Origin of the sequence: Amycolatopsis sp. M39, assembly GCF_001651785.1 — a bacterium.
Classification (GTDB): Bacteria; Actinomycetota; Actinomycetes; order Mycobacteriales; family Pseudonocardiaceae; genus Amycolatopsis; species Amycolatopsis rubida.
The window spans coordinates 81332-123685 of sequence record NZ_LWSF01000034.1; the positions used below are offsets into that span (position 1 = coordinate 81332).

General features: G+C 70.8%; 40 protein-coding genes and 1 pseudogene (1 of these 41 running past the window's edge). 24 read left to right on the forward strand and 17 right to left on the reverse strand.

Features of this window, described 5'->3' with window-relative positions:
- Nucleotides 1-72: the 3' end of a hypothetical protein gene (locus A4R44_RS41240; RefSeq protein WP_067593850.1), read on the forward strand. 2280 nt of this gene lie to the left of the window's left edge; only the last 72 of its 2352 coding nucleotides appear in the window; its start codon lies beyond the left edge, outside the window; it ends in the stop codon at nucleotides 70-72.
- 247 nt (nucleotides 73-319) lie between these two features.
- On the opposite strand, the gene A4R44_RS41245 is transcribed toward A4R44_RS41240, so the two are convergent.
- Nucleotides 320-1828, reverse strand: a complete 1509-nt coding sequence (locus tag A4R44_RS41245; RefSeq protein WP_067593853.1) for a recombinase family protein — start codon at nucleotides 1826-1828, stop codon at nucleotides 320-322.
- Nucleotides 1829-1878: 50 nt separating this feature from the next.
- Between A4R44_RS41245 and A4R44_RS41250 the strand changes: the two are divergent.
- Nucleotides 1879-2055: pseudogene (locus tag A4R44_RS41250) on the forward strand (VOC family protein); the annotation flags it as partial.
- 21 nt (nucleotides 2056-2076) lie between these two features.
- The gene (locus tag A4R44_RS41255; protein ID WP_232792009.1) at nucleotides 2077-2532 is read left to right on the forward strand and encodes a MarR family winged helix-turn-helix transcriptional regulator; all 456 of its coding nucleotides are present in this window, start codon (nucleotides 2077-2079) and stop codon (nucleotides 2530-2532) included.
- On the opposite strand, the gene A4R44_RS41260 is transcribed toward A4R44_RS41255, so the two are convergent.
- The gene (locus tag A4R44_RS41260) at nucleotides 2533-3102 is read right to left on the reverse strand and encodes a hypothetical protein (RefSeq protein ID WP_067593858.1); all 570 of its coding nucleotides are present in this window, start codon (nucleotides 3100-3102) and stop codon (nucleotides 2533-2535) included. It abuts the gene before it with no gap.
- Nucleotides 3103-3231: 129 nt separating this feature from the next.
- Between A4R44_RS41260 and lexA the strand changes: the two genes are divergently transcribed.
- Nucleotides 3232-3885 (forward strand): transcriptional repressor LexA, encoded by a 654-nt coding sequence (lexA, locus tag A4R44_RS41265; protein ID WP_067593861.1) that lies wholly within the window; start codon nucleotides 3232-3234, stop codon nucleotides 3883-3885.
- Between the two features lie 54 nt (nucleotides 3886-3939).
- Here lexA and A4R44_RS41270 read toward each other — a convergent pair whose 3' ends face one another.
- Both A4R44_RS41270 and A4R44_RS41275 read right to left on the reverse strand, forming a co-directional pair.
- Nucleotides 3940-5199 carry a Bcr/CflA family multidrug efflux MFS transporter gene (locus A4R44_RS41270; RefSeq protein ID WP_198545649.1) on the reverse strand — a complete coding sequence of 420 codons (1260 nt, stop codon included), beginning with the start codon at nucleotides 5197-5199 and terminating at the stop codon, nucleotides 3940-3942.
- Nucleotides 5200-5304: 105 nt separating this feature from the next.
- A complete protein-coding gene (locus A4R44_RS41275; RefSeq protein ID WP_232792010.1) occupies nucleotides 5305-8442 on the reverse strand; it encodes a GH92 family glycosyl hydrolase in 3138 nt (1045 codons plus the stop codon).
- A 174-nt stretch (nucleotides 8443-8616) separates the two neighbouring features.
- On the opposite strand from A4R44_RS41275, the gene A4R44_RS41280 reads away from it, so the two are divergent.
- From A4R44_RS41280 to A4R44_RS41295, 4 genes are all read left to right on the forward strand, one after another.
- Nucleotides 8617-8925 (forward strand): cupin domain-containing protein, encoded by a 309-nt coding sequence (locus A4R44_RS41280; RefSeq protein ID WP_067593990.1) that lies wholly within the window; start codon nucleotides 8617-8619, stop codon nucleotides 8923-8925.
- A gap of 79 nt (nucleotides 8926-9004) precedes the next feature.
- Nucleotides 9005-9832, forward strand: a complete 828-nt coding sequence (locus A4R44_RS41285) for a peptidoglycan-binding protein (protein ID WP_067593867.1) — start codon at nucleotides 9005-9007, stop codon at nucleotides 9830-9832.
- A gap of 57 nt (nucleotides 9833-9889) precedes the next feature.
- A complete protein-coding gene (locus tag A4R44_RS41290; protein ID WP_067593870.1) occupies nucleotides 9890-10708 on the forward strand; it encodes an LLM class flavin-dependent oxidoreductase in 819 nt (272 codons plus the stop codon).
- A 171-nt stretch (nucleotides 10709-10879) separates the two neighbouring features.
- The gene (locus A4R44_RS41295; protein ID WP_067593873.1) at nucleotides 10880-11902 is read left to right on the forward strand and encodes an NADPH:quinone reductase; all 1023 of its coding nucleotides are present in this window, start codon (nucleotides 10880-10882) and stop codon (nucleotides 11900-11902) included.
- On the opposite strand, the gene A4R44_RS41300 is transcribed toward A4R44_RS41295, so the two are convergent.
- Complete coding sequence (locus A4R44_RS41300; protein ID WP_067593876.1) at nucleotides 11895-12749, reverse strand: SDR family NAD(P)-dependent oxidoreductase; 855 nt, start codon at nucleotides 12747-12749, stop codon at nucleotides 11895-11897. The genes A4R44_RS41295 and A4R44_RS41300 overlap by 8 nt on opposite strands.
- 67 nt (nucleotides 12750-12816) lie before the next feature.
- Here A4R44_RS41300 and A4R44_RS41305 point away from each other — a divergent pair, with 67 nt between their 5' ends.
- Entirely contained in the window at nucleotides 12817-13395 is a 579-nt protein-coding gene (locus tag A4R44_RS41305) for a TetR/AcrR family transcriptional regulator (RefSeq protein ID WP_067593879.1), read from the forward strand.
- A gap of 25 nt (nucleotides 13396-13420) precedes the next feature.
- Here the strand turns inward: A4R44_RS41305 and A4R44_RS41310 are convergent, their stop codons facing one another.
- Nucleotides 13421-13987 carry a TetR/AcrR family transcriptional regulator gene (locus A4R44_RS41310; RefSeq protein WP_067593882.1) on the reverse strand — a complete coding sequence of 189 codons (567 nt, stop codon included), beginning with the start codon at nucleotides 13985-13987 and terminating at the stop codon, nucleotides 13421-13423.
- 85 nt (nucleotides 13988-14072) lie between these two features.
- On the opposite strand from A4R44_RS41310, the gene A4R44_RS41315 reads away from it, so the two are divergent.
- Nucleotides 14073-14990, forward strand: coding sequence for an NADP-dependent oxidoreductase (locus A4R44_RS41315; RefSeq protein ID WP_067593885.1), 918 nt, complete (start codon nucleotides 14073-14075; stop codon nucleotides 14988-14990).
- A gap of 357 nt (nucleotides 14991-15347) precedes the next feature.
- Nucleotides 15348-15776 (forward strand): DoxX family protein, encoded by a 429-nt coding sequence (locus A4R44_RS41320; protein WP_067593888.1) that lies wholly within the window; start codon nucleotides 15348-15350, stop codon nucleotides 15774-15776.
- Here the strand turns inward: A4R44_RS41320 and A4R44_RS41325 are convergent, their stop codons facing one another.
- Nucleotides 15777-16814 (reverse strand): LacI family DNA-binding transcriptional regulator, encoded by a 1038-nt coding sequence (locus A4R44_RS41325; RefSeq protein WP_067593891.1) that lies wholly within the window; start codon nucleotides 16812-16814, stop codon nucleotides 15777-15779.
- Between the two features lie 118 nt (nucleotides 16815-16932).
- Between A4R44_RS41325 and A4R44_RS41330 the strand changes: the two genes are divergently transcribed.
- The 4 genes from A4R44_RS41330 (at nucleotide 16933) to A4R44_RS41345 (ending at nucleotide 21933) form a co-directional block, all read left to right on the forward strand.
- On the forward strand, nucleotides 16933-18369 hold the full coding sequence (locus A4R44_RS41330) for a cytosine permease (RefSeq protein ID WP_067593894.1): 1437 nt from the start codon (nucleotides 16933-16935) through the stop codon (nucleotides 18367-18369).
- Nucleotides 18370-18565: 196 nt separating this feature from the next.
- A complete protein-coding gene (locus A4R44_RS41335; protein WP_198545650.1) occupies nucleotides 18566-19453 on the forward strand; it encodes a C45 family peptidase in 888 nt (295 codons plus the stop codon).
- Nucleotides 19450-21042 carry an amidohydrolase gene (locus A4R44_RS41340; protein ID WP_067593899.1) on the forward strand — a complete coding sequence of 531 codons (1593 nt, stop codon included), beginning with the start codon at nucleotides 19450-19452 and terminating at the stop codon, nucleotides 21040-21042. The genes A4R44_RS41335 and A4R44_RS41340 overlap by 4 nt, the downstream gene beginning before the upstream one ends.
- Before the next feature lie 33 nt (nucleotides 21043-21075).
- Nucleotides 21076-21933, forward strand: coding sequence for an LLM class flavin-dependent oxidoreductase (locus tag A4R44_RS41345; protein WP_067593993.1), 858 nt, complete (start codon nucleotides 21076-21078; stop codon nucleotides 21931-21933).
- A 349-nt stretch (nucleotides 21934-22282) separates the two neighbouring features.
- Here A4R44_RS41345 and A4R44_RS41350 read toward each other — a convergent pair whose 3' ends face one another.
- The 6 genes from A4R44_RS41350 to A4R44_RS41375 all read right to left on the reverse strand — a co-directional run bounded on the left by A4R44_RS41350 (nucleotide 22283) and on the right by A4R44_RS41375 (nucleotide 27933).
- Nucleotides 22283-22741, reverse strand: a complete 459-nt coding sequence (locus tag A4R44_RS41350; RefSeq protein ID WP_067593902.1) for a MarR family winged helix-turn-helix transcriptional regulator — start codon at nucleotides 22739-22741, stop codon at nucleotides 22283-22285.
- A complete protein-coding gene (locus tag A4R44_RS41355) occupies nucleotides 22738-24096 on the reverse strand; it encodes an MFS transporter (RefSeq protein ID WP_067593905.1) in 1359 nt (452 codons plus the stop codon). The genes A4R44_RS41350 and A4R44_RS41355 overlap by 4 nt, the downstream gene beginning before the upstream one ends.
- Nucleotides 24097-24237: 141 nt before the next feature.
- Nucleotides 24238-24786 (reverse strand): hypothetical protein, encoded by a 549-nt coding sequence (locus tag A4R44_RS41360; protein ID WP_067593907.1) that lies wholly within the window; start codon nucleotides 24784-24786, stop codon nucleotides 24238-24240.
- Between the two features lie 66 nt (nucleotides 24787-24852).
- Nucleotides 24853-26166 carry a M14 family zinc carboxypeptidase gene (locus A4R44_RS41365; protein WP_067593910.1) on the reverse strand — a complete coding sequence of 438 codons (1314 nt, stop codon included), beginning with the start codon at nucleotides 26164-26166 and terminating at the stop codon, nucleotides 24853-24855.
- A 109-nt stretch (nucleotides 26167-26275) separates the two neighbouring features.
- A complete protein-coding gene (locus tag A4R44_RS41370) occupies nucleotides 26276-26932 on the reverse strand; it encodes a lipase chaperone (RefSeq protein WP_067593913.1) in 657 nt (218 codons plus the stop codon).
- 149 nt (nucleotides 26933-27081) lie between these two features.
- On the reverse strand, nucleotides 27082-27933 hold the full coding sequence (locus tag A4R44_RS41375; RefSeq protein WP_067593916.1) for an NAD(+)/NADH kinase: 852 nt from the start codon (nucleotides 27931-27933) through the stop codon (nucleotides 27082-27084).
- Nucleotides 27934-27996: 63 nt separating this feature from the next.
- Between A4R44_RS41375 and A4R44_RS41380 the strand changes: the two genes are divergently transcribed.
- Nucleotides 27997-29232 carry an FAD-binding protein gene (locus A4R44_RS41380; protein ID WP_093577331.1) on the forward strand — a complete coding sequence of 412 codons (1236 nt, stop codon included), beginning with the start codon at nucleotides 27997-27999 and terminating at the stop codon, nucleotides 29230-29232.
- Between the two features lie 83 nt (nucleotides 29233-29315).
- Here A4R44_RS41380 and A4R44_RS41385 read toward each other — a convergent pair whose 3' ends face one another.
- Nucleotides 29316-30668, reverse strand: coding sequence for an aminotransferase class I/II-fold pyridoxal phosphate-dependent enzyme (locus A4R44_RS41385; RefSeq protein ID WP_093577330.1), 1353 nt, complete (start codon nucleotides 30666-30668; stop codon nucleotides 29316-29318).
- Between the two features lie 188 nt (nucleotides 30669-30856).
- Here A4R44_RS41385 and A4R44_RS41390 point away from each other — a divergent pair, with 188 nt between their 5' ends.
- From A4R44_RS41390 to A4R44_RS41400, 3 genes are read left to right on the forward strand one after another with little or no spacing between them, the layout of a single operon-like run.
- Nucleotides 30857-31687, forward strand: coding sequence for an ABC transporter ATP-binding protein (locus A4R44_RS41390; RefSeq protein WP_067593921.1), 831 nt, complete (start codon nucleotides 30857-30859; stop codon nucleotides 31685-31687).
- Nucleotides 31688-31716: 29 nt separating this feature from the next.
- On the forward strand, nucleotides 31717-32724 hold the full coding sequence (locus tag A4R44_RS41395; protein ID WP_198545651.1) for an iron-siderophore ABC transporter substrate-binding protein: 1008 nt from the start codon (nucleotides 31717-31719) through the stop codon (nucleotides 32722-32724).
- Nucleotides 32725-32728: 4 nt separating this feature from the next.
- On the forward strand, nucleotides 32729-34831 hold the full coding sequence (locus A4R44_RS41400; RefSeq protein ID WP_067593924.1) for an iron ABC transporter permease: 2103 nt from the start codon (nucleotides 32729-32731) through the stop codon (nucleotides 34829-34831).
- Here the strand turns inward: A4R44_RS41400 and A4R44_RS48650 are convergent.
- Complete coding sequence (locus A4R44_RS48650) at nucleotides 34828-35022, reverse strand: hypothetical protein (protein ID WP_067593927.1); 195 nt, start codon at nucleotides 35020-35022, stop codon at nucleotides 34828-34830. The two genes, A4R44_RS41400 and A4R44_RS48650, sit on opposite strands and share 4 nt — an antisense overlap.
- Nucleotides 35023-35408: 386 nt before the next feature.
- Here A4R44_RS48650 and A4R44_RS41410 point away from each other — a divergent pair, with 386 nt between their 5' ends.
- On the forward strand, nucleotides 35409-36611 hold the full coding sequence (locus tag A4R44_RS41410; RefSeq protein ID WP_067593929.1) for an NAD(P)/FAD-dependent oxidoreductase: 1203 nt from the start codon (nucleotides 35409-35411) through the stop codon (nucleotides 36609-36611).
- Nucleotides 36612-36756: 145 nt separating this feature from the next.
- On the opposite strand, the gene A4R44_RS41415 is transcribed toward A4R44_RS41410, so the two are convergent.
- Entirely contained in the window at nucleotides 36757-38202 is a 1446-nt protein-coding gene (locus A4R44_RS41415; RefSeq protein WP_067593932.1) for a choice-of-anchor A family protein, read from the reverse strand.
- Between the two features lie 187 nt (nucleotides 38203-38389).
- On the opposite strand from A4R44_RS41415, the gene A4R44_RS41420 reads away from it, so the two are divergent.
- Nucleotides 38390-39061, forward strand: a complete 672-nt coding sequence (locus A4R44_RS41420; protein ID WP_067593935.1) for a FadR/GntR family transcriptional regulator — start codon at nucleotides 38390-38392, stop codon at nucleotides 39059-39061.
- Complete coding sequence (locus tag A4R44_RS41425; protein ID WP_067593938.1) at nucleotides 39058-39864, forward strand: ABC transporter ATP-binding protein; 807 nt, start codon at nucleotides 39058-39060, stop codon at nucleotides 39862-39864. The genes A4R44_RS41420 and A4R44_RS41425 overlap by 4 nt, the downstream gene beginning before the upstream one ends.
- Nucleotides 39865-39960: 96 nt before the next feature.
- Here A4R44_RS41425 and A4R44_RS41430 read toward each other — a convergent pair whose 3' ends face one another.
- Entirely contained in the window at nucleotides 39961-41184 is a 1224-nt protein-coding gene (locus tag A4R44_RS41430; protein WP_067593941.1) for an MFS transporter, read from the reverse strand.
- A 107-nt stretch (nucleotides 41185-41291) separates the two neighbouring features.
- Here A4R44_RS41430 and A4R44_RS41435 point away from each other — a divergent pair, with 107 nt between their 5' ends.
- Nucleotides 41292-42197: a LysR family transcriptional regulator gene (locus A4R44_RS41435; RefSeq protein WP_067593944.1), complete on the forward strand. Its 906-nt coding sequence runs from the start codon at nucleotides 41292-41294 to the stop codon at nucleotides 42195-42197.
- 78 nt (nucleotides 42198-42275) lie between these two features.
- Nucleotides 42276-42354, forward strand: a 79-nt coding sequence (locus A4R44_RS47015) for a peptide-methionine (S)-S-oxide reductase (protein WP_198545653.1), incomplete at its 3' end; no start/stop codon positions are given.

Consider the following 42354-nt stretch of genomic DNA (forward strand, 5'->3'; position numbering starts at 1 on the left):
AAACAGGGCGGAGAGATCGCACGCTCGCACTCCCTCCCCGAAGACGGGAGGACGGAGGCAAAGCGCCGATGACGGACAGATCAGCCCGCACGGTCGCCCCCGGACAGACCCACTCGACCCGTGCCCTTGACGATCCCATCACGCTCGGGCGAGCTGCGCGCATCGTGCGGTTAGCCCTGGCACGTCAGACCGGACGGCCCCATGACCAGACAGGCAAGGCAGCCACCCCCACGCCCGACAAGCGACCCTGAACACATCAGAGCCCCGGCAACCCATGGGTTGCCGGGGCTCTTGTCGTCTGGCCTGCACCGCTGGCGGCTCAATCGGAGTCCTCCGCCGCCGTGGTCTGCCGCAAGTTCCGCCACTTGATTTTCACCCGGTCCGAGTCATAAACGCGAGGCCGACCAGGGAGCGCAGGAACCACCGTCACCTTCTCGATGAACATCCGCAGAAACTCCCGCTGTTCGTCCAATGTCATGTCCGGCCACGCCCGGCGCACGGCATCAATGTCCACGTCCACCGCTTTGGGCGGCAACGTCGCGTGCTCCGTTCGCAAACGCTGCTCATTCGCCGCGATCGCGTCCCGCGCTTCCTGCCACTCGCCCGACGTCAACGTGCCCGGCGTGCCCCACATCGCCGCCAACTCGCGGCGTTGACGCTCTAAGCCGTCCAGTTCTTTGGTGATGGCCTCGCGGCGCGGACCATGCTCGTCCGCCGCGATCGACTGCAAGAACTCGGGCTTGTCCAGTTCTGCCCACAAGCTGTCGAGCACAAATTTTTCGGTTTCATTCAGCAAGATGCCAACACATCCCTTGCCTCCGACGTTGGGATGGCAAGTCAGATACGGAACCCGCCGTTTCTTAATTTGCTTGGGCGATCCGGTCAGGCGCGCCCCACACACCCCGCACACCACCAGGCCGCCCGTCAACAGGTACTTGCGTCCGGTCGCATTACCCTTGTGCCTCTCGGTTACCGGATACGTTCCCTTTCCATCCGCGCGCCTGACCCGGCGAGGCTGAGACAGCTTAAGCTTGCACGCTTGCCAGGTATCCTCATCCAAAATCGGCTCCCAATTTCCTCGACCCACAATCGAATTCCGGTAAACCCGGTGTCCCGCCACCGTGGGAAGAGTGACCCAGTTCCGCACTGCGCCAGGGCGAATCGTCCCGCCGTGAGCACCGCGCAAGCCCTGCTTGCTCAGCTCTGCGGCAATGTTCGCCAACGACCAGCCGGAGAGCACCCACTCAGCGGCCTGGCGAATCGCCGCCGCCTGCTCCGGAACCTGCACATACGTCTTAGAGCCGTCTTTTCTCTTCGCATGTTTGTAGCCGAACGGGCGGACGCCCGGCGGTTCGCCCAGCGCTGCCTTTTCCGCCAGCATGTCATTGACCCGGCTTTTGAGCCGCCGCACCTCGGCTGCGCCAAGCACAGCTTTGATGCCAGCGACTTCATCGCGGATGCGAACGATGCCGTCCCGGTCGGTGTGCAGTTCCGCGACTCCTGCCGCGTCCAGCGAAGCCGCCAACTCAAACCATTGAATCTCGCGGCGCTCGATGCGGTACTGCTCCACCGCCCACAGGTGCGCAACCTCTCCCCGTTCGATCGCTTCGCGCAACCGCTCGTATTGGGGACGGACAACATCGTCGGCGGCCGCAGACAGGTCATTGTCCGCAAACACCACGACCGGCACGCCCGGCCAGCGTGTTGCGGCGTACGCGCGGCCCCAGCGTTCCTGCGCCTGCACACCCTCCCGGCGACCCGCCCGGTCCACAGAAATCCGGCAATACAGTGCAACGTACCTGGTCGAAGGTGCATCCTTGCTGGTCATAGCCCCATCGTCACCCGGTTACTTCTTGATGACAACTTCCCGAGGGGAAGACCGGCAAGAACCGGCTGCACCTGGACATCGCGCCGGACACCGTGCACCAGCGCGACGAGGCGGCCCGTCTCGTCACCCTCGGCGCGAGAGTCGTGGAAAATCCGGAAAACGACCACTGGATCGTGCTGAAAGACCCCGAAGACAACGAATTCTGCGTGCTTCCCCGGCGGTCCTGACCCCGCGCTACGATCTCCGCCGTGCCCGACCCCCGGATGCCCGCGCACCCCGACCTCGGCATGCTCGCCGGGCGGTTGCTGTTCGCGGTGCAGCGGGAGCTGTTCACCGCGCTGGCCGCCGAGGGTTTCGGCGATCTGAGCCCCCGGCACGGCGCGGTGCTCGCCTACCTCGGCCCGGACGGCGCCCGCGCGACCGAGCTGTCCCGGCTGTCCGGACGGCGCAAGCAGGTCATCGGCACGATGGTCGACGAACTCGCGGCGCTCGGCTACGTCGAACGCCGCCCCGACCCGGCCGACCGGCGCGCGAAACTCGTCTGCCCGACCGAACGCGGGCAGGCGATGATCGCGGCCTCGACCCGCGTTCTCGCCGGGATCGAGGACCGGCACGCCCAGCGGCTCGGCCGGGGCGAGTACGCGGAGTTCAAGCGGCTGCTCGCGGAGGTCACCGACGAGCAGCGGCACTTCGCGGGGCAGTGATCACCGGCCCGGCCAGCCCTGCCGCGGCGGGCCGGAGGCGGGCCATCGCCCCGGCATCGGCTGCTGCGGACAAGGCTGTTGCGGCGGGTACGGCTGCGGCATTCCCGCAGCGCCGTACTGCTGCGGATACTGCTGCCCCGGGTACTGCGGCATCCCCGGAACCGGTGTCCCGTAAGGCATCCCGTATCCCATGGGCGGAGGCGTCTTCGCCGACACCGCGGGCAGCCACAGCACCACCGCCAGTACCGTCATCACCGCGAACGCGACGCTCTCCCACCAGGTATGGGAAAGGATCACCCCGACGAGCGCGCACAGGAGCTGCACCGGAGCGCCCCACAGCAGAATCCGGCCGGCCGATTGCCGCCGCGCGAAAATCATCGCGACGCCGACGAGCACCACGATCGCCAGCACCAGGGAGGCCGCAGACAGGCAATCGGAGACGCTGACGTTGCTCCTGCCGCCCACGATGTAGCCTGCCAACCGGACGCCTCTGTATGCCGCGTAGATCTCCAGCAGCGCGAGCAACACCGCCACCGCGATGCCGATCCCCGGCATCTTCGGCTGAGTCATTCCCGTCCCCCTTCGTCACCCTCCGGAGGGAAGACTCTACCAAGCGCATCCACAGTCCACAGTGGAACAACTGCCGGAACAACGCCCCCGCCCCCGGCGACCGGCCCGGACGCCCTCTACGATCGGCCGGTGACCGCCTACGACGACGTCTTCGACCATCTCGACGCTTCGGCCCTGCCCGAGCGGCAGCAGCACATCCTCGCCACCATCCGGGACTGGGTGGGCAGCCACGGGTACTCGCCGAGCACGCGCGAGATCGGCGAAGCGGTCGGGCTGCGGTCGACGTCCTCGGTGTCGAAGCATCTCGCCGCGCTGGAGGACAAGGGTTTCCTGCGCCGCAGCTCCACCATGTCCCGGCCGATCGACGTGCGCGCCTTCCTCGGCGACCTCCCCTCGCGCGAAAGCGGCGACTCCGTGCCGGTGCCGGTGGTCGGCGACATCGCGGCGGGCACGCCGATCTCCGCGCAGGAGCACGTGGACGACGTTCTGCAGCTGCCGCGCGGGCTCACCGGCCGCGGCACCGTTTTCGGGCTGCGCGTGCGCGGCGATTCGATGGTCGACGCGGCGATCTGCGACGGCGACATCGTCGTGGTCAAGCAGCAGCCCGAGGCGCATTCGGGCCAGATCGTCGCCGCGATGATCGACGAAGAGGCGACGGTGAAGGTCTACCGCCGCCGCAACGGGCACGTCTACCTTGAGCCCCGCAACCCGGCCTACGACGTGCTCGACGGCGACCGGGCCACCGTGCTCGGCGTGGTCGTCTCGGTGCTCCGCAGCATGTGAGCCGTCGTGAGTGGCGGTCCCGGTTCTCACCGGGACCGCCACTCACGACTCGCCCTACTCGACCGCCACCGGCACCCGGGTGCCTGCCAGCACCTCCGGCTCGGCCTCCCGGCCCTGCCACGGCCGTGCGACCAGCCACAGCACCAGCCCGGACACCACCAGTCCGCCGAACATCACCGTGGCCATCGCGACCGCGTTGTTGCCCAGCAGGCCGACCACCGGCGAGACCGCCGCGCCGACGCCGAACTGCACCGCGCCCAGCAGCGACGCCGCCGTTCCCGCGTTGTCCCCGTGCGCGTCGAGCGCGACCGCGGGCGCGTTCGGCAGGATCAGCCCGGCGAAGAACAGCACCACCCACACCGGTACCGCGACGCCGAACATGCCGCCGAAGCCGGTCAGCGCGGTCACCAGCAGCACCGCCGCCGAGGCCCCCGCCGCGACGCTCGCGAAAAGCAGCACCTGGTGCGGTTCGAACCGGTTCATCAGCCGGGCGTTGACCTGCGTCGCGGCGATCAGCCACACCGCGCTCGCCCCGAACATCAGGCCGAACTGCTGCTGGTCGAGCCCGTACTGCTGCTGGAACACGAACGACCCGCCGCTGACGAACGCGAACAGCCCGGCCATCGCGAACCCGGCCACCAGCACCAGCCCGACGAACGAGCGGTCGGCGAACAGGGTCCGGTAGGACCGCACGGTCGCCCGGACCTTGAACGGCTGCCGCCGCGCGGGCGGCAGGGTCTCCGGCAGCGCCAGTGCCGCCGCGACGCCGCTCGCCAGCCCGATCGCGGCGAGCGCCACGAACACCCCGCGCCAGTGCGTCCACGCCAGCAGCGCGCTGCCGAGCGTCGGAGCCAGCACCGGGGACACGCCCATCACCAGGATGAGCTTGGACAGCAGTTTCGCCGCGGCGCGGTCGGTGTAGAGGTCGCGCACGACGGCGAGCGCCAGCACCGCGCCTGCCGCGGCGCCCAGCCCCTGCAGCACGCGCGCCGCGCTCAGCAGCTCGACTGTCGGAGCCACCAGGCACAGCAGCGACGCGAGCACGTGGATCGCGCTTCCCACTACGAGCGGGATGCGCCGCCCCATCGCGTCCGAGAGCGGGCCGGCGATCAGCTGGCCCAGTCCGAGCCCCAGCACCGTTCCGGTGAGGGTCAGCTGGATCGTCGACTCCGTCGTCGACAGTTCGCGGGTGATGTCCGGCAGAGCCGGCAGGTACATGTCGATGGACAGCGGCCCCAGTGCCACCAGAACGCCCAGCACGAGCACCAGCTTCAGCTGGCTCCCGGCATTCGGCGCTTCGCGTGTTTCGTTCACGCCACTCCCCTTCGTCGTGAGCACGCCAGTCACTTACGACGAAGAGGGCCGGGAAATTCCGGAACCCGCGAACAGATCACACCCTGGGAATCCCGCTTGACAAGCTCACCCGAGACCGAGGGCGAATACGTGGAGGTCCGGATCGACCGGGAGCGTCACTGTCGCGATCTTCTTTCCGGCCGGGATTTCCAGCGGCGAGGTCGCGTAAACCGAGGCGCCGCTTCCCTGGCCGCCGGCCTGATTCCGGTACGCGGCGCGGGCCACGAGCGTATTGCCGAACACTGGTTCGGTTTTTCCTCCCGGCAACACCCAGTCACCGAACGAAAGATCGGCGGTCGCCGTCGTGCCGTCGGTGAACGCCACGGCCGCGGTTGCGCGATGGTCCCCGTTCGTCGCCGAACCGACGAAAAGCAGGCGGCCCGCCGGAGTTCCACCGAGATCGAGCTTCTGCCCGGACGGCACCGCGTTGTCCGGGCGGCCGGACGGCGCGGCGGGCCAGACGAACGTCGTGCCCGCTGCGTGTCCGGTCGAACCCGGAGCGAGACCGGCGTCCGCCAGCGCTTTCCGCGAATAGCTGTTCCCGGCGCCGTCGAAATTCGCCGAACCGCCGTCGCCGTCGTCGGAAATTCCGGCATTGCCGAACGCGCCGGCCAGGCTTCCCTTCGGCGCGACGACCACAATTGCCGAGGAAGAAACCGAATGTCCGGCTCCGCGCAAGGTCACCGGCACTTCGTAGTAACCCGCGGGAGTGCCCGCCGCCGCGGTCACGGTCAGTTCCGTTTTCCCGCCGCCGGTTCGGCTGTCGAGCCGCACCGAACGCGGTCCGGACACGGTGATCCCGGCCGGTGCCGAGGTCGAGACGGTCAGCGAACGCGGGTGCCCGCCGAGCCGCTGGCCGTTCACCGCGACGGTGCCGGAGCCGCCCGGTTCGACGGTCACCTGGTTGGCCGCCGAGCCGACGAACGGTTCCTCGCCGTCCCGGTAGGAGGGTGGCTGTGTGGTCGCCGCCCAGTTCCGGTCCGGCTGCGCGGACAGCGCGAAGTCGAGCCGCCCGCCGTCCCGCGCCAGGCTCTGCGGCAACGACGTCCGATCCCACCGGTGCCCGTTCAGGGCCAGGCCGTGGACGTACTGCGTGGTCGTCGAAGCTCCCGGCGCGCGGATGTCCAGCGTGCGACCGCCGGGCAGGGTCAGCACTGCGCGCTCGAACAGCGGGCTGTGCACGGTGAGATCAGGCGTGCCGGGAGTCGGCGGATAGAGCCCCAGCGCGGCCCAGACGTACCAGGACGATTGCGCGCCGAGGTCGTCGTTGCCGGGCTCGCCGTCCGGCGTCGCGCTGAACAGCGTGGTCGCGATCCGGCGCACCACCTCCTGGGTCTTCCACGGCTGGCCGACGTGGTTGTACAGCCAGGGGACGCCGAAGTCGGGCTCGTTGCCCGCCCACATGTACGGCTCGTTCGGGCCGACGTTGAGCTTCTGGAAGAAGGTGTCGAGCCGCGCGGACACCGCGGCCGGACCGCCCATCGCGGTCACCAGCCCGGCCGTGTCCTGCGGCACGAGCCAGGTGTACTGCGCGGCGTTGCCCTCGTCGAAACCGTCCTGGCCGAAGGTGCCGGGCGCGGGCGGCTGGTAGGCCGGGCCGTCCGGGAACCGGCCGTCCTGGCCGCGCGGCTGGAGGTAGCCGGTCGCCGGGTTGAACAGGTGCTGCCAGTTCTGGCCGCGTTTCGCGAAGTCGCGGGCGACGCCGCGCTCGCCGATCGCGCCGGCGAACTGCGCGATGGCGAAGTCGTCGATCGCCCATTCCAGCGTGATCGAGGCGCCGACGCGCGCGTGGTCGCCGCGGGAGGCGTCGTTGTTGGGCAGGTAGCCGCGGGCGAGGTAGTCCGCGATCCCCCGGCGTTCCTGGTACGCGCCCGGCGTTTCGTCCACCGACGTCGCGCCCTTGACCAGGTACTTCAGCGCGGTCTTGACGTCGAAGTCGCGAGCGCCGAAGGCGTAGAGGCTCGACAGCAGCGCGACCGAGCTGTCGCCGGTCATCTGCCCGGTGTAGCCGTTGGCCATCGGCCAGCGCGGCCACCAGCCGCCCTGGACCGCGTCGTTGGTCAGCGACTGCGCCATGTCGCTGGCTTCCTTCGGGAACAGCATGCCGTGCAGGGGCGCGAGCGAGCGGTAGGTGTCCCAGTCGGAGAAGTTGGCGTATTGCGAGCGCCCGGGCGGGAGCGTGCGGATCCGGTTGTCGAAGCCGAGGTAGCGGCCGTCGGCGTCGTTGAACGTGTTGGGGTGCATCAGGCCGTGGTAGAGCGCGGTGTAGAACGTTTTGAGCTGCGCGGAGTCCTTGCCCGCCACGCGGATCCGGCCGAGTGCGTCGCGCCAGGCGTCCTTCGTGTGCTCGCGCATCGCGGCGAAGTCCCAGCCGGGCGCCATGTTCTTCTTCGCGCCCTGAACGTCCACATAGGACATCGAGACCTTGGCGTGGACCACGCCGGCGTCGCCGAACGTCAGGTACGCCCCGGCTTTCGGCGCGTCGGCCTGGTCGCTGCCCGGCTGGACGGTCTTGCCGTCCCAGGTGCCGTGCGCGGTGAACGGGCGGTCGAAGGCGATGTCGTAGTAGACGGTGTACTTGTTCGGCTTTCCGCAGAAATGGCCGGTCGTCGCCTGGCCGCTGACCTCGCGGTCGCCGGTGATCCGCAGCCCCGCCGCCGAGTTGCCCGCCAGGCTCGCGCCGCCCTTCACCAGCACCTGCGCGTTCTGCCCCGCCGGGAAGGCGAAGGCCGCCATCCCCGTGCGGGTAGTCGCCGTCAGCTCGGTACGCACGCCGGAATCGGGAAACGTGACGGCGTAATAGCCCGGTTCGGCCTGCTCGCCGTCGTGGGTGAAGCGCTCGACGCGGTCCCACGGATTCGCTCCGACGTCGCCGGTGATCGGCAGGATCGGGACGTCGCCGAACGCGTTGCAGCCGACCGACGCGTGGTCGAGGCTGAAGCCGCGGATCTTGTCGCTGTGGTACTGGTAGCCGGCGTAGGACCCGTCGGTGTCCGGCGAGAACTGCATCATCCCGAACGGTGCGGCGGGGCCGGGAAAGTTGTTGATCTCGCCGACCGAACTGCCGCCGCGTCCCGTGCCGACGAGCGGATCGACGTACGCCGCCGGGTCGCTTACGAGCGGCGTCTGCGGCGCGGCCGCCGCAACGGTTCCCGCTCCGACGACCGCTGCCGTCGCCAACGCTGCCACGACTGAGTACCGCACGGCACCTCCCAGACCTCGTGTTGTCCGACCTTTCCGGCTCGCGGGCGGCGAGGTCAACCGGATGACAGAGATCTGGCCGGTTTCGACCGGACAGACATCCGACCGGAGGCACGCCTCATACCCGCCGCGCTTCCCGTGCTCGCCGCGCGCGTCCGGCGGCTAGCCTCGACGGGCATGACAGAACCCGCCACCCGGAACGTCGAGGGCTACGAGGTCGGCTCCGGCGTCTCCGTCATCCGCGAATACGCCACCGAGCCCGGCACCGGACCGCGGCTGCACCGGCACCCCTACCGCGAAACCTTCGTCATCCAGCGCGGGCGCGCGTTGTTCACCATCGGCGACGAGCAGCGCGAAGGCGTCGCCGGGGAGGTGCTCGTCGCTCCGGCGGACACGCCGCACAAATTCGTTTCCCTCGGTCCCGGACCGTACGAGGCGGTGCACATCCACGAGAACGACCGGTTCGTCACCGAGTGGCTGGAGTGAGGCCAAGCCGCATTTGTACGTCCCGTGTATCCCGCTCGGCGATGCTCGGCCCGGACCGACCAGGACCGGGAGGACACGGATGCTCAGGAAACTCGCAGTGCTCACCGCCGGAGCCGCGGCGGCGGCCACGGTCGCCGTCGCCGTTCCGGGCGTAGCCGCGGCGCTGCCGGCGGCGAACATGGAGGCCGTGCTGCTCGCGGCCCAGATCGACCCGCAGCGCGCCGACAGCACGCAGACGCCGGGTGCGCACGACAGCGTCCTGCTGGTCGAGAAGGCGCTGCAGGCCAAGGGGCTGCTGGAGGCCAAGTACGTCGACGGCTACTTCGGCACGACCACGATCGACGCCTACTCGAAGTACCAGAAGTCCCTTGGCTACACCGGAATCGACGCGTCCGGCCTGCCCGGCAAGACGTCGCTGGAGAAGCTCGGCTCCGGCACGTACACGGTGTCGAACGTCGTGTCCGCGGGCAGCCACGTGACCTATCACGGCGTCACGCTGAACACGCGCACCAAGGCCATGCTCCAGGCGGCGGAGAAGCTGTTCGGCAAGGACGTCGGCCTCACCCAGGGTTCGTACAACCCGGGCGGCGTCGGCGCGTCGGCCGGAACGCACGACGGCGGCGGGGCTTTCGACGTTTCGGTGGCGAACATGTCCTCGGGGACCCGCGTCGAATTCGCCAAGGACCTCCGGAAGGTCGGGTTCGCGGCCTGGGTGCGCACGCCCTCCCAGGGCGACTGGGGCTACCACATCCACGCGATCGCGGTGAACGATCCGGATCTGTCCTCGGGCGCGCAGCACCAGGTCGGCGGGTACTACCTCGGGCAGAACGGCCTCGCCGACCACGGCAAGGACGACGGCCCCGCGGTCAACCCGAAGCTGACCTGGGAGCAGTACCAGCGCGGCTGACCCGCCCGGCTGCCGCAGTTGCTGGCGCGAGTGCGGCAGCCGTGGTTTTCTGGTGCCATGGCGGGAAACACATTTCGGTTCGGGGTCGTCGCGGCGGCGCAGGAGGGCGGCGCGAAATGGCGCGAAACGGCCCGCCGCGCGGAGGAGCTCGGATATTCGACCCTGCTGTCGCCGGACAATCTCCATCTCCCGACCCCGACCGCCTCGCTGGCGGTCGCGGCGGCGGTGACCACCGAACTGCGGGTCGGGACGTTCGTCTTCGCCAGCCCGCTGCGCACGCCGCGCGCGGCCGCGTGGGAGGCGCACAGCCTCAGCGTGCTCACCGACCGCCGGTTCGAGATGGGGATCGGCACCGGGATCCCGCCGATGCGCGAAGCCGCCGCCGAACTGGGCCTGCCCTATGGCACCGGCCCGGAGCGGCTGGCCCAGGTGTCGGACACGATCTCGCACCTGCGCCGTCTCGACGGCGACGCGCACACGCCGGTGATGGTCGCCGCGGGCGGGCCGAAAGCCCGGCGGCTGGCCGGTGAACGGGCGGACATCGTCACCCTCGCCGGCAGCGTCCTCGCGACGCGTGCCGAGGCCGCGGAGCACGCCGCCGAGATCCGCTCGGCGGCGGGCGGCAGGCAGGTCGAGCTGGCGATGAACATTTTCGTCGTCGGGGAAGAGATCCCGCCGTGGATCCGCGGTTTCATCGGGCACGACATCGAAACCCTCGTCGAGCACGACTCGCTCACCCTGCTGCGCGGCGGACCGGCCGCGATGGCCGAGGAGCTGCAGCGGCGGCGCGAGGAACTCGGGGTCTCGTACTACAGCGTGAACGGGGCTTTCCTCGAAGACTTCGCCCCCGTGATCGCACGGCTCGCCGGATGTTGACCCGGCCGCCACGACCCGCCGGCCACAACACCATCGCAAAGAACCCAGAGCGCCGTACTGCCGGCGTGAACGGCACCTTCCTCGAACACTTCACCCCGGTCATCGCACGACTCGCCGGACGCTGACCCGCCCGGCGGGAATAGCCGCGCCCGCCGGTGAATTGCATCGAGGGTGAAAGCTGTGACCTACCGCCAGTTCGGCGGCCCGGAAGTGCTGACCTTGTCCGAACTCGCCGTGCCGGAGCCAGGGCCGGGCGAGGTGCGCGTGCGGATCGTCGTGTCCGCGGTCAACCCGACCGACTGGAAAGCGCGCTCCGGCTCCCGTTTCGGCGCCGAGGCCGAATTGTCCGTGCCCAACCAGGACGGGGCCGGCGTCGTGGACGCGGTCGGCGCCGGGGTGGACGGATTCTCCGCGGGCGACCGGGTGTGGCTGCTGCTGGCCGCCGCGCACACGCCGACGTCCGGGACCGCGCAGGAGTACACCGTGCTTCCGGCGGACCGGCTCGTCCCGCTCCCCGACGAGTCCGGTTTCGACGAGGGCGCCGCTTTCGCGATCCCGGCGCTCACCGCGCACCGCGCGCTCACCGTCGCCGAGGACGGGCCGCGACGGCTCGCCCCGAAGGCGTTGGCCGGCAAGACGATTCTGGTCAGCGGCGGCGCGGGCGCGGTCGGCAACGCCGCGATCCAGCTGGCGCGCTGGGCCGGAGCGACCGTGATCGCCACGGTCAGCACCGAGGACAAAGCCTCACTCGCGCGCGCCGCCGGTGCGCAGCATGTCGTGCGGTACACCGAAGGAGACGTCGCCGCGGCGATCCGGGAAATCGCGCCGGAGGGGGTCGACGTGATCGTGGAGGTCGCCGCCGGCGTGAACGCTCCCCTGCACGCCGCGGTTCTCCGTCCGCGCGGGGTGGTCGCGGCCTACGGCGACGACCGCGGCACCGGAACCGTGACTGTCGACTTCGGACAGAACGTCTTCCTCAACAGCCGCTACCAGTTCCTGGTGCTCTACACCGTCGGATGGGACCACCTGCACGCCGGTGCGGAAGACCTGAACGCCGCCCTGCGCGACGGCGGACTGCGACTCGGCCCCGAGCACGGACTGCCCGTGCACCGGTTCCCGCTGGCGGAAACGGCTCGCGCGCACGAGGCGTCGGAGAAGGGCGTCACCGGAAAGATCCTGATCGACGTCAGCTGAACACCGGCTCGACCCCGGTCAGCTCCGCGCTCGCCGCCCACACCCGGGCGGCGGCTTCGGCGTCCGCGTACGGTCCGCGCACCGGCTCCGGCCGGGGCTTTCCCTTGAGGCCGAACACGCGCGGACCCCAGATCTGACCACTGTGGACATCCGGACCGACCGCCGCCCGCACCGCTGGCCGCGCGCCGCCGTCCTTGCCCTGCAAGGCAATGCGCGCGAGGTTCAGCTTCGTGCCCCGCACGTGCAACGGCGGCCGGTCCGGAGTCAGGCGGTCCAGCGCCCCGCCAGGATGCGCGACGACACTGAGCCTGCTGCTCCCGGCGGCCCGCAGCCGCCGATCCAGCTCCAGCGCGAAGAGCGTCTGCGCGAGCTTCGATCGTTCGTACGCGGTTTTCGGCTGATAATCCCGCTTGCTCTCCAGATCGGCGAAATCGAGCTTCGCCGATTTCGCCGCGAAGCTGCCCATGGTCACGATCCTCGCCCCTGGCCGCAACCGGTCCTGAAGCGCCGCGGTCAGCGCGAAATGCCCGAGATGGTTGACCCCGAACGACATCTCGTGCCCGTCCCGGGTCTCCCGCCGCTGCGGCCCTTCGAGACGCACTCCCGCGTTCAGCACGACCGCGTCGAGTCCCCCGACCTCGATTCCGTTGACCGACGCCAGGTCGGCAAGGTCCAGCCGCGCCCACGACGCGCGCGCCCCCGGCACCCGCTCGCGGAGGACCCGCAGCGCGACCTCCGCCTTCGCCGCGTCCCGGCTGCCGAGCACCACCTCCACCCCCGCCTCGGCCAGCTGCTCCGCGACGAAGTAGCCGATCCCGGCATTGCCCCCGGTCACCAGCACTGTCATGGCATCCTCCTAAAACTGAAGTGATTCCAACTTTAAACCTACTTCAGCTTTGGGGTAGCCTCGGGTCGTGGTCAACACCGGACGACGCGAACGCCGCAAACGCGAAACCCGCCGCAGGCTGGACGAGGTCGCACTGCGGCTGTTCCTGAAGCACGGCTACGACCGGGTGACCGTCGCGCAGATCGCCGAAGAGGCCGACATCTCCGTCGCGACCCTCTTCGCCCACGTCCCGGACGGCAAGGACGCGCTGATCTTCGACGACGGGTCGGAACGCCGGGCCGGAATCGTCGCCGCGGTCCGAGATCGCGCCCCAGACGAACCGGTTCTCGCGGCCTTGCACAAATTCTTCGCTGCCCGCGGCCCGTACTCGACGGACATCCCGCCGGAACACGCCCCGAAACGGGACCTGATCGTGCAGACGCCCGCCTTGCGCGAGTACGCGCGCCGCCTGTGGCATTCCTGCGAACCCGGCCTGACGACCGCGCTGGCCGAGGAAAGCGGCTCACCTCGCGACGACCCGGCCGTGCGGGCTTTGGCGCGGTTCGTGCTGGAGATCCCGGATCTCACCGGCGCCGCACCGGATCCCGCCGCCGCTTTGGCGTCGGTATTCGCGCTGCTCGAATCCGGATGGCCGCCGCGGTCGTGACCCGCGGCATCCGCCGCAAGCATCCTCAGCAGGCAGCACTGACCTCGCGCACTTCGGCGAGCACTTGCCGCACCAGCGAAGCGAAATCCTCGCCGTTCGTCGCGATCCATTCGTCGTGCGCGATCTCCCAGGCGAGCGCACCCAGTTTCGCGGCCACCCGCGCGGTCCGGCCGGGGACGCCGCGGTGTTCGAGCGCCTCGGTCATCGCATCGACGAGACCGATCCGTTTGCGCGCTTCGCGTTCCCGCAATTCCGGATTGGCCTCCAGCACGGCCTGCCGCCGGGCGCTGAACTCGCGCCGGTCATCGGCGAAAACCTCGCGGCCGAGCACGTCCAGGGCGTGCGCCACCGCCTCAAGCGGCCCGGCCGCGGCCGGCGCCGCCGCGATCGCCCCGGCGAGCAGGCCGGTCATCGCGCTTTCGCCGAAGAGCACCTCGCGCTTGTCCGGGAAGTGCCGGAAGAACGTGCTCTTGGTAAGGCCCGCGCGCTCGGCGATCCCGATCACGGTCGTGTTCTCGTAGCCGCGTTCCTCGAACAGGTCGAGGGCCGCGGCGGCGAGCCGCCCTGGTGCGTCCGGTTGCCAGCGAGCCATGGGACAAGTCTACGGGACTTGGTCTCGTCGCTCGGGTACGGTTGATGAGACCAAGTCCCATCACTGACCCGAGGAGAAGCGACCGATGAGCAAAGCTGTCCGTTACCGGCGATTCGGCGGCCCGGAAGCACTCGGCCTGGAGGAGGTGCCCGAGCCGCACGCCGGACCGGACGAGGTCCGCGTCCGGGTCACCGCCGCCGGGCTGAATCCGATGGACTGGCAGATCGCCGCCCGGCCGGAAACGGCGGCGCGGTTCGGCATCACGCTGCCCGCCGGATTCGGCAGCGATTTCGCCGGAGCGGTGGACGAAACAGGAGCCGAAGCCTCCGGATTCACTGTGGGCGACCGGGTGTACGGGGGCGCGATCGGCCGGTCCGTCGCCGATTTCGTACTGGTCAAAACTCCCGCCTCGACGCTGTGGCGCACACCGGAGGGCATCAGCGACGAGGTGGCGAGCACGCTCCCGGTGGCCGGTCTGACGGCCTCCGCCGCGCTCGCCGCGATCGGGCTCCGCTCCGGGGACACTGTCCTGATCGGCGGAGCAGCGGGCGGCGTGGGCATCTTCGCCGTGCAACTGGCGAAGCTGGCCGGCGCCCGAGTGCTCGGCACCTCCTCCGAGCGCACATTCGGCTTCCTGCGCGAACTCGGCGCCGAACCCGTGGCATACGGCCCCGGCCTCGCGGATCGGGTGCGCGCCTTGGCGCCAGAAGGGATCACCGCGGCGACCGACCTGTTCGGCAGGGAGACAGCCGAGACCGCGCTCGGACTCGGCGTGGCTCCCGAGCGGATCTCCACCGTCGCCGACGGCCCCGCCTTGCCGGGCGTGCGTGCGACAGGTGCGTTCGACGCGGATTCCGGTGCCCTCGAACGGATCACCGGCGCGATCCGCATCGGGGAGCTCACTGTGCCGATCGCCGCGGCCTTTCCGGTCGAGCAGATCCGCGAAGCGGTGACGATGCAGGCCGGACGCCACGTGCACGGCAAGATCGTGGTCGCGCTGTGAACCGTTGACACAGCGCCGGAAACCAAGTCCGGACTTGGTTTCCGGAACGCCGTGCGCCGCGGAACTCGCCGCAGCCGCGGCCGGGCCGCCCGGCGCCGTTCTCGACGGCAGACGCCGGAAACCCCGTTCCCCCCAACGGCCCTGCCGCTTCCCCGAACCGGACGCCGCTGCGTTCACCGGCCGTTACCACACGCCGCGGACCGGGCGGAACCTGACTTTCGCAGGTATCGCGGAGACTCCGGTCACCGGTATACCTTGACACCGGTCCAGGAAAGGTCTGGACCACTCTGCGGACCGGTACTGGTGTCCGAACGGACGTCTCCGCCGTCCGCCCGAGTCGTCCTATGTGGAGGCATCATGCACCGGCTGGACGCGGCACAGGATTACGCGCTCGGTTTGTTCCGCATCGTCGTCGGGTTCCTTTTCGCCTGCCACGGCGTGAAATCGCTGTTCGGAGTGCTCGGCGCGCACGGCACGGCGCAGGCGGGCGCCTGGCCGGGCTGGTGGGCCGCGCTGATCCAGCTCGTCGCGGGCGGGCTCGTCCTGCTCGGTGCCGCGACCCGCGTCGCGGCGCTGATCGGATCGGGGTCGATGGCGTACGCCTACTTCTCCGTCCATCTGCCGCAAGGACTTTTCCCCATCGAGAACGGCGGCGAAGCGGCCGCGATGTTCTGCTGGGCGCTGCTGCTGCTCGCGTTCACCGGCCCCGGCCGGCTCGCGCTCAGCGGGGCGCTTTCGGCTCTGCGGCCGCGTGACTCGCGCGTCGGCGCGGTCCCGCACGCCTAGCTAACCCACTGCCTGTCCCCGGGTCGACCCGCGCACTATCAGTTCGTACTCCGCCGGCCCGGGAACAGGCGGCTCGATCCCTTCGACCCGGTCGACGAGCACCGCCACGGCCGTGCGGGCCAGGCGCACCGGCCGCAGATCGACCGCGGTGATCGGCGGAACGCCCGACCGGGTGTGCTCGGAATCGGAATCCGCGCCGCAGGCGATGCGCACGTCGCCGGGCACCGCCAAGCCCCGCGCCCGCGCGGCGGCCAGCACCCCGGCCGCGTGCCGCCCGGTCTGGCAGTACACCGCGTCCGGCGGCGAATCCAGCGCGAACAGCTCCTCTCCCGCCTCGCGGCCGCCCGCCTCCCCCGCGACCTCCGCGCGGCGCACCGCCAGCGGCTGCTGCCCGCGAACGCCAACCCAGTCCAGGTAAGCCCTTTCGGCGTCCAGGTTCCATTCGTTGCGATCGGTGCCCAGCACCGCCGCGACCCGCGTGCCACCCGCCGCGGCCAGGTGGTCGAGCACCTCGGCGACGATCCGCCCGGTGCCGAGGTCGAGGTAGTCCGGCGACGCGGGCCGCGCCGGATCCCGCCCGACGCCGAGGAACGGCACGCATTCGCGGTCCAGCATGGTGATCAGCGGATCGTTCTCGACCGGTTCGGTGATCAGGAATCCGTCGCAGGCGAGCCCGACCGCGGGCGCGTCGGCCCGGGTCGGATCCGGCACCAGCATCAGGCCGTACCCGCGTTCCACCGCGGCCAGCGCGGCCGATCCGGCGAACCGCAGGAAGTAGTCGACGCCCTCCAGGAACGCGGTGTCCGACGGGTCGAGCGGCCGCACCACGAGCCCGAGCACCCCGAGCCTGCTCGACCGCAACCCGCGCGCGACCGTGTCCGGCCGGTAGCCCAGTTCGCGCGCCGCCTCCCGCACCCGCTCCGCGGTCTCGGCCGCGACCGTCCCGTTCCCGCTGAAGGCGTGCGACACCGTCGTCGGCGAAACCCCGGCGCGGCGGGCGACGTCCTTGATGGTCGCCCGCGTTCTTTTCCCGGCCATGGCGCAGCAGCCTAACCTCGCCCAAATCGTTTTGGAACCCGCCGCGGGACGAGCATTGCCCAAATCGATTTGGGTCCTTACCGTGGCCCGAGTCGATTCCCCGGCCCGGAGGTTCGCCATGACCGCTCCCGCCACGCCGCCCGTGTCGCCCGGCGCATCCGCCCCGCCCCCGCCCAGGTCCGGGCGCGGCCCCCGGGTGGAAGCCCACGGCATCGACGTCATCGGCGACGACGAACGGCACGGCCGGGCCCGGGACCTGTTCGGGGTGTGGGCCGCGCCCAACGTCAGCTACCTCAGCCTGGTCGTCGGCGGCGCGCTGGTGCTCAGCGGATTGAGCCTGCCGCAGGCGCTCGCGGTGATCGTCGCCGGCAACCTGTGCTGGGTGCTGGTCGGCCTCGTCTCGGTCAGCGGCCCGGCGGCGGGCGCGCCGAGCGAGGTCATCATGCGGGCGATGTTCGGCGTCCGCGGCAACCGCTTCGTGATCGGCCTGAACGGCTGGCTCGTTTCGGTCTGCTACGTGGCCTTGAGCTGGTCCGCGGCCTCAGTGACGGCCTTCAGCCTGTGCGCGCGGCTCGGCATCGAGCTGAACACCCTGGGCAAGGTCGTCGTGATCGTCGCGGTCGCCGCCGCGACGCTGGTGATCAGCGTCTACGGCCACTCCGTGATCGTCCGCCTCTACCTGCCGCTGGCCATCGTGACGACCGCGGTTTTCCTGGTGCTGGGCGGATTCCTGATCCGGCACACCGCATGGAGCTACCAGCCCCCGGCTCCGCTGCACGGAGTCGCGCTGTGGGCGGCGCTGGCCGGCGGCGTAGCGCTGGTCGCGTCGGCTTCCTTGTCCTACAACAACAGCGCGGACTTCGCGCGGTATCTGCCGCGCGACACCAAACCGTTCGCCGTCGCCGCATGGACTGCCGCCGGAGCCTTCCTGCCGAGCATCGTGTTCACCGCGCTCGGCGCGTTCGCGGCGACCACTTTGGACATGAGCGACCCGCAAGCCGCGCTGGAATCCGTGCTGCCGCCGTGGTTCACCCCGATCTTCCTGATCGCGGTGATCCTCGGCGCGATCGCCAACAACGCGATGACCGTGTACAGCTCCGGCCTCGCGCTGCAGGCGATCGGCGTCCGCCTGCGCCGCTCTCGCAGCGTTCTGCTGGACGGCACGGCCGGCGTGCTGCTCACCCTGTACGCCTTGCTCGTGTCCGATTTTCTCAAAGCAGTCAACGACATGATGCAGCTGATGGTCGTCGTGCTCGGCCCGATGATGGCGATCTACGTGACCGACCTCCTGCTGCGCCGCAACCGCTACGACGGGCACGCACTCGCCGACGAACGCCGCGGCGGCCCGTTCTGGTACGTCGGCGGCGTGCACTGGCCCGGAATCGCCGCCCTCGTCCTCGGCGCGGCAGCTTCGGCCTCCTTCCTCGCGCTTCCCGGGATGTACACCGGGTTCCTCGCGAGCGCGGCAGGCGGAATTGACTTCTCGCTGCCAGCGGGAATGCTGATCTCCGCCGGCGTGTACCTGCTCGCCGGCCGTCCCCGCGCCACCGCCTGACCCCGACCGCGAGGAACGCGATGCACCTGCTCGTCAACGACCCGGAACCGTACACCCGCGGAGTTTCTCGCGGCGTCCAGCTGCGCGAGGGCCTGACCGATGCGCTGGAGCTGTACCTGCGCTGGTTCGACACTCTCGGCCGCACCGAACAGCAGATCCGAGCCGACGCACTCCGGCTGCTGGACAACGTCGCCGCGTGGCGGAACCGCTACGCCGACGAGATCGCGGGCATCGCCGCAGGCGCCGGGATCGACAGTGGCAGGCGGCCGCGCTCAACGGACGCACCGAGATCATCGCGGCCGCACCGAGCACTCAACCGGAATGCTCCACTCTCGTGCGCGTTCCCGAGTCCGGCGCCCCTTACGGCGTTCAAACCTGGGACTGGCACATCGAGCTCGCGGAGTGCTGGCACACGCAGGAAGTCCGCGGCACGCGGTACGCCTTCGCCGGAATCACCGAACACGGCATCCTCGGCAAGATCGGCGTCAACAGCGCCGGTCTCGGCCTGTTCTTCACCATCCTGGGCCACCAGGACGACTCCGCCGCGGGCATCCCGGTCCACGTGCTGGCCGCGGCCGTCCTCGGCGAAGCAGGCAGCATCGCCGAAGCGCTCGACCTGCTGCGAACAGCCCCGATCCGCACGTCCGGCGCCTTCACGCTGCTCGACCCCGGCACGGCAGTCTGCGCCGAGCTGAGCCCGGCCGGAGTAACCGCCCTCGACCCCGAAGCAGGTTTCCTGGTGCACACCAATCACTTTCTCGACCCCGTCGCCGCCGCCCGCGAGAAGCGCGGGCTCTTCGAACCGGATTCCCAGCTGAGGCACGCACTGCTGACCACCCGGCTCCAGGATTGCCCGGCGCCCGCGCACGCCGTCGGCCTCGTCCCCTTCCTCCGCTCCGAACCCGGCGAACCGAAGCTGTGCTGCGTTCCGGACGCGGACGCTTCGTTCGGCGACAGATGGGCCACGCTGGCCACCGTGGTGCTCGAACCAGCTGCCCGAACCGTGCGGATCCACGCAGGCAGCCCGAACACGGCGGCCGATTGGCGCACGTTCGCCGCGGCGGAGACGGTGGTGGCCCGATGACGCCAGTGCACTACCGCGGCGGCCGGATCTTCACCGCGAGCCCGTCCGGCTGGGCGGAATCCATGGTCGTCCGCGGCGAGACCATCGAATACGCAGGCAGCACCGCGGCGGCCGACCGGATCGAAGCACGGGTGGTCGACCTCGACGGGGCCTTCGTGCTCCCCGGTTTCGTCGACGCGCACACCCATCTGGTCATGATGGGCGAAGCGCTGGAGCAAGTGGACCTCTTCTCCGCCACCTCTCCCGAAGACATCCAGCACCGGCTCGCCCGCGCCGCAGCGGACGACCCGGCCGCGCCCCGGATCCTCGGCCGCGGCTGGCTTTTCGACGCGCTCGGCGAGCAAGCGCCGCACCGGAAGCTGATCGACGCGGCGGTCCCGGACCGTCCGGTCTACCTCGCCGCCAACGACGTCCACTCCGCGTGGGTCAACAGCGCCGCGCTGCGCGAACTGGGCATCGACCGCGACACCCCCGACCCGCTCGACGGCCGCATCGGGCGCGACGCGTCCGGCGAACCGGACGGGATGCTCTACGAAACCGCCGCGCTGCAACTGATGCGGCATTTCCTCGACGACCAGACCAGCGACGCCGACCGCGACCGCGCACTGACCTCGGCGTTCACGCACTACCTCGCGGACGGCGTCACGACCGCTGTCGACATGGCGCTCACCGAAGCCGACCTCGCCGCACTGGAACGGGCGCTCGAAGGCGGACGGCTTCCGCTGCGGGTCGCCGGGCACTGGTTGATCGAGCGCACCGGAAACACCGAGGACGACCTCCGCCAGGTCGAGCGGGCGGCGGAACTGAGCGCGCGTCTCTCCGGGCCCTGGCTGCGGGTGGCCGGGATCAAGGTGATGGTCGACGGAGTCATCGACACGTGTACTGCGGCGATGAAGAAGCCCTTCGCGGACGGGAGCCACCCCGGGCCGTTGTGGCCTTGGGAAGCCCTCGCCCCGGTGGTCGCGGCGGCAGACGCGGCAGGCTTGCAGGTCGCGATGCACGCCATCGGCGACGAGGCGTCGGACATCGCGCTGTCGGCGTTGGAGCACGCGATCGAGGCCAACGGCCCGCGCGACCGGCGGCATCGCCTCGAACACCTGGAGACCGTGGCCCCGGAAAACGTCAAGCGACTGGCGGAACTCGGTGCTGTCGCGTCGATGCAGCCGGTGCACGCGGACCCGGCGATCCAGGACAACTGGCGCGCGATGCTAGGCGACGACCGCGTGCGGCGCGGCTACCCGTGGCCGGAACTGACTGCTGCTGGCGCCGTCCTCGCGTTCGGCTCCGACGCCCCGACCGCGCCTCATCCGCCACTGCCGAACATGTACATCGCGACGACCCGCCGTTCCGCGCTGAACCCCGGCCTGGCACCCAACCTGCCGGAATACGCCCTGCCCCTGGCCGAAGCCCTCGCGCACGGCACCCGCGACGCCGCGTACGCGTGCCGATGGGACGGCCTGACCGGACAGCTCGCGCCGGGCCTGGCTGCGGATTTCGTTGTGCTGGACGTAGATCCGTTCACCGAAGCGCCGGATGCGCTGCTGCGGGCCCAGGTGCGGCAGACCTTCGTGGCGGGCAAATCCGATTGACGGCTTCGCCGGGCGTGGGGCAGGGTGGTGATCATGCGGTTTTCGATCTGCATCCCGAACTTCGGCGATTTCGCCGACCCGCGCGCGGTGGCCGAGGTCGCCTCGGCGGCGGAAGAGGCGGGCTGGGACGGCCTGTTCGTCTGGGACCACGTGGTGCTGGACAAACGTCCCGGCCGCCCCTTCGGCGATCCGTGGATCCTGCTCGCCGCAGCTGCCCTGGCCACCAGCCGGATCCGGCTGGGCCCCATGGTCACGCCCGTCGCACGGCGCCGCCCGCAGCAGCTCGCCCGTCAAGTGTCCACTTTGGACCTGCTGTCCGGCGGCCGGGTGGTGTTCGGCGTCGGGCTGGGCGCTCCGCTGGAGGCGGAGTACGCCGACTTCGGCGAATCCGCCGACCCGAAGGTGATCGCCGAGAAGCTGGACGAGGGCCTCGACCTGATCACCCGCTTCTGGACCGGCGAACCGGTGACGTTCTCCGGCAAGCACTTCACCGCCCGCGACAGCACGCTGCTGCCGAGGCCGGTGCAGCGCCCGCGCCCGCCGGTCTGGGTGGCGGGCCGGTGGCCCCACCGGCGCCCGATGCGCCGCGCGGCCCGCTGGGACGGGGTGGTGCCGATCTTCGAATCCGCCGGTCCCACGGGGTTGCCGGACATCGCCGAGGTCCGGGACCTGATCGCCTATATCCGGAGCGAGCGGGAGACCGACGCGCCGTTCGACGTGGTGTTCGGCGGGACGAGCCCGGAGGACCCGGCCAAGGCGCGCGGCCTCGTCGAACCGTTCGCCGAGGCAGGGGTCACGTGGTGGGAGGAAAGCCTGCCGTTCGGGAGCGCGGAGGAGGACAAGCTGGAGCCCGTGCTGCGCCGGGCGGCGGCCGGACCGCCTGCGCTGTAGGCCGGTGAACCGGCTCGGGCAGCGCGCACGGCGAGCGCGGCCGGACGCCGCCCGGGATCCGGCGCCGCGGTGCCGGACCATCGCTCGACGGCGGAATCCGGGCCTGGCTGAACCCCGCCGATCCAGCGCGATCGACCGCCACCGACTCGCCCGACACCCGCCCCAGCGGAAACCCGCCGATCCACAACAATCAACCGCCACCGACTCGCCCAACGCTCGCCCCAGCGGAACCCCGCCGGTTCACAACGATCAACCGCCACCGACACCCCCGACACCCGCCCCAGCGGAAACCCGCCGATCCACAACAATCAACCGCCACCGACGCCCGCCCCAGCGGAAACCCGCCGGTTCAGTGCGACTGGCCCGACTCCGCCAACGCGTCGATCGCCCCCACCAGCTCGTTCAACGCGGGCACGGCGGCCGCGATCAGATGGCGCCACGCCGGATGCACCCCGTCCAGCGCCGCGGCCAGGATCGCGGCGTTGTGCCCCTGCCACCGCTCCACCGCGGCGCGCCCGGTGTCAGTGAGTTCCAGCGCCACCGTGCGCCGGTCGTCCCCGCCGCTGGTGCGGGTGACGAGGTCCCGCGAACGCAGCCCCGTCACCATCGTCGTCACCGAATTCGGCGCGAGCTTCAGCAATTGCGCGATCCGGCTCGGCCGCGCACCGGGGTTCTCGAACAGGCAAGACAGCAATTCCAGCTGCGCGACCGACAGCGTGTTTTCCGGATCGGCAGTGCGCGCGGCCCGCCGCATGGCTCGCCGGAGCCGGGCGACGACGTCGGCGAGGGCGGGTTCGGGCGCGGTCACCGGGCCCGCTCCGGGCGTGCCGCCAGCCCGGTCGCCGCGGCCAGGACGCCCGCCCCGGCCAGCACCGCGAGCGCGGCCGTTTCCCCGCCGGTGTGCAGGCACAGTGTCACCAGCGCCACGCCGAGCGCCGTCCCCAGTCCGCGCGCCATGTTCACCAGTCCTCCTCCGGTGGCCGACATCCGCGCCGGGATCGCGCTCATGACAGCCGAGTTGTTGGCCGGAATGAACACTCCCAGACCCAGCCCGGCCGCGACCAGCGACACGCCCACCTCCCAAGGAGCGGACGCCGGCCCCAGCGCCGCGCACCCGGCCGCCGCGACGAGCGCGCCCAGCACGGTGCGTCCGCGGGAACCGAGCCGCGCCGGCAGCACCCGGTCGGCCAGCACCGCCGCCACCGCGAACCCGGCGGGAAGACACGTCAGCACCGCACCGGTTCCGCCCGCCGTCCCGAGCACCTGCGGCAGCAACGTCAACGGCCCGAACAGCACCAGGTATCCGCAGAGCGCCCCGGCCAGCCCCAGCGAAACCACCGGCGGCCGCAGCACCGACAGCTGCAGGATCGGGCTGCTCGCCGCCTTTTCGCGCAGCACGAACCCGATCGCCGCGCAAACCGTCGCCCCGGCCAGCGCGATGAGCAGCCACCCCGGCAGCTCCAGGCCGGACACCCCGGAAATCACCAGCAGCAACGCCGTCGACGCGGTCGCCAGCAGCCCGACCCCGGCCCCGTCGAACCGGCCCAGCGGAGTGCGCTCGCGAGTACGCGGCAGCAGGTAGCGCCCGGCGATCAGCCCGGCCAGCCCGACCGGCGCGTTGACGAGGAAAACCCACCGCCAGCCGACCGTGTCGACCAGCAGCCCGCCCACCGCGGGCCCGAGCGCGAGCCCCAGCGCCTGCGCCGCCGCCTGCACCCCGAGCGCGGCGCGCGCCCGGTCCTCGCGCACGCTGCGCACCACCAGCGCGACGCTGTTGGCCTGCAGCATCGCCGCCCCGATCGCCTGCACGACCCGGAACGCGACCAGCCAGCCAAGCGTCGGCGCGAGCCCGCACGCGACCGACGCGAGAGTGAAGACGCCGAACCCCTGCACGTAAGTGAGCTTCCGCCCGACCGCGTCGGCCACCCGCCCGACCGCGGCCAGCAAGCCCACCAGCGCGAGCAGATACGCCAGCGACACCCACTGGACGGCGGCCAGCGGAGCCCCGTATTCGTGCTGCAGCGCGGGGAAGGCGAGCGTGACGATGCTGGCGTCGAGCTGCCCCATGAACGCCCCGAAACACACCGCGCCGACCGCGAACCACCCGGCGTTCGGATGGTCCCGCACCACCGCCGGCCGAGGCCGCTCCAGGCCGATCGTCACTGCCGCCTCCCGCTTGATTAGTTCTGCTACAGAACTACAATACGGGATGTACGTACATATGACAGCCCCGGGATGGTGACATTTACCTGAGCGGTGGGGTGAGGTAGATCGAGCGACGAGGTAACTGAAGGTGACGACACCTCACATGATCAGGTGTTCCTGGTAGTCCTCGTCGCTGAAGGCTTCCGCGATGCGCAGCAGCCGGTCCAGGAAGTCCGGGATGTCCTTCGCGATCCCGCCGGGGCCGATGGCGTCGATCGAACCCTCGTAGACCTGGTCCACCACGCCGCCGACGGGAAGCCGGAAGACGGTCCCGCTGCGGTACCCGACCGCGAACGTGCGTCCGCCGCCGTCCGAGGCGAAGACGGCGAGCCGCTCGGCGGTGACCTCGGGCGCCCAGGCGGGAATGCCGGAACGATGCAGGCTGTCCAGCACCCAGTCGAGGGAGTGGATGAAGTAAGCGTTGTGCAGGTGCTCGAAGCTGGCTTCCCTGATGGACGCGTACAGCTCAAGCAGCGACGGCGGCAGCGGCGGATCGGCCTCCCGGGCTTTCCGCAGCGCGACCGGATCGGCCTCGTCCGTCACCGTGTCCGGCTCAAGCTGGCCAAAACGGGCGAAGATGGCCTGAATACGGGGCAGATAGCCGTCGATCGCCCGGCGCATGTCGTCGCGCCACCGCAGGTAGTCCACTCCGGACACGCTACGGCGCACCCAGGCGTCCCCTGCCTGGGTGCACCGCGCTCGCTCAACCGCGCCTCACTGCCGATACGGAGCCGCCGCCGACTGCGCCGCCGTGATCAACGCGCCCTTGTTCTTCGGCCAGAACGTGCTGTCCACGCACGAATACCGCGGCAGGAACCCGCCGCAGCTGCCGCTCTGCCCGCCGACCTCGAACGTGTAGCTGGCGACTCCCAGCGCACCGTAGGTGAAATCGTCCGTCGTGCCGCTGGTCGAGTAGCCCACGGTTTCCGCGTTGGTCCCGACCAAATACCCGTTCGAGTCGCTGAACTTCGCACCGAGCTTGCGCAAGGCGGCGTCGTTCGGCGCGGGGTCCGAGGTGAAGCCCCACGGGACGATGATGTCGTTCCCGTAGCTGTGCAACGTGATCATCGTGCCGCGCGCGGTGTCGGGAGCCGGGTCGTTGTCGCCGCTGCCGCGCTGCTGCGGGTAGATCGCGCGGAAGAGCTTCTCCAGCGCCTGCACCTCGGGTTCCGATCCGGCACTCACGCCTTGGTAGGTCTCCGCGCACGGCGAGTTCGAGTCCGCGCCCCAGCGGAAGGTCGAGTTGCGGTTCAGGTCGATGCCGATGTTCGTCCCCCCGCAATTGCCCCGGCTGGTGTTCGCGTTCTTGCGCTGCAGTTTCGGCGAATTCCCGCCGGAAGCGACGATGTCGACGCCGTCCGGGTTCGAGATCGGCACCACCCACACCTCGGTGGTGTCCAAAATGGACGTCGCGGTGGCGTCGCCGCCGTACCCGTCGGCGAGGTAGTCGATCCAGCGCCAGGCGAGTTCGCCGGTGGAAATCTCCCTGGCGTGGATCTGCGCCATCAGCGCGAATTTCGGCTTCGGGGACTTCGTGGACAGCGTGCAGTCGCCGTCCTGTTTCCTGGTCAGGCAGATCGCCTTGATGTCGTGGCCGCCCTTGCCCTGGGTCTTCCGCCACGACTGGCCGATCGTGTACTCGGTCGCCAGATCCGGATGCGCCGCCGCGACTTTCGCCAGGTGCGCTTCCTGTGCCGCGACAGTGCGGTAGCCGCCGTAGAAGGTGTCGCCCGCGGCGCGTTGCGGCACTCCTTTGTAGACGGTGTCGAAGAATTCCGGTGCGTAGCCGCGGTTCCGCAATTGCCCGGCGACCGACTGGTCCCCGATGACATAGGCCACGCCCTGGCTGGTCCCCGCGACGTCGAACCCGGCGCGAGCCAAGGAAGCCGCCTCGGCGGGCGTAGCGGGCACGCGCCACGAAACCGGATCGTCCGGCACCGCGGCGGCCGCGGCGGTCGTGGTGCCGCCGAGTGCGACCAGCACTCCGACGGCGCTGAGGGTGAGCCGGATCGAGAACCTGCCCGCCATCGGAGCTCCTCACGCAGCGAAGGAAGGCCACCACGTGCGGACGGTGACCACTCGGCAGCGCACAGTGTGCTCTTCGGGACGAATCCGGCCCACCTTCGAAAGTCGGGTGTCAGCAGGTGAGCGAAACCTTCGCGCCGCGCTCGAACGAAACATGGACGTGGTCGTAGTGGTTCGCGGTCTCGCCGCCGCGGTCCTCCATCGCCGACCAGCCGCTGCCGTCGTTGTAGCGCTGCTGCCAGATCACGTACTTCGCGCCGAGCTCGTCCTGATGCGCGAGAACATAAGCGGCCAAAGCGTTTCCGGTCTTCGGATCGACCATGAAGTCCAGCGCGAGACCGGCCGGATGGTCGCTCGCGCCCGACCGTCCGGCCCGGCCGCCGACCGTGTCCACCGAAAACTTCTCCTTGAGGAAATTGCCCGCCCGGGCCACCGCGGGCCGCGTTCCGGCCAAAGTGGACGAACACGCTTTCGCCGCCGGAGTTTCCGAAGCACGAGGGGTCGTTTCGCTGGTCGGCGAAGAAGACGAGGGCGTCGCCGGGGCAGCGCTGGAAGACCTCGCCGGCGGCATCGAGGCAGTGGAGGGAACGCTGCTCGACGGCCGCGGCGCGCTGAACGCGTGCATCTCCGCGGCCGCGGCCGGGAACTGCTCCGGTTCGGCCGAACTGGCGGCCAGCCACACCGGCACCGCCAGGGCGCCCGCGGCCAGCGCGCCCGCCGCGGCCGGCAGCCGCCACGACTTCGATCCGTCCCGATGTCTACCGGACACCTCGCACCACCGTCTCCTCGTTCGGGTCGCAAAGCCGCCACGACATTACGAACTGGACACGGCAATGTCACCGGCAAGTGACGGCGGGCACAGCGCGAACGGGATCACCGCAGGTCAGCGCACGATTACCCGCCGAACGCGCGGCCTGCTCAGGACAGCGGAATCTCCGCCGAATCGGTGAGCCGCAGCTTGCGCCGGGCACGCTGGTAAAACGTCGTCATGCCGAGCCGGACCACCCGGGCCGCGTTCGGCCGGGCGTGCAGGTCGATCGTTTCGCCGGGCCCGACGTATCCCGCCACCTGTCCGTCGACCTCCACCGCGAGCCGCCCGCTCGACGGCAGCACCTCCAGTGTCACGGTGTCGTGCACCGACAGCACGACGCCGCGGCTGTACGCCGAATGCGGCGCGGCGGGCGTGACCAGCAGCGCTTCCACCGCCGGGCTCGTGATCGGCCCTCCGGCGGAGAAGCTGTACGCGGTGGAGCCGGTCGGCGTCGCGACCACTACCGCGTCGGCGGCGTAGCTCACGAACTGCTCGCCGTTCACCAGCACCGCGACCANNCCGTCGCCCGGCACGCGCACCACCGCGACGTCGTTGAACGCGGTCTCGACCCGGCCGCCGAACCGCGCGTCCACCGCCAGCCGCGGCTCGACGGTGAACTCCTCGCGGTCGATCGCGGACAGCGCGAGCGGCAGGTCCGGCACGTCGACCTCGGCGAGGAAGCCGAGCTTCCCCAGGTTGACGCCGAGCACCGGCGCGTGCTGCCCGTCGGCGAGCCGCATCGCGCGCAGCATGGTGCCGTCGCCGCCGAGGCTGACCACCAGATCCGACCGTTTGCCCAGTTCGGCGGGCTGGACGGCGGTCGCCGAACAGTCGACCCTGGCGACCTCGTCCGCGATGCCGAGGATCTCGATCCCGCGCTCGGCGGCCCAGTCCAGCACCGCGTCGACCGCGGCTTTCGCATCGCGGCGCGGGTGCAGGACGAGTCCAGCGGAATGCATGGGGTTCTCCTCGGTCGGCCTGTCCCCAGTCTGCCGCGCCGGAGCCGGTTAGGCTCGGCGCTCGTGATCGAAAACTGGGCTGGCAATCTCACCTACCGCGCACGCGAGGTCGTCGCCCCGCGCACCCTGGCCGAAGCGCGAGAGCTCGTCGCCGGCTCAGCCCGGATCAAGGCGCTCGGCAGCCGGCACAGCTTCACCACGGTCGCCGACAGCCCGGACGGCCTCCAACTCGATCTCTCCGCCGTCGGGATCGCCCCGGAGATCACCGGCGCGACGCTCACCGTCGGCGGCGCGACCCGCTACGGCGACGTGGTCGCGCAAGTGCACGAAGCCGGGTACGCGCTGGCCAACCTGGCGTCACTCCCCCACATCACCGTCGCCGGCAGCGTCGCGACCGGCACCCACGGCTCCGGACAGCGACTTCCCGGCCTCGCCTCGGCAGTGTCCGAAGTCGAACTCCTCACCGCTGACGGCTCCCTGCGCACGTTCTCGCGCTCCGACGCCGAGTTCCCCGCAGTGGTGGTGAACGTCGGCGCGCTCGGCGTTCTCACCCGGCTCAGCCTCGATCTGGAGCCGGCTTTCTCGGTCCGCCAAGACGTTTTCGACGCCCTCCCGTGGTCCGCCGCGTTGGAGCACTTCGACGAAATCCAAGCCGCGGGCTACAGCGTCAGCCTGTTCACGAACTGGGCACGAGACGTGGTCGACCAAGTCCTGCTCAAAAACCGCGTCCCGGCGGAAATCCCCGATGCCCTGTTCGGCGCGCTTCCCGCCGACGGTCCGCGCCACCCCGCCCACGCAGCGGGCATCTCGGCGGAAAACACCACCGCGCAAGGCGGAGTTCCCGGACCGTGGTACGACCGGCTGCCGCATTTCCGCCTGGAATTCGCGCCGAGCGTCGGAACGGAATTGCAGAGCGAGTACTTCGTGCCGCGTGCGCACGCGGTCGCGGCGTTCGAGGCGGTGCGCGGCATCGGCGACCGGATCGCGCCGCTGCTGGTGGTGTCGGAAATCCGCACCGTCGCCGGCGACGGCCACTGGCTGAGCCCAGCCTACGACGGCGACCGGGTGGCGATGCATTTCACCTGGCAGCAGCGGCAGCCGGAAGTGGAGGCGGTGCTGCCGCTGATCGAGGAGAAGCTCAGCCCCTTCGGCGTTCGCGCCCATTGGGGAAAGCTGTTCCACGGTGCGGCGCTGGATCTGGATCATCAAGGGGTGCGGCAGTTCCGGGATGTGGCGGCGGAGCTGGATCCGGCCGGGAAGTTCCGGAATCCGTTCCTGGACCGGCACTTGCTCCGTTAGTGCACAGTGGATAGTCGGTGGCAAGGGTGCGCGAAGCCGGGGGTCGTGAGGTGCCTATGCCGGTTAGAACCGGCATAGGCACCTCACGACCCCCGGCGGGCGGCCCGGGCGATCATCCGGGCCAGGTCCGCCACCAAAGCCGGATCGTCGGGCAGCTGCCCAGTCGCCACGCGGATGTGCGGCGTCCCCGGATTGCCCGCACGCGTCCCCGACCCGGCGGAAACCCCATTGGCCGCCAGCGTCATCACCGTCCGCGACTCCTCCGGAACCGGCACCCACAACGTCAACCCGTCCCGGGCCCGCACCGAAATCCCGTGCTCCCGCAACGCTTCGGTCAAAGCCGTCCGCCGATGCGCGTACCGATGCCGCGCCCGGTTCAGCAACTCCGCGCTGCCGGGATCGGTCAGCAGAAACGCCTGCGCGTCCTGAAGAATCCGGCTCGACCACACCGACCCCGGCCCGCGCTGCTGCCGCACCCGTTCCACCAGCACCGCCGAACCGCCGATCACGCAACTGCGCAGTTCCAGCCCGAACGCGGTGCAGTACGACCGCACCAGCAACACCCGGCCGGGCAGGCGGGCGCCAAGGCTCAGCGAAGGAGCCGAGGCCAACGGCCCGAAATCGTCGTCCTCGATCACCGCGACGTCCTCTTCGGACAGTACGGCGGCGAGTTCCGCGAGCCGCTCCGCCGGAACCGAATGCCCGAGCGGCGACTGAGCACGCGGCTGGTAGACGAACGCCACCGGCCGATGTTCCAACGCCGCGGCCAGCGAGGACGGCAACGGACCGTTCTCGTCGCACCGCACCGGCACCGCATGGATCCGCGACCGGCGCAGCAATTCGCGCAGCCACGGCGTCGTCGGCGCTTCCAGCGCGATCACGTCGCCCGGCCGCGCGACTGCCTGGCAGGCCAGCGCCATCCCGTCCTGCCCGCCGGCCGCGACGGTCCACGATTCGGCGGCGAACGGCCACGCCGGCTTCACCGCGGCGCGCAACTGCGGGGTGATCGAGTTCTTGACCGGACCGCCGAACCGTTCCATGTGGACTCCCGCCGCGACGGCGTCCTCCAGCGGCGGCAGCAGTCCAGGATCCGGGAGGCCGTGTTCCAGGTCGACGGTCTGCCAGCCGGAAAACGCGCGTTCCGGCGGCGGGCTCGACGGAGGTTCCAGCACTATCGTGCCGCGCCGCCGTCCCGTGCCGATCAACCCGGCCGCGCGCAGCTGCGACCACGCTTCGGCGATCGTCGTGGGACTGACCGAAAGCTCCGCGGCCAGCGCCCGCACGGTGGGCAGCCGCGTGCCCGGCGGCACCTCCCCGTCGCGGATCAGGCCGGACACCGTCCCGGCCACGCCCCGCGCCGTGCGCTCGCCGATGCGGGACCCGAGCCAGCCTGCCCCGACCGGCAGCGTCGTCGTCGCGAGTTCGCCCGTGGCCACGCACCGGCTCCCCTCGTCACCCGGAAATCCGAAAACCTCTGACCCGATCAGAAGCTAGAGCGGCAACGGCACGCGGCAAAGGCGTTTCACATCCTGGCGGGCCCGCCCGGTACAAAACGCCCGTGACGTCCGACACCGCCGCAGTGTCCGGCTTCGGAATTTCACTCGATCAGGTTAGGCTACCCTTCATGAGTCAACCCTGGCCGGAAGCACCGGCGCTCGCCGGCACCGGGCTCGCGCTCGGCTACGGCGCGAAACCGGTGGTCCAGGACGCCGGGATCGTCCTGCGCGCGGGCGCGGTCACCGTCCTGGTCGGTCCCAACGGCTCCGGCAAGTCGACGCTGCTGCGCTCGCTCGCCCGGCTGCATCCGCTCACCGCGGGCGAGGTCAGGCTGGCCGGGCAGGACGCGCTCGCCTTGTCCCCCAAGGAGTTCGCCCGCCACGTCACGCTGCTGACCCAGTCGCGCCCCACGCCCGGCGGCGTGCGCGTGCGCGACGTCGTGTCCTACGGCCGCCATCCTTACCGCGGCCGCTTCGGCTCCGGCGATCCCGAGGGACCCGAACTGGTGGAGCGCGCGATGCGGCACACCGGCGTCGACGGAATGGCCGAGCGCCCGGTGGACGAACTGTCCGGCGGCGAGCTCCAGCGGGTCTGGCTGGCCACCTGCTTCGCCCAGGACACCGGCGTCGTCCTGCTCGACGAGCCGACCACCTTCCTCGACCTGCGCTACCAGATCGAAACGCTGGACCTCGTCCGCGACCTCGCCGACGAGCACGGCGTCGCGGTCGGCGTCGTGCTGCACGACCTCGACCAGGCCGCCGCCGTCGCCGACGAGGTGGTGCTGCTGTGCCGCGGTTCCGTCCGCGCCACCGGCCGCCCGGCCGACGTGCTGACCGCCGAGGCGCTCAGCGACGTCTACGGCCTGCGCATCGACGTCCACGTCGACGACGAGGGGCACGTCCGCACGCGCCCGGTCGGACGGCACACCTCCCGGCCGCGGCCGGTCCGCTCAGCTTGACCCGTCCCCTAGTACAAAGGAAAACCCCCGTGTCCAGTGTGTCCCGTCCTGCCCGCAGGCCGTTCCGCAAAACCGCGGCGGCCGTGCTCGCCACGTTCGCCCTCGCCGCGTGCGGCACCACCGAAGCCCCCGCCGCCGGGGACCAGGCCGCCGCCGCGAAGCCGGCCGGCCCGGTCCAGTTGACCGACGAGCGCGGCAAGGTCGACCTCCCGGGTCCGGCCGCCAAGATCGTGTCGCTGGAATGGGGCCTCACCGAGAACCTGCTGGCGCTGGGCGTCAAGCCGATCGGCGCGGCGGACGTCAAGGGCTACAACACCTACGACAAGGCGATGCCGCTCGCCGCGTCCACTCCGGACGTCGGCACCCGCGGCGAGCCGAGCCTCGACGCGATCGCCGCGCTGCACCCGGATCTCGTGGTCACCACCACCGACCTGCCGGAGAACGTGATCGCGCAGCTCTCGAAGCGGACGAAGGTGCTCACCCTGCGCGGCTCCGATTCGACCGACCCGATCGGCTACCTGCGCAAGACCGTGACCATCCTGTCCGAGGCGACCGGAACGCAGGAACAGGGCCGCACGCTGCTGGCCGAATTCGACGCCAAGGTCGCCGAGGGCAAGAAGAAGCTGGCCGACGCGGGCAAGTCCGGGGCCAAGTTCGTCATGGCCGACGGCTACTCGACCTCCGGCACGGTCACCGTCCGGATGTACACGAAGGGCTCGTTCCTCGGCAGCATCGCCGACCAGCTCGGCACCGCCAACCAGTGGACCGGCGAGGGCGACAAGGTCTACGGCCTCGCGCCCACCGATGTCGAAGGCCTGACCAAGATCACCGATCCGGCCACGTCGTTCGTCTACGCCGCCAACGACTCCGAAGCCGACGTCTTCACCCAGGATCTCGCGGGCAACGCGGTGTGGAAGCAGCTGCCGTTCGTCAAGGCCGCGAAGCTGCACCGGATCCCGGACGGCATCTGGATGTTCGGCGGCCCGAAGTCGGCGATCGCCTACGTGGACGCGCTCACCGGCGCGCTGACGCGCTGATCCGATGACCGCACCAGCCCCCGCGTCCGCCCGGCCGCTCGCCGCGGGCAAGCCGCGGCTCACGGCGCCGGCCGTCTTCGTGACCGGGATCGTCGCGCTGCTCGTCCTGTCCGCTGTGCACCTGCTGCAAGGCACGTCGCACGTCGGGCTCGGTGAACTCCTGCGCGCCGTTTTCCCCGGCACGGACGACGACGCGCGCGGCCAGGCGGTGGCAGTGCTCGTGGCCAGCCGGATCCCCCGGCTGGCCGCGGCGCTGCTCGTGGGGCTGGCGCTCGGGTTCGCGGGCTGCGTGCTGCAGTCGGTGGCTCGGAACCCGCTCACCTCGCCGGACACGCTCGCGGTCAACGCCGGCGCGTACGTCTCGGTGGTCGGCGTCGCGGCGTTCGGGATCTCGCTTCCCTTCTACGTCAACGGAATCGTCGCCTTCGCCGGCGGTCTCGCGGCGGCCGGGCTGGTGTTGCTCGTCGCGCGCAGCAGCAGCGGCGGCGCGGCCCGGCTCGTGCTCGCCGGGTCCGCGATCGCGCTGGCGCTGACCGCGCTCACGTCGGTGCTGCTGATGTTGTTCCAGGAGCGGACCGCGGGCCTGTTCGGCTGGGGCAGCGGCACGACTGTCCAATCCGGACTGCGGCAGGTTTCCCTTGCCGCCCCGGTGATCGCGGTCGGCATCGTCGCCACCCTCCTGCTCGCACACCGGCTCGACGTGCTCGGTCTCGGCGACGACCACGCGCGCGTGCTGGGCATCGACGTCCGCCGCACCCGCACCTTCGCCGTCGTCGTGGCGGTGCTGCTTTCGGCGGTCGCGGTGACCGTGGCCGGACCGATCGGGTTCGTCGGCTTGTGCGCGCCGGTGATCGCGCGGCTGCTGGCCAGCCGGGTGCCCGGGCTCGGCAAACATCCGCTGCTGCTGCCGCTCTCCGGACTGACCGGGGCGCTGGTCGTCGTGGCCGCCGACGTCCTGCTGCGCGCTCTCGTCCCCGCGGACAAAGCGGTTTCGGTGCCGACCGGCGTCGTGACGACTCTCGCCGGCGCGACCGTGCTGGTCTGGCTGGCGCGACGGCAACCGTCTGGAACACCGTCCGCGCGCGGCACGCACGGCACCGTCCGGTCTCGCCGCTGGGTGGCCGGGACCGGTGTCGTGCTGGCGGTCGGCCTCGTCGCCGCGGTGATCGGCGCACTCCTGCTGGGCGACCGGATCGTGCTGCTCGGCGACGTGCTGAACTGGCTGCGCGGGGTGTCGGGCACCGAGGTGTCGTTCGCGCTCGACCTGCGCTGGCCGAGGATGCTCGCCGCACTGCTCGGCGGGGCCGCGCTGGCCGTCGCGGGCGCGCTGGTACAGGCGATCTGCCGCAACCCGCTGGCCGAACCGAGCCTGCTCGGCGTGACGCCCGGCGCGAGCGTCGGCGCGATCAGCGTCGTGCTTCTGGTGCCGGGCATCGGGATCTGGCCGATGATGGGAGCGGCGACCGTCGCCGCGTTCGCGACGTTCGCCCTCGTGCACTGGCTCGCCACCGGTCGCGGATCGAGCGGCCGCGCGCTGTCGTCGGACCGGCTCGTGCTGGTCGGCATCGGCGTCAGCGCGGGCGCGCAGGCGATCACGACGCTCGTCGTGGTGGCGACCTCGCCGTGGAACGCGCATCTCGCGCTCACCTGGCTCGCCGGATCGACCTACGGCCGGGAGTTCAGCCAGGTCCTGCCGGTGCTGTTGTGCCTGGTCATCGCCCTGCCGATCGCCCTGTCCAGCGCGCGGACGCTCGACCTGGTCTCGCTGGACGAGGACGTGCCGCGGGTGCTCGGCGTCCCGCTGGACCGGTCTCGCCTCGCCTTCGCCGCCCTCGCCGCGGTACTCACCGCCGCGGCCGCGTGCGCGGTGGGCGCGCTGGGATTCGTCGGGCTCGTGGCCCCGCACGCCGCGCGCGCTTTGGTGGGTTCCCGCCACTCGCGCTCGCTGCCGGTGGCGGCCGCGCTGGGAGCGGTGCTGGTGTGCGTCGCGGACACGCTGGGACGCACCGTCCTCGCCCCGACCCAGATCGCGGCGGGCCTGGTGACCGCGCTGATCGGGGCGCCGTACTTCGGCTGGCTGCTGTGGCGGAGCCGCGCGAACGCCTAGCCGAACCAGGTGTCGAGTGCGACCTTCAACTCGGCTTCGCCTCCGGCCCACGCGATGACGCCGTCCGGGCGCAGCAGGATGATCCGGCAGTGGCCGCTGGCACCGCTTCGACCCGTTTGCGGCCAGATCGCGGCTCTCCGGATCGAGCACACCGCGTCCGGTGCGAGTGTGGTCCGGCCGTCATCGTCCACAAGGGATCGGTCCGGACTGTGCAGCCTGGCTGGTTCTTCGTCGGGGTAAGGGAATTCGTACCGCTCCGCGACAACCTCGCGTAGCGCGTCGACGTGCGGCCCCGGCGCGAGCAGCGCCGACTGCGCCCGGGTATTGCGCCGCGTTCGCGGAAGGCGACCATCGAAAGCATCCCGTTTCCGCTGATGGCGCAGGGTTTGCGGGAACGGCAGACGGCCGGGAGCACTGTCGAGGACAGCTTCGGCTACGCACTCGGCATCGTGCTCGCCGGGCTGGAGGCGAAGCGTCCAGTCAAAGTGCAATGACTCACTAAGTTGTACGGTTGCACTTTTTGCATGGTTCCACTTATGCTGGGCGGCAGACCACACCGGCACGAGAGGGGAAGACCATGAACGAGACACCGCGCATCGCCATCGTCGGCGGCGGCCCGGGCGGGCTGCTCGCCGCGCACGTCCTGCACGGCCACGGCATCGCCGCGACCGTGTACGACGCCGACACCGCCGTGGACTCACGAGATCCCGGCGGCACGCTCGACCTGCACGCCGACAGCGGGCAGATCGCCCTGGAGGACGCTGGGCTGTTGCCCGCCTTCCGCGCGCTGGCCCGCGCCGAAGGCCAAGCCATGACCAGACGCGACCACCACGGCACCCTGCTGAAGGAGTTCATCCCCGCCGACGACGACACCGCGGCCCCGGAAATCGACCGCGGCCAGTTGCGCACGATGCTGTACGAACGGCTCGCGCCAAGCACCGTCCACTGGGGACACAAACTCACCGGCCTGACGACCGAAAACGGCGTCCACCGCTTGCACTTCGCCAACGGATCCACAGTGGACGCCGACCTCGTGCTCGGCGCGGACGGCGCCTGGTCGAAGGTGCGCCGCCGACTCACCGACGCGATGCCGGAATACCTCGGCGTGTCCTTTTTGGACGTCCGGTTCGACGACGTCGAAACCCGGCACCCGGAGATCGCGGCCTTGACCGGCAACGGACAGCTGTTCACCACCGACGGCGCCGGCCGGGCGGTGATCGTGCAGCGCAACAGCAACGGGGTGATCCGCGGCTACGTGGCTTTCCGCGCCGAAGAGGACTGGGCCGCACGGGAAAGCGTCGACCTGACCGACCGCGCCTCGGTACGGGAATTCTTGCTGCGCGAGTTCCGCGGTTGGGGCGAGGCAGTGCGTCCGCTGCTTACCGACAACGACGGCGACTACGTGGCGCGCGCGTTCACCGCACTGCCCGCTCCCCTGACCTGGAAACGCGTCCCCGGCATCACCGTCCTCGGCGACGCCGCGCACGCGATGGCCCCGTTCGGCGGGCACGGCGCGAACCTGGCACTGCTCGACGGCGCGGAACTGGCGCACGCGCTGCACGAGGAGCCAAGCGTCGAAGCCGCGTTGACCCGCTACGAGACAGCGATGTTCGCCCGCACCGGCCACCTGGCCGCCGACGCGAACGCGGCGCTGCGCGGTTTCTTCGCCGACCAGCCGGACGGTACCCCGCAGGACGTGCCGGATCGGGAAGAAGAACTCCGCGCCTACGAGGCCCAGGCTGCCGAGTACCGCGCCGCACGCACCCCCGCCGCCCGCTAACTCCCCTCCCCGCCACCGAACGCCGTGAGGGGAACCCTCACGGAATCTGATTCCGTCAGGGTTCCCCTCACGGACCGCCCCGCCGCCAGGATTTCTCCCGGCCTAGGGTTGCCGCCGCGGGCTGGCGGTCCGTGAAGGGCTTTCGTCAGGAGCGCTTGCGGCGCACCGCCACTGCCGCCACCAGCGCGCCGCCGATGAGCAGCAACGCGCCGCCGCCGATCAGGTAGCCGCGGATGTCCGCGCCGGTCGACGCGAGCGGGCCCTGGCCGGACGGGCCGGTTCCGGGGGCGACGCCGCCGGAGTTGTCGCTCGTGATCGGGGCCGGGGCCTCCGAAGACGACGAACCGGACGACGCCGGGCTTGTGCTGCTGGCCGAGGACGACGTCGGCGCGGTCGAAGAGGACGTCTCCGAAGGACCGCTCGGCGTCGTCGAACTGCTGGACGACGTGGTGCTCGTCGGCTCAGTCGTCGTGGTCGACGTCGTGGTGCTGGAGCTGGTGGTGCTGGAACTGGTCGACGTCGACGTCATGCTGGTCGGCGCCGTGGACGTCGTCGTCGGGGCGGTGCAGTCCGGCAGATCCCCATCGAAGGGGTAGGCGTGGAACTCCTGCCCGCCCGCCGCGCCCTCGGACGTGTGCAGCAGGTTGCCCGCGGTGAAGAACCGGCCGTTGGTGCCCGACGCGGTGACCGTCGTGTCGCTGGACGGGTCGCCGACCAGCACGCTGCCCTGGAACTGCGCCTGCCCGGCGATCTTCACCTTCGACGCGTCCGGGAAGTTCCACAGCAGCTTCTCGCGCAGGCGGTTGATCGGGTCCTGGTCGGCGAGGTCGCCGGTGTAGGTGTTGATCACCCGGTTGCCGCCGACGAGGTTCACCAGGACGGTCGCGCCCGCCGGGATGCCGGCGAATTCCAGGCCCTGCATGCCGCCGCCGGGGCCGGTGAGGTCGAAGTCGACGGTGAACACCTGCAGCGCGGACTTCCCGTCGCCGGTGAACAGCGTGCGATAGCCCTCGTTCTTCGCCGTCCCGGTCGCCGCGGACTTGCTGTAGCAGGTGCTGGCTTCCTGCAGCTGCGGCCGGAGCTGCTGGTACGGGTCGGCCGCGTTCGGGTCCTGCTTCAGCGTGCCGGTCACGGTCCCGGTGACGGTGCCGCCGTAGCGCACGACGCCGCCTTCGGCGAGCAGCCGCTGGTTCGGCGCGACGGTGACGTTCTTGCCGGTGGTGAGGAAATCGCCGCCGTCCGGCGGGGGCACGCGCGAGCCGACGCCCGCGATGCCGACGTTGTAGATCGCGGACGCTCCGGCCCGCTTCGCCATGTCGAACCCGCCGAGCACGACGACGCGGCCCTCGGCCTCGGCCGCGCCTTCGCGCACGAGGAAGTCGCCGCCGGCGAAGACGTTGATGCCGTTGTCCCGTCCCGCGAACGGGCCGTTGCCGACCGGCGGGTACTTGCCGGGGCAGGCGTCGCCGGCGCACGGACCCAAGCCCCCGGGCAACGGAGCGGCGCTCGCGCCCGGACCGGCCACGAACGCCACCGCACACACCGCCGCGGCGATTGCTCCGCCCGCGACGGCCATTTTCCTGGCACGCATGCGGCCGATCCTCACCCGGCGCGGGCGAAATCCGGCAATCGAAACACCGTAACCCACCCGAACGGGTCAGAAAATCAACTACTTCTCAGACAAGTAGACTAGTGACGCTCCACACTCGACACCCCGCCGGAAGAATGTCCCGCAGTAGCCTCGCTCCTGTGGCCCGGCCCGACCAGATAGCCCCCCGATGCCCCCTCTCGTGCACCGGCACCCGCTCGCCGCGCAGGCCGCCGAAGTCCTTCTGGGACGCATCCGCGCCGGCGAATGGCCGCTCGGCCGCAAATTGCCCGGGGAAACGACCTTGGCCGCGCAACTGGGCGTCGGCCGTTCGACGCTGCGCGAAGCGATCCGCGAATTGGCGGGCAAAGGCGTACTGGATTCCCGCCAGGGCTCCGGGGTTTTCGTGACCGCGCTGGACGTCGCCGAGGAGTGGGACGCGGTGCTGCGCCGCGCCGCCATCGGCGCGGTGCTCGAAGCGCGCATCGCCATCGAAGCGGAAGCCGCCGCCCTCGCCGCGCACCGCCGGACGCCGACCGACCTGCGCGCGATCCGGCGCGCGCTCGCCGCCCGCGCGATCGGCGACCCGGACGTCGAAGTCCTGGTGGACACCGACACCGCGTTCCACCGCACGGTGCTCGTCGCCGCGCACAACGACGTGCTGATCGAATTGTTCGGCAGTTTCGTCCCGCGCGTCCACCGCGCGATGACGGACCTGCTGCGCGCCCGGCCGATCACCGCCCCCGAGGAAGACCAAGCCGCGCACCTGGCGCTCGTCGAGGCGATCGCGGACAAAGACGCGTCCGCCGCCGCGGAACTGAGCCGGGCGCACCTGACCGCCTTGAAGGAGGCACTTTCGTGAGCGAGGTCGTGCTGCAGCTGACCGACGTCGTGTTCCGCAGGCAGGGCAAGGAAATCCTGCACGGTGTGAACCTGACCGTGCGAGCAGGGCAACACTGGGCGCTGCTCGGCCCGAACGGAGCCGGGAAAAGCACGATCCTCGGTTTCTGCGGGGCGGTCACGCATCCGACCACCGGCACCGTCGACGTCCTCGGCGGACGGCTCGGCCGGGTCGAACTGCAGGCGCTGCGCCGCAGCATCGGGCACGTCGACCCGCGGCATCCGCTGCGTTCGCCGCTCACCGTCCGGGAGGTCGTGCTGACCGGCGTCACCGGGAGCATCGACACGCCGCCGCGCTGGCAGCCCACCCCGGCGCACCTCGCGCAGGCCGACGAACTCGTCGATCTGCTCGGCCTGGCCGGCAAGGCAGGCGAACGCTGGCCGACGCTCTCCCAGGGCGAACGCGGCCGCGCCCTGATCGCCCGCGCGCTGATCAGCGACCCCCGGCTGCTGCTGCTCGACGAACCGTCCACCGGCCTGGACGTCGCGGCCCGCGAGCAGCTGCTCGAAACAATCGACCTGCTGACCAGGACCCATCCCCGGCTCGCCTCCATCGTGGTCACCCACCACCTGGAGGAGCTGCCGGAGACGACGACGCACGCGCTGCTGATCGCGAACGGTTCGGAGGTTTCGTCAGGACCGATCGACCAGGCGGTGACGACGGCGAGCATCAGCCGGGCGTTCGGCCACCCGATCCGCGTGGACCGCCACGACGGGCGGTGGAGCGCCCGCGCTGCCCGGACCCGCTCCACCGAGGTCGCCTGACGCGAGCCGCGGCCGGCTGCTGTCCGGTGAAAGGCTCCTTGCGGGAATCTGGTTCCCTCAAGGAGCCCTTCGCGGACTTCCGGCGGCCATGGACCGTCAAGCGGTCCGCAGCACCCGCCAGGCCGAGAACCCCAGCAGCACCAGCTCCGCCGCCGAAAAGCCGACCAGGGCGAGCGGGCTGGGCACCCACAGCAGCGTCATGCCGACCAGCAGCACCGGCACCACCAGCCCGGCGTACGCCGCCAGGAAGATCCCCGCCAGCACCTCGCCCCGGGACAGCGGATCGGCCAGCGCCGCCACCGTCCCGACCGCGGCGCGGAAGCCGAGCCCCATCCCGCTCCCGGCGATCACCGAACCGGCCAGGAACAGGGCCAGCGAAGGCAGCAACGCGGCCACCGAAAGCACCGCCAGCCCGATTGGCATCAGCACGAACCCCAGCCGCAGCTGCGACCGAGACGCCATCGACGCGAAGACCACCTGCGCCACCGCCGCCGCGCCCAGCATCGAGCCCGCGGTGACCCCGGCGAGCATCCGGCTGTGCTCGTGCAGTCCTTCGGCGAGCAGGGTCGGCGCGAGCGACATGAACAGCCCGGTGATCGCGAACGCGGCGAACACCCCGATCGCCGCGCCGACGAACGCCGGCCGCGCCCCGGCGGGCAGCGACACCCGCTGCGGCCGGTACGCCGGACGCTCCTCGCGCCGTTCGACGGTCTCCGGCACCAGGCACACCGCGAGCGCCGCCACCAGCAACACCACCAGGAACACGACGAACGTGCTGGTCAGCGGGCTGTCGATGTACTGCGCGAAGACCCCGCCGACCACCGGGCCGAGTCCGAGCCCGCCCATGTTCACCACGGTGGCGATCAAGCCGGAGCGGCCGAGGTCCTGGTCCGGCCGGGTCACGGCCCGCAGCTCCGACAGGTGCGCGGTGGCGGTGGCCGTCAGCGCGCCGATGCCCACGCCGCACACGAACCGCGCGATCAGCAGGCCCGGGACCTCCGGCCAGAGCAGGAACAGAACCGCCGACAGGGCCTCGGCGAGCGTCGAAGCGAGGATCACGCGACGGCGGCCGAGCCAGTCGCTGACGTGCCCGGCGAGGTAGAGGCTGGCCATCACGCCGACTGCGTACGCCGCGAAGACGACGGTGACCAGGAACGTCGGAAACCCGTCCCGCTGCTGGTAAATCGCGTACAGCGGGGTGGGCACGGTGGAGAACGCGAGGCACGCGGCGAACGCGAAAGCGATGACCCGGAATCCCCAGCCGTGGCTGACGCGCCATCCGGCCGGGGCGGTGAGAGCGGGCGGAGCTGTGGTGACCATGTCGACCTTCCAAACGGGAACCTGCCCCTGGAACGATCCCCCGCCGCACTCATCAAGTCCAACGAAAAGTGTTGGTCACAGTTATCGGGATCCGCGATAATCCGGGCATGGAGACGCGGCAGCTGGAGTACTTCGTGGCAGTCGCCGAGGAGCTGAGCTTCACGCGGGCGGCCCAGCGGCTGTTCGCCACGCAGTCCACGGTCTCGGCGACGATCCGCGCGCTGGAGACCGACCTCGGCGCGACGCTGTTCGACCGGTCTACCCGCCGGGTCGCGCTGTCCACCGCGGGCGCACTGTTGCTGCCCGAGGCGAAAGCGGCGCTGGAATCGGTGGAGCGGGCCCGCGAGGTGGTGCAGCAGGCGTCCGCCGGTCTGCGCGGGAGTCTCCGGATCGGCACGCTGACCAGCATGAACGCGTTCGACCTGCCGGTGCTGCTCGGCGCGTTCCACCGCAGGCACCCGCTGGTCGACCTGCATCTGACGGTGTCCCTGACCGGTTCGTCCGGTCTCGCCGAGGACATCCGCCACGGCCGGCTCGACGTCGCGTTGCTCGGCCTCTCCCGGGCAGAGCTGGGCGGCCTCGACGCGACGCAGCTGGCCAGCGTGCCGTACTACGCGGTGCTGCCGGACAGCCATCCGCTCGCCGGGCACGAGTCGGTCCGGCTCCCGGAACTGGACGGCGAGCTGTTCGTCGACTGTCCGCGCGGCTTCGGGAACCGGCTGGCCGTCGACCGGGAGTTCGCGGCGCGCGGGCTCTCGCGCCGGGTGGCCGCCGAGGTCGCCGACCTGCGGACGGTGCCGCGTTACGTCGCCGCCGGCCTCGGCGTCGCGGTCCTGCCCGGCACGGCGCGTCTGGGCATCCCCGGCGTCGTGGCGATCCCCGTCGCCGAAACGTCCCTGACCTGGCCGCTCACCGTCGTCGTCTCCGCGAAGCGCCCGCCCTCGCAGGCCCTGCGGACGCTGCTGGAACTGTTCGTCTCGGCCGCGGCGGAGGAAGATATTACGGAGTTCTGACCGGGCCCCCGGCGACCGGAATAGCGACCGGCTCCGCAGCGTCATCCTGGACACGGATTCCCGACGGGAGAGAAGGAAATGACGGAAAAAGCGATTCTGGCCGGCGGGTGTTTCTGGGGCATGGAGGAGCTGTTCCGCCACCAGCCCGGCGTGACCG

Excerpts from the sequence above, each read along its gene's own strand:
- A4R44_RS41245 (WP_067593853.1), bottom strand. The coding sequence starts at position 1,828 with ATGACCAGCAAGGATGCACCTTCGACCAGGTACGTTGCACTGTATTGC.
- A4R44_RS41260 (WP_067593858.1), bottom strand. The coding sequence starts at position 3,102 with ATGACTCAGCCGAAGATGCCGGGGATCGGCATCGCGGTGGCGGTGTTG.
- A4R44_RS41280 (WP_067593990.1), top strand. The coding sequence starts at position 8,617 with ATGACAGAACCCGCCACCCGGAACGTCGAGGGCTACGAGGTCGGCTCC.
- A4R44_RS41285 (WP_067593867.1), top strand. The coding sequence starts at position 9,005 with ATGCTCAGGAAACTCGCAGTGCTCACCGCCGGAGCCGCGGCGGCGGCC.
- A4R44_RS41290 (WP_067593870.1), top strand. The coding sequence starts at position 9,890 with ATGGCGGGAAACACATTTCGGTTCGGGGTCGTCGCGGCGGCGCAGGAG.
- A4R44_RS41300 (WP_067593876.1), bottom strand. The coding sequence starts at position 12,749 with ATGACAGTGCTGGTGACCGGGGGCAATGCCGGGATCGGCTACTTCGTC.
- A4R44_RS41310 (WP_067593882.1), bottom strand. The coding sequence starts at position 13,987 with ATGGCTCGCTGGCAACCGGACGCACCAGGGCGGCTCGCCGCCGCGGCC.
- A4R44_RS41315 (WP_067593885.1), top strand. The coding sequence starts at position 14,073 with ATGAGCAAAGCTGTCCGTTACCGGCGATTCGGCGGCCCGGAAGCACTC.
- A4R44_RS41320 (WP_067593888.1), top strand. The coding sequence starts at position 15,348 with ATGCACCGGCTGGACGCGGCACAGGATTACGCGCTCGGTTTGTTCCGC.
- A4R44_RS41325 (WP_067593891.1), bottom strand. The coding sequence starts at position 16,814 with ATGGCCGGGAAAAGAACGCGGGCGACCATCAAGGACGTCGCCCGCCGC.
- A4R44_RS41330 (WP_067593894.1), top strand. The coding sequence starts at position 16,933 with ATGACCGCTCCCGCCACGCCGCCCGTGTCGCCCGGCGCATCCGCCCCG.
- A4R44_RS41340 (WP_067593899.1), top strand. The coding sequence starts at position 19,450 with ATGACGCCAGTGCACTACCGCGGCGGCCGGATCTTCACCGCGAGCCCG.
- A4R44_RS41345 (WP_067593993.1), top strand. The coding sequence starts at position 21,076 with ATGCGGTTTTCGATCTGCATCCCGAACTTCGGCGATTTCGCCGACCCG.
- A4R44_RS41365 (WP_067593910.1), bottom strand. The coding sequence starts at position 26,166 with ATGGCGGGCAGGTTCTCGATCCGGCTCACCCTCAGCGCCGTCGGAGTG.
- A4R44_RS41390 (WP_067593921.1), top strand. The coding sequence starts at position 30,857 with ATGAGTCAACCCTGGCCGGAAGCACCGGCGCTCGCCGGCACCGGGCTC.
- A4R44_RS41400 (WP_067593924.1), top strand. The coding sequence starts at position 32,729 with ATGACCGCACCAGCCCCCGCGTCCGCCCGGCCGCTCGCCGCGGGCAAG.
- A4R44_RS41410 (WP_067593929.1), top strand. The coding sequence starts at position 35,409 with ATGAACGAGACACCGCGCATCGCCATCGTCGGCGGCGGCCCGGGCGGG.
- A4R44_RS41415 (WP_067593932.1), bottom strand. The coding sequence starts at position 38,202 with ATGCGTGCCAGGAAAATGGCCGTCGCGGGCGGAGCAATCGCCGCGGCG.
- A4R44_RS41420 (WP_067593935.1), top strand. The coding sequence starts at position 38,390 with ATGCCCCCTCTCGTGCACCGGCACCCGCTCGCCGCGCAGGCCGCCGAA.
- A4R44_RS41430 (WP_067593941.1), bottom strand. The coding sequence starts at position 41,184 with ATGGTCACCACAGCTCCGCCCGCTCTCACCGCCCCGGCCGGATGGCGC.
- A4R44_RS41435 (WP_067593944.1), top strand. The coding sequence starts at position 41,292 with ATGGAGACGCGGCAGCTGGAGTACTTCGTGGCAGTCGCCGAGGAGCTG.